Source organism: Maritalea sp., from assembly GCF_051251695.1.
Lineage (GTDB): Bacteria > Pseudomonadota > Alphaproteobacteria > Rhizobiales > Devosiaceae > Maritalea.
Genome location: NZ_JBPOEU010000002.1, coordinates 1 through 54,478, shown reverse-complemented (window position 1 = coordinate 54,478; position 54,478 = coordinate 1). Strand labels below are relative to the sequence as shown.

At 49.3% G+C, this 54,478-nt stretch carries 64 protein-coding genes (1 of these 64 cut by a window edge); 33 read left to right on the top strand and 31 right to left on the bottom strand.

The genetic code is table 11. From position 1 onward, the window contains the following. The 6 genes from acs to ACSHWX_RS01270 all read right to left on the bottom strand — a co-directional run. On the bottom strand, positions 1-456 hold the 5' portion of the coding sequence (acs, locus tag ACSHWX_RS01295; protein WP_435666366.1) for an acetate--CoA ligase. Its footprint begins 1,485 nt before the window's first position; 456 of the gene's 1,941 nt are visible here — the first part of the coding sequence; it begins with the start codon at positions 454-456; its stop codon lies off the left edge, out of view. A 149-nt stretch (positions 457-605) separates the two neighbouring features. Next, positions 606-1,361 (bottom strand): ABC transporter ATP-binding protein, encoded by a 756-nt coding sequence (locus ACSHWX_RS01290; protein ID WP_435666485.1) that lies wholly within the window; start codon positions 1,359-1,361, stop codon positions 606-608. A gap of 5 nt (positions 1,362-1,366) precedes the next feature. Further along, positions 1,367-2,140 (bottom strand): ABC transporter ATP-binding protein, encoded by a 774-nt coding sequence (locus tag ACSHWX_RS01285; protein WP_435666365.1) that lies wholly within the window; start codon positions 2,138-2,140, stop codon positions 1,367-1,369. Positions 2,141-2,160: 20 nt separating this feature from the next. Then, complete coding sequence (locus tag ACSHWX_RS01280; RefSeq protein ID WP_435666364.1) at positions 2,161-3,372, bottom strand: branched-chain amino acid ABC transporter permease; 1,212 nt, start codon at positions 3,370-3,372, stop codon at positions 2,161-2,163. A 3-nt stretch (positions 3,373-3,375) separates the two neighbouring features. Beyond that, a complete protein-coding gene (locus tag ACSHWX_RS01275) occupies positions 3,376-4,407 on the bottom strand; it encodes a branched-chain amino acid ABC transporter permease (RefSeq protein ID WP_435666363.1) in 1,032 nt (343 codons plus the stop codon). Positions 4,408-4,510: 103 nt separating this feature from the next. Further along, positions 4,511-5,866 carry a substrate-binding protein gene (locus ACSHWX_RS01270; protein WP_435666362.1) on the bottom strand — a complete coding sequence of 452 codons (1,356 nt, stop codon included), beginning with the start codon at positions 5,864-5,866 and terminating at the stop codon, positions 4,511-4,513. A 201-nt stretch (positions 5,867-6,067) separates the two neighbouring features. Here ACSHWX_RS01270 and ACSHWX_RS01265 point away from each other — a divergent pair, with 201 nt between their 5' ends. The 4 genes from ACSHWX_RS01265 (at position 6,068) to ACSHWX_RS01250 (ending at position 11,132) form a co-directional block, all read left to right on the top strand. Continuing rightward, positions 6,068-7,690 carry a helix-turn-helix domain-containing protein gene (locus ACSHWX_RS01265; RefSeq protein ID WP_435666361.1) on the top strand — a complete coding sequence of 541 codons (1,623 nt, stop codon included), beginning with the start codon at positions 6,068-6,070 and terminating at the stop codon, positions 7,688-7,690. 83 nt (positions 7,691-7,773) lie between these two features. After that, entirely contained in the window at positions 7,774-8,151 is a 378-nt protein-coding gene (locus tag ACSHWX_RS01260; protein ID WP_435666360.1) for a response regulator transcription factor, read from the top strand. Positions 8,152-8,160: 9 nt separating this feature from the next. Then, positions 8,161-8,409 (top strand): hypothetical protein, encoded by a 249-nt coding sequence (locus ACSHWX_RS01255; protein WP_435666359.1) that lies wholly within the window; start codon positions 8,161-8,163, stop codon positions 8,407-8,409. Further along, a complete protein-coding gene (locus ACSHWX_RS01250; RefSeq protein ID WP_435666358.1) occupies positions 8,406-11,132 on the top strand; it encodes an ATP-binding protein in 2,727 nt (908 codons plus the stop codon). The genes ACSHWX_RS01255 and ACSHWX_RS01250 overlap by 4 nt, the downstream gene beginning before the upstream one ends. Before the next feature lie 5 nt (positions 11,133-11,137). Here the strand turns inward: ACSHWX_RS01250 and ACSHWX_RS01245 are convergent, their stop codons facing one another. Further along, positions 11,138-11,788, bottom strand: a complete 651-nt coding sequence (locus ACSHWX_RS01245; RefSeq protein WP_435666357.1) for a YitT family protein — start codon at positions 11,786-11,788, stop codon at positions 11,138-11,140. Between the two features lie 367 nt (positions 11,789-12,155). Between ACSHWX_RS01245 and ACSHWX_RS01240 the strand changes: the two genes are divergently transcribed. Then, complete coding sequence (locus tag ACSHWX_RS01240; RefSeq protein ID WP_435666356.1) at positions 12,156-12,371, top strand: hypothetical protein; 216 nt, start codon at positions 12,156-12,158, stop codon at positions 12,369-12,371. Between the two features lie 10 nt (positions 12,372-12,381). On the opposite strand, the gene ACSHWX_RS01235 is transcribed toward ACSHWX_RS01240, so the two are convergent. Beyond that, positions 12,382-13,797, bottom strand: a complete 1,416-nt coding sequence (locus tag ACSHWX_RS01235; protein WP_435666355.1) for a helix-turn-helix domain-containing protein — start codon at positions 13,795-13,797, stop codon at positions 12,382-12,384. Between the two features lie 346 nt (positions 13,798-14,143). Here ACSHWX_RS01235 and ACSHWX_RS01230 point away from each other — a divergent pair, with 346 nt between their 5' ends. The 6 genes from ACSHWX_RS01230 to mce all read left to right on the top strand — a co-directional run bounded on the left by ACSHWX_RS01230 (position 14,144) and on the right by mce (position 21,548). After that, complete coding sequence (locus ACSHWX_RS01230; RefSeq protein WP_435666354.1) at positions 14,144-15,676, top strand: acyl-CoA carboxylase subunit beta; 1,533 nt, start codon at positions 14,144-14,146, stop codon at positions 15,674-15,676. Between the two features lie 152 nt (positions 15,677-15,828). Continuing rightward, positions 15,829-16,206 (top strand): endonuclease domain-containing protein, encoded by a 378-nt coding sequence (locus ACSHWX_RS01225; RefSeq protein WP_435666353.1) that lies wholly within the window; start codon positions 15,829-15,831, stop codon positions 16,204-16,206. Positions 16,207-16,330: 124 nt separating this feature from the next. Next, positions 16,331-16,735 carry a RidA family protein gene (locus ACSHWX_RS01220; protein WP_435666352.1) on the top strand — a complete coding sequence of 135 codons (405 nt, stop codon included), beginning with the start codon at positions 16,331-16,333 and terminating at the stop codon, positions 16,733-16,735. A gap of 260 nt (positions 16,736-16,995) precedes the next feature. Further along, entirely contained in the window at positions 16,996-18,999 is a 2,004-nt protein-coding gene (locus tag ACSHWX_RS01215; RefSeq protein ID WP_435666351.1) for an acetyl-CoA carboxylase biotin carboxylase subunit, read from the top strand. After that, positions 18,996-21,137: a methylmalonyl-CoA mutase gene (gene scpA, locus ACSHWX_RS01210; protein WP_435666350.1), complete on the top strand. Its 2,142-nt coding sequence runs from the start codon at positions 18,996-18,998 to the stop codon at positions 21,135-21,137. Before ACSHWX_RS01215 ends, scpA begins: the two co-directional genes overlap by 4 nt. Further along, the gene (mce, locus tag ACSHWX_RS01205; protein ID WP_435666349.1) at positions 21,138-21,548 is read left to right on the top strand and encodes a methylmalonyl-CoA epimerase; all 411 of its coding nucleotides are present in this window, start codon (positions 21,138-21,140) and stop codon (positions 21,546-21,548) included. Between the two features lie 165 nt (positions 21,549-21,713). On the opposite strand, the gene ACSHWX_RS01200 is transcribed toward mce, so the two are convergent. After that, positions 21,714-21,845, bottom strand: coding sequence for a hypothetical protein (locus tag ACSHWX_RS01200; protein ID WP_435666348.1), 132 nt, complete (start codon positions 21,843-21,845; stop codon positions 21,714-21,716). Positions 21,846-21,913: 68 nt separating this feature from the next. Between ACSHWX_RS01200 and ACSHWX_RS01195 the strand changes: the two genes are divergently transcribed. After that, the gene (locus tag ACSHWX_RS01195) at positions 21,914-22,138 is read left to right on the top strand and encodes a hypothetical protein (protein WP_435666347.1); all 225 of its coding nucleotides are present in this window, start codon (positions 21,914-21,916) and stop codon (positions 22,136-22,138) included. A gap of 172 nt (positions 22,139-22,310) precedes the next feature. Here ACSHWX_RS01195 and ACSHWX_RS01190 read toward each other — a convergent pair whose 3' ends face one another. After that, positions 22,311-22,625 carry a hypothetical protein gene (locus ACSHWX_RS01190; RefSeq protein WP_435666346.1) on the bottom strand — a complete coding sequence of 105 codons (315 nt, stop codon included), beginning with the start codon at positions 22,623-22,625 and terminating at the stop codon, positions 22,311-22,313. 149 nt (positions 22,626-22,774) lie between these two features. Then, positions 22,775-23,683: a LysR family transcriptional regulator gene (locus ACSHWX_RS01185; protein ID WP_435666345.1), complete on the bottom strand. Its 909-nt coding sequence runs from the start codon at positions 23,681-23,683 to the stop codon at positions 22,775-22,777. Positions 23,684-23,811: 128 nt separating this feature from the next. On the opposite strand from ACSHWX_RS01185, the gene ACSHWX_RS01180 reads away from it, so the two are divergent. Further along, positions 23,812-24,786 carry a zinc-dependent alcohol dehydrogenase family protein gene (locus ACSHWX_RS01180; protein WP_435666344.1) on the top strand — a complete coding sequence of 325 codons (975 nt, stop codon included), beginning with the start codon at positions 23,812-23,814 and terminating at the stop codon, positions 24,784-24,786. A gap of 45 nt (positions 24,787-24,831) precedes the next feature. On the opposite strand, the gene murD is transcribed toward ACSHWX_RS01180, so the two are convergent. The 3 genes from murD to ACSHWX_RS01165 all read right to left on the bottom strand — a co-directional run bounded on the left by murD (position 24,832) and on the right by ACSHWX_RS01165 (position 28,411). Further along, positions 24,832-26,124, bottom strand: a complete 1,293-nt coding sequence (gene murD / locus ACSHWX_RS01175; RefSeq protein WP_435666343.1) for a UDP-N-acetylmuramoyl-L-alanine--D-glutamate ligase — start codon at positions 26,122-26,124, stop codon at positions 24,832-24,834. Beyond that, positions 26,108-27,445, bottom strand: a complete 1,338-nt coding sequence (locus ACSHWX_RS01170; protein WP_435666342.1) for a hypothetical protein — start codon at positions 27,443-27,445, stop codon at positions 26,108-26,110. The genes murD and ACSHWX_RS01170 overlap by 17 nt, the downstream gene beginning before the upstream one ends. 69 nt (positions 27,446-27,514) lie before the next feature. Then, the gene (locus ACSHWX_RS01165) at positions 27,515-28,411 is read right to left on the bottom strand and encodes a metallophosphoesterase family protein (RefSeq protein ID WP_435666341.1); all 897 of its coding nucleotides are present in this window, start codon (positions 28,409-28,411) and stop codon (positions 27,515-27,517) included. Between the two features lie 104 nt (positions 28,412-28,515). Here ACSHWX_RS01165 and ACSHWX_RS01160 point away from each other — a divergent pair, with 104 nt between their 5' ends. Further along, the gene (locus ACSHWX_RS01160; RefSeq protein WP_435666340.1) at positions 28,516-29,016 is read left to right on the top strand and encodes an NUDIX domain-containing protein; all 501 of its coding nucleotides are present in this window, start codon (positions 28,516-28,518) and stop codon (positions 29,014-29,016) included. Positions 29,017-29,020: 4 nt separating this feature from the next. On the opposite strand, the gene ACSHWX_RS01155 is transcribed toward ACSHWX_RS01160, so the two are convergent. Beyond that, the gene (locus ACSHWX_RS01155) at positions 29,021-29,956 is read right to left on the bottom strand and encodes a glutathione S-transferase family protein (RefSeq protein WP_435666339.1); all 936 of its coding nucleotides are present in this window, start codon (positions 29,954-29,956) and stop codon (positions 29,021-29,023) included. Between the two features lie 269 nt (positions 29,957-30,225). On the opposite strand from ACSHWX_RS01155, the gene ACSHWX_RS01150 reads away from it, so the two are divergent. The 4 genes from ACSHWX_RS01150 to ACSHWX_RS01135 are packed head-to-tail and all read left to right on the top strand — an operon-like array spanning position 30,226 to position 33,029. Continuing rightward, complete coding sequence (locus tag ACSHWX_RS01150) at positions 30,226-30,777, top strand: GNAT family N-acetyltransferase (protein WP_435666338.1); 552 nt, start codon at positions 30,226-30,228, stop codon at positions 30,775-30,777. 36 nt (positions 30,778-30,813) lie between these two features. Beyond that, complete coding sequence (locus tag ACSHWX_RS01145; RefSeq protein ID WP_435666337.1) at positions 30,814-31,449, top strand: CoA pyrophosphatase; 636 nt, start codon at positions 30,814-30,816, stop codon at positions 31,447-31,449. Continuing rightward, positions 31,442-32,707, top strand: coding sequence for a CCA tRNA nucleotidyltransferase (locus ACSHWX_RS01140; RefSeq protein ID WP_435666336.1), 1,266 nt, complete (start codon positions 31,442-31,444; stop codon positions 32,705-32,707). Before ACSHWX_RS01145 ends, ACSHWX_RS01140 begins: the two co-directional genes overlap by 8 nt. Continuing rightward, entirely contained in the window at positions 32,685-33,029 is a 345-nt protein-coding gene (locus ACSHWX_RS01135) for a hypothetical protein (RefSeq protein WP_435666335.1), read from the top strand. Before ACSHWX_RS01140 ends, ACSHWX_RS01135 begins: the two co-directional genes overlap by 23 nt. On the opposite strand, the gene ACSHWX_RS01130 is transcribed toward ACSHWX_RS01135, so the two are convergent. The 5 genes from ACSHWX_RS01130 to ACSHWX_RS01110 all read right to left on the bottom strand — a co-directional run bounded on the left by ACSHWX_RS01130 (position 33,026) and on the right by ACSHWX_RS01110 (position 36,355). Continuing rightward, the gene (locus tag ACSHWX_RS01130; RefSeq protein ID WP_435666334.1) at positions 33,026-33,181 is read right to left on the bottom strand and encodes a hypothetical protein; all 156 of its coding nucleotides are present in this window, start codon (positions 33,179-33,181) and stop codon (positions 33,026-33,028) included. The two genes, ACSHWX_RS01135 and ACSHWX_RS01130, sit on opposite strands and share 4 nt — an antisense overlap. 98 nt (positions 33,182-33,279) lie before the next feature. Further along, positions 33,280-34,509 (bottom strand): RNA polymerase sigma factor, encoded by a 1,230-nt coding sequence (locus ACSHWX_RS01125; RefSeq protein WP_435666333.1) that lies wholly within the window; start codon positions 34,507-34,509, stop codon positions 33,280-33,282. A 2-nt stretch (positions 34,510-34,511) separates the two neighbouring features. Next, positions 34,512-34,859, bottom strand: coding sequence for a YciI family protein (locus tag ACSHWX_RS01120; RefSeq protein ID WP_435666332.1), 348 nt, complete (start codon positions 34,857-34,859; stop codon positions 34,512-34,514). Between the two features lie 129 nt (positions 34,860-34,988). After that, positions 34,989-35,888 carry an oxygen-dependent coproporphyrinogen oxidase gene (gene hemF, locus ACSHWX_RS01115; RefSeq protein WP_435666331.1) on the bottom strand — a complete coding sequence of 300 codons (900 nt, stop codon included), beginning with the start codon at positions 35,886-35,888 and terminating at the stop codon, positions 34,989-34,991. Then, on the bottom strand, positions 35,885-36,355 hold the full coding sequence (locus ACSHWX_RS01110; RefSeq protein WP_435666330.1) for a tRNA (cytidine(34)-2'-O)-methyltransferase: 471 nt from the start codon (positions 36,353-36,355) through the stop codon (positions 35,885-35,887). The genes hemF and ACSHWX_RS01110 overlap by 4 nt, the downstream gene beginning before the upstream one ends. Positions 36,356-36,625: 270 nt before the next feature. Between ACSHWX_RS01110 and petA the strand changes: the two genes are divergently transcribed. The 6 genes from petA to ACSHWX_RS01080 all read left to right on the top strand — a co-directional run bounded on the left by petA (position 36,626) and on the right by ACSHWX_RS01080 (position 41,355). After that, entirely contained in the window at positions 36,626-37,150 is a 525-nt protein-coding gene (petA, locus tag ACSHWX_RS01105) for a ubiquinol-cytochrome c reductase iron-sulfur subunit (RefSeq protein WP_435666329.1), read from the top strand. 11 nt (positions 37,151-37,161) lie between these two features. Next, a complete protein-coding gene (locus ACSHWX_RS01100) occupies positions 37,162-38,424 on the top strand; it encodes a cytochrome b (protein ID WP_435666328.1) in 1,263 nt (420 codons plus the stop codon). A 10-nt stretch (positions 38,425-38,434) separates the two neighbouring features. Then, on the top strand, positions 38,435-39,271 hold the full coding sequence (locus tag ACSHWX_RS01095) for a cytochrome c1 (protein ID WP_435666327.1): 837 nt from the start codon (positions 38,435-38,437) through the stop codon (positions 39,269-39,271). A 429-nt stretch (positions 39,272-39,700) separates the two neighbouring features. Continuing rightward, positions 39,701-40,228 (top strand): adenine phosphoribosyltransferase, encoded by a 528-nt coding sequence (locus tag ACSHWX_RS01090; RefSeq protein WP_435666326.1) that lies wholly within the window; start codon positions 39,701-39,703, stop codon positions 40,226-40,228. An 8-nt stretch (positions 40,229-40,236) separates the two neighbouring features. After that, on the top strand, positions 40,237-40,713 hold the full coding sequence (locus ACSHWX_RS01085; RefSeq protein WP_435666325.1) for a GNAT family N-acetyltransferase: 477 nt from the start codon (positions 40,237-40,239) through the stop codon (positions 40,711-40,713). Between the two features lie 9 nt (positions 40,714-40,722). Continuing rightward, a complete protein-coding gene (locus tag ACSHWX_RS01080; protein ID WP_435666324.1) occupies positions 40,723-41,355 on the top strand; it encodes a LysE family translocator in 633 nt (210 codons plus the stop codon). Between the two features lie 30 nt (positions 41,356-41,385). On the opposite strand, the gene ACSHWX_RS01075 is transcribed toward ACSHWX_RS01080, so the two are convergent. Then, positions 41,386-41,550 carry a hypothetical protein gene (locus ACSHWX_RS01075; RefSeq protein ID WP_435666323.1) on the bottom strand — a complete coding sequence of 55 codons (165 nt, stop codon included), beginning with the start codon at positions 41,548-41,550 and terminating at the stop codon, positions 41,386-41,388. Positions 41,551-42,191: 641 nt separating this feature from the next. On the opposite strand from ACSHWX_RS01075, the gene ACSHWX_RS01070 reads away from it, so the two are divergent. The 3 genes from ACSHWX_RS01070 (at position 42,192) to ACSHWX_RS01060 (ending at position 43,190) form a co-directional block, all read left to right on the top strand. Beyond that, on the top strand, positions 42,192-42,464 hold the full coding sequence (locus tag ACSHWX_RS01070) for a BrnT family toxin (protein WP_435666322.1): 273 nt from the start codon (positions 42,192-42,194) through the stop codon (positions 42,462-42,464). Continuing rightward, the gene (locus ACSHWX_RS01065) at positions 42,430-42,714 is read left to right on the top strand and encodes a BrnA antitoxin family protein (RefSeq protein ID WP_435666321.1); all 285 of its coding nucleotides are present in this window, start codon (positions 42,430-42,432) and stop codon (positions 42,712-42,714) included. The genes ACSHWX_RS01070 and ACSHWX_RS01065 overlap by 35 nt, the downstream gene beginning before the upstream one ends. 86 nt (positions 42,715-42,800) lie before the next feature. Then, positions 42,801-43,190: a GFA family protein gene (locus ACSHWX_RS01060; protein ID WP_435666320.1), complete on the top strand. Its 390-nt coding sequence runs from the start codon at positions 42,801-42,803 to the stop codon at positions 43,188-43,190. Positions 43,191-43,216: 26 nt separating this feature from the next. Here ACSHWX_RS01060 and ACSHWX_RS01055 read toward each other — a convergent pair whose 3' ends face one another. The 6 genes from ACSHWX_RS01055 to ACSHWX_RS01030 all read right to left on the bottom strand — a co-directional run bounded on the left by ACSHWX_RS01055 (position 43,217) and on the right by ACSHWX_RS01030 (position 47,225). Beyond that, entirely contained in the window at positions 43,217-43,768 is a 552-nt protein-coding gene (locus tag ACSHWX_RS01055) for a MaoC/PaaZ C-terminal domain-containing protein (RefSeq protein ID WP_435666319.1), read from the bottom strand. Further along, a complete protein-coding gene (locus tag ACSHWX_RS01050; RefSeq protein WP_435666318.1) occupies positions 43,765-44,259 on the bottom strand; it encodes a MaoC family dehydratase in 495 nt (164 codons plus the stop codon). Before ACSHWX_RS01050 ends, ACSHWX_RS01055 begins: the two co-directional genes overlap by 4 nt. Before the next feature lie 140 nt (positions 44,260-44,399). Then, positions 44,400-45,497 carry a redox-regulated ATPase YchF gene (gene ychF, locus ACSHWX_RS01045; protein ID WP_435666317.1) on the bottom strand — a complete coding sequence of 366 codons (1,098 nt, stop codon included), beginning with the start codon at positions 45,495-45,497 and terminating at the stop codon, positions 44,400-44,402. A gap of 2 nt (positions 45,498-45,499) precedes the next feature. Then, positions 45,500-46,225: an aminoacyl-tRNA hydrolase gene (pth, locus tag ACSHWX_RS01040; RefSeq protein ID WP_435666484.1), complete on the bottom strand. Its 726-nt coding sequence runs from the start codon at positions 46,223-46,225 to the stop codon at positions 45,500-45,502. Positions 46,226-46,282: 57 nt separating this feature from the next. Next, a complete protein-coding gene (locus ACSHWX_RS01035; RefSeq protein ID WP_435666316.1) occupies positions 46,283-46,936 on the bottom strand; it encodes a 50S ribosomal protein L25/general stress protein Ctc in 654 nt (217 codons plus the stop codon). Beyond that, on the bottom strand, positions 46,926-47,225 hold the full coding sequence (locus ACSHWX_RS01030; protein WP_435666315.1) for a hypothetical protein: 300 nt from the start codon (positions 47,223-47,225) through the stop codon (positions 46,926-46,928). The genes ACSHWX_RS01035 and ACSHWX_RS01030 overlap by 11 nt, the downstream gene beginning before the upstream one ends. Before the next feature lie 203 nt (positions 47,226-47,428). On the opposite strand from ACSHWX_RS01030, the gene ACSHWX_RS01025 reads away from it, so the two are divergent. Together ACSHWX_RS01025 and ACSHWX_RS01020 are read left to right on the top strand one after the other, a co-directional pair. Further along, positions 47,429-47,716: a hypothetical protein gene (locus ACSHWX_RS01025; protein WP_435666314.1), complete on the top strand. Its 288-nt coding sequence runs from the start codon at positions 47,429-47,431 to the stop codon at positions 47,714-47,716. A gap of 45 nt (positions 47,717-47,761) precedes the next feature. Next, positions 47,762-47,950 (top strand): hypothetical protein, encoded by a 189-nt coding sequence (locus tag ACSHWX_RS01020; RefSeq protein WP_435666313.1) that lies wholly within the window; start codon positions 47,762-47,764, stop codon positions 47,948-47,950. A 100-nt stretch (positions 47,951-48,050) separates the two neighbouring features. On the opposite strand, the gene ACSHWX_RS01015 is transcribed toward ACSHWX_RS01020, so the two are convergent. The 4 genes from ACSHWX_RS01015 to lgt all read right to left on the bottom strand — a co-directional run bounded on the left by ACSHWX_RS01015 (position 48,051) and on the right by lgt (position 51,899). Then, complete coding sequence (locus ACSHWX_RS01015) at positions 48,051-48,983, bottom strand: ribose-phosphate pyrophosphokinase (protein ID WP_435666312.1); 933 nt, start codon at positions 48,981-48,983, stop codon at positions 48,051-48,053. Positions 48,984-49,120: 137 nt separating this feature from the next. Further along, positions 49,121-49,888 carry a peptidoglycan editing factor PgeF gene (gene pgeF / locus ACSHWX_RS01010; protein ID WP_435666311.1) on the bottom strand — a complete coding sequence of 256 codons (768 nt, stop codon included), beginning with the start codon at positions 49,886-49,888 and terminating at the stop codon, positions 49,121-49,123. Beyond that, complete coding sequence (locus ACSHWX_RS01005; protein WP_435666310.1) at positions 49,888-50,985, bottom strand: class I SAM-dependent methyltransferase; 1,098 nt, start codon at positions 50,983-50,985, stop codon at positions 49,888-49,890. Before ACSHWX_RS01005 ends, pgeF begins: the two co-directional genes overlap by 1 nt. Next, positions 50,982-51,899 carry a prolipoprotein diacylglyceryl transferase gene (lgt, locus tag ACSHWX_RS01000; protein ID WP_435666309.1) on the bottom strand — a complete coding sequence of 306 codons (918 nt, stop codon included), beginning with the start codon at positions 51,897-51,899 and terminating at the stop codon, positions 50,982-50,984. The genes ACSHWX_RS01005 and lgt overlap by 4 nt, the downstream gene beginning before the upstream one ends. A gap of 110 nt (positions 51,900-52,009) precedes the next feature. Here lgt and ACSHWX_RS00995 point away from each other — a divergent pair, with 110 nt between their 5' ends. The 4 genes from ACSHWX_RS00995 (at position 52,010) to ACSHWX_RS00980 (ending at position 54,254) form a co-directional block, all read left to right on the top strand. Beyond that, entirely contained in the window at positions 52,010-52,270 is a 261-nt protein-coding gene (locus ACSHWX_RS00995; protein WP_435666308.1) for an accessory factor UbiK family protein, read from the top strand. Positions 52,271-52,584: 314 nt separating this feature from the next. Continuing rightward, complete coding sequence (locus ACSHWX_RS00990) at positions 52,585-53,085, top strand: YbjN domain-containing protein (protein WP_435666307.1); 501 nt, start codon at positions 52,585-52,587, stop codon at positions 53,083-53,085. 12 nt (positions 53,086-53,097) lie between these two features. Beyond that, on the top strand, positions 53,098-53,916 hold the full coding sequence (proC, locus tag ACSHWX_RS00985) for a pyrroline-5-carboxylate reductase (RefSeq protein WP_435666306.1): 819 nt from the start codon (positions 53,098-53,100) through the stop codon (positions 53,914-53,916). Beyond that, positions 53,913-54,254, top strand: a complete 342-nt coding sequence (locus ACSHWX_RS00980; RefSeq protein ID WP_435666305.1) for a tRNA-binding protein — start codon at positions 53,913-53,915, stop codon at positions 54,252-54,254. The genes proC and ACSHWX_RS00980 overlap by 4 nt, the downstream gene beginning before the upstream one ends. Positions 54,255-54,478 lie beyond the last annotated feature (224 nt).

Sequence of the window (54,478 nt, the reverse complement as noted above, 5' to 3'; positions counted from 1 at the left end):
GCGGGCGCAGGCCAACATCGCATATGTGATTTCTGGGATCATCGGCAAATAAATTGTGACCCGGTCGCCTTTTTGCACCCCAAGCGATTTAAGCACATTTGCAAAACGGCAAACCCGCTCATGCAGCTGATTATAGGTTATGGTTTGGCTTGGCTGGTCGGGGTGATCCGGCTCCCAATGAAACGCAACGCGGTCGCCATTGTCTTCCAAATGCCGATCGATACAATTGTAAGCGACATTGAGCTCACCATCTTCAAACCACTTGATTGAAACAGGATCAAAGCTGGTGTTTTTAATAATGGTTGGTTCTTTGATCCAATCCAAACGCTTAGCCTGTTCAGCCCAAAACCCATCAGGGTCACTGATAGATCGCTCATATATGGCATGATATTGGTCGGCGTCTATTAACGCGTTTTTTGCCCAGTCGCTGGGGACGGGATAGATTTTACCGGACATAGTTTTTCTCCTGCCCGCCTGCGCTTGGTTGCACCGGCGGCGCTTTCTTGAAACCTTCAATGTTCAATGGCCGGTCCCTACCGTGCCCGGTCGTTTTTGGGCAAAACCCAATTTGAGCCGAAGCCCAATTTGAGCCCAAACCCATGGAACTAAATCGCGAGATATTCGTGACGTAGTTCCTCATTATCCAAAACCTCTTGCGCTGAGCCTGTAAAGGCCACCTCGCCAGTGTCCAGAATAACTGCTTTATCGGCGAGGCGAAGTGCGGCAACCGCATTTTGCTCAACGATAATGGTTGTGATCCCGATTTGTTTGATCTCCATCAGGATCTTTTCAATCTCTTGCACAATCACTGGGGCAAGCCCTTCATAAGGCTCATCCAGTAGCAAGAGTTTGACATCCCGCACCAACGCTCGGCCAATGGCCAGCATTTGCTGTTCGCCACCAGAAAGGGTCACGCCTTCCTGTGTGCGACGTTCAGCAAGGCGCGGGAAACGCTCATATACTTGTTCAATTGCCCATCCATGGCCTTCAGCAACTTGGGCGAGCGTTAGGTTCTCTTCCACGGTGAGCCCTTGGATGATCCGGCGGTCTTCGGGCACCAGCTGTAAACCTGCCAATGCGGCCTCATGGGAGCGCATTTGGTGCAGCGGTTGGCCATCAAGCCAAATTTCGCCCTGGGTCAATTGTGGGTCTTCGGTACGAGCGAACGTGCGCATGGTGGAAGTTTTACCCGCGCCGTTTCGGCCCAGAAGTGCCATGATTTCGCCTTTGGGCAACTCCATGGAAACGCCCTGAACGATATAACTTTCACCATAATAGGCATGTACGTCTTTTACCGAAAAAAACGGACGTTCTTTTTCGGACGTGGCAGCGTTTAGTGTGATTTCAGTTTCAGTTGTCATAGCGTTCATGAATGTGCTCCCCCAAGATATGCTTCCTGCACTTTCGGGTTGTTGCGCACTTCCTCCGGAGTTCCCTCAGCGATAATACGGCCACCGGCCAAAACCGAGATTTTGTCGGCCAGCGAAAACACAACATGCATGTCATGCTCAATGATGACCTTGGTCATTCCACGCTCTTTGATCTTTTTAAGCAAGTCAATTGTGGTGTTGGTATCGTGGCGTGACATCCCGGCTGTCGGTTCATCCAACAGTAGCAAACTTGGATGTTGAATTAGGCACATGGCCAATTCCATCCGGCGTTTGTCGCCACGGGACAACGAGCCTGCTGCCATATCTTTGCTGGCTGTCATGCCCACATCTTCCAGCATGTGTTCCGCTTCTTCACGAATTTCTACTTCGTCCTCGACCGACGAAAAGAAATTGAGGGTGAATGAGCCATCGCGCTTTGCGAAAGCCGGTGCCATAACATTTTGCAAGACGGTCAGGTCCGGGAAAATTTCAGGTGTCTGAAACACTCGCGCCACACCAGCTTGGTTGATCTCATGCGGTTTTTTGCCGGTCAGAACTTCACCATTAAAAACCACCGCGCCACGTGTTGGTGCCAATCGACCAACCACGACATTGAGCAGTGTCGATTTTCCGGCCCCGTTCGGCCCAATAATGGCGTGGGTTTTTCCCTCTTCGATTTGCAAATCGATATCGCTTAAGGCGTGCAGCCCACCAAAGGTCTTATGCACATCAGCGACATGCAGAACTACATTTTCGTTTTCTGTCGTCATTTCGTGTGTCCTTTCAAGACCTATTCAGCAGGCGCTGAAGCCGGGGCTTTTTCTTTAGGTTTTGATTTATTGCCACCGCCCTTATTGAACATGGCTCCAAGGCGTCTAAAGCCTTCCATCATTCCACCAGGTAAGAACGCTACTACTAAGACGAAGATTAGGCCAAGTGTGAGGTGCCATCCTTCGCCAACAAACATGGATGTTAATCCAACGGCAAAGTCTTCGATGCCATCAGGCAAGAATGCGAAAATATTGTGTAAAACATGTTCATTGAAGGATGAAAAAATGTTCTCGAAATATTTTATGAATCCAGCACCGATAATCGGCCCCATGAGTGTTCCTGCTCCACCTAAAATTGTCATTAAGACGACTTCACCAGACGCAGTCCATTGCATGCGTTCTGCGCCAGCCAATGGATCCATCGATGCCAAAAGACCGCCCGCAAGCCCTGCATACATTCCAGAAATGACAAAAGCTGCCAGCGTGTATGGCTTGGTGTTGAAGCCAGTATAGTTCATTCGTGTTTGGTTGGATTTGATCGCCCGCAACATCATGCCGAATGGTGAACGAAATATCCTCAGGCTGATGTAGAATGCGATGAGTGCGATAAATGCACAGAAATAGTAGCCGAAATTGAAGGTGAATACCCAGTCGCCCAAATGCAATTGTTGTGAGCTTCCCATTTCCAAGCCAAAAATGTTTGTTGCGGGCACGTTTCCATTTTCAGCGACTTGCTGACCCAAAACACGGGGGTCGTTCAAAGTCACTTGAAGCCCGGTCTCCCCATTAGTGATGGGCGTGAACACGGAGTAAGCCAAATTGTATGACATTTGGGCAAAGGCAAGCGTGAGAATAGAGAAATAAATGCCTGATCTTTTAAGCGAGATATAGCCAATTATCAGCGCTAAAATGCCAGATGTTATGACCGCAAGCACAAGGCCAGGCAAAACGTTCATGGACAATAGTTTGAACATCCAAACGGTAGAATAAGACCCGACGCCCAGAAATGCTGCATGACCGAAGCTGAGGTACCCAGTTAGCCCGAACAAGATGTTAAATCCAATTGCGAAAATGCCAAATATTGCAAATCGCTGCATTAAGTCAGGGTAGCCACCATTGAATTGAGCGAGCGGTGAGGACTCTGGAAAAGGTTGCAGTAAGATTGGCGTCGCCAGCGTCAGCAATATCACAAACATCAGAAAGCGGCTGTCTACTTTGTTTAGTCCAAGCATAATTTACTCCTCCATCACGCCTTTGCGACCCATCAGTCCTCGCGGAAGGACAAGCAGAACAATGATGGCGATTAGATAAATGATGATTTGGTCGATGCCGGGTATGATTTCTTTGACCCAGTTCATCGACGCAAAACTCTCGACGATTCCGAGTAAGAATCCCGCAAGCACTGCGCCGGAGAGGGAGCCCATTCCGCCCACAACAACTACAACGAAGCTGAGAACAAGAAAGTCCATTCCCATATGATAGTTGGGGGCGTTAATCGGCGCATACATTACGCCTGCAAGCCCCGCGACTGTGGCCGCGATGCCAAACATCGCGGTGAATTTGCGATCGATATCGATGCCCAATAGGCCAACGGTTTCTCGATCCGCCATGCCCGCGCGTACGACCATGCCAAACGTGGTGAACTGTAAGAATGCAAAAATTGAGCTAATGATAATTCCAGCAAAGAGGAAGTAGATTAATCGCCAATATGGGTAGACAATGACAAAAGGGTCAAATCCTATGAGAATGCCGAAATCCAGTGCGCCGGCAAACATATCTGGTGCAGGCTGAGAAATTGGGTTGGCCCCAAAAAATGCCTTGACGATTTCTTGCAAAACAATAGCCAGTCCAAACGTCACCAAAATTTGGTCTGCGTGAGGTCGGTTGTAAAAATGCTTGATTATTCCGCGTTCTATTAATACCCCGACGGTAATCATGACCGGGATCGCAAATATGATCGCTAGTGGTACGGACCAATCAATTATTGCAGCCCCCATTTCAGGGCCAAAGAAGCTCTCCACGTATGGAATTTTGACTTTTAACGGGTTGCCCAAAAAATCAAGTTTTTCAGGGTCTATTTGCTCATAGGATAAATTAAGCAGTTGCCGAACAAGGACCGCACAAAATGCGCCGATCATAAACAATGCGCCATGAGCGAAATTCACCACTCCAAGTGTGCCGAAAATCAACGTCAACCCAAGAGCAATCAACGCATACGCCGATCCCTTGTCCAAGCCGTTTAACGTCTGGAGAATTAGTGCGTCCATGGTTTTTACCTCAGGTCTGTAACCAATTATTTTTGGAGCGTTTGGTGATTATCAACCGCACGGATTTTAGTCGCGCGGTTGATCGTGTTTGGTTCTAATTTAGTTATGCGCCAGGATTGCAAGTTCCCAATGCACCACCAGCGAACATCTCGTGATCAGGTGCATATTCTACTTTTGCGCGTGGTGTGATTTCGACGATGTCCAACAGGTCGAACTCATTCGTTGGATTTTCTTTGCCCTTCATCACCAGAACATCTTTGAAACATTGATGGTCATCAGCGCGATAAAGTGTGGGACCGTTTCCTAATCCGTCAAACTCAAACCCTTCAAGCGCAGCGGCAACGCCACAAGGGTTGAACGTTCCTGCGCGCTGACATGCATCAGCGTAAAGAAGCGTTTGAACGTAGCAGGTGTGTGCCGAGTTCGATGGCGGACGACCATGCTTTTCGCCGAACGATTTCACGAACGCCTTTGTGCCTTCATCTTGGAGCTGCCAGTTCCAATTCATGGAACCAAACACGCCCTTGATGTTTTCGCCAGCACCACCAGCCATCAGCTCCGAATAAAGCGGAACGATGATTTCGAACTGTTTGCCGTTAACGACCTTGTCGCGCAAGCCAAATTGGATGGCTTGGGTGAGTGAGTTCACCATTGCGCCGCCATATTGGTTCAAAATCAAGGTATCAGCGCCTGAGTTCAATATTGGCGTTAGATAAGCTGAAAAGTCTTGTGTGGTGGTTGGCGTCAGAACGGTGTTGACTGTGTCCCAACCAATTCCTTCAGTGGATTGCTTTAGTGAAGCTTGCTGTGTCCAACCCCAAGTGTAATCCATTGATAAGTGATAAGCGCGGCGGTCTGAACCATACTCCGCCTTAAGTACTGGCGCTAGAGCGACACCCGACATATAGGCATTGAAGAAATGACGGAAGCCGTTTGCCTTTTTGTCCTTACCGGTGGTGTCGTTAGAGTGTGTCAGCCCCGCCATAAAAATTACACCAGCGTCCTGACAAAGACTTTGAACAGCAACAGCAACGCCGGAAGATGAACCGCCATTGATCATGATGGCGCCATCTTTTTCAATCATGGCTTTTGCCGATGCGCGACCTGTGTCTGAGTTGGTATTTGTATTGCCTGTTACAAACTCAACTTTTTTGCCGAGCACACCATTGCCGCGTAGCGCTTTGGAACTGAACGTGTTCAGCATTCCCCCGTCGCCCTCGCCGTTCAAGTGTTGCACTGCGAGTTCCTGCGCGCGTAGTTCGTCAAGACCTTCATCGGCATATGGGCCAGTTTGTGGCACATTGAAACCAAATGTTACGGAACCGCCAGTTGGCTGGTTACGGTATTCTTGGGCAAAACCTTTGGTGAAAATTGTTGGTGCTAATCCAACGCCGATTAAGCCAGCTGCGGCACCCTTGAGAACTTTACGACGGTTAGGGCCGTCCTTGCGTTCGCTCATTATTCTCCTCCTTTATGGGTTGATGTGGCACGTTCTGCAAACATTTCACATCGGCTAAAGTATAGGAGTGAATTGAAAATTTCTGCAATAGAGCATTGTTATATAAGGATAATTTTGTAAAAAACACGACTTCTTGTTGTAATTAATTGTAAAATTGTTGACAGGGTGTTAGAAGGTTATTCTCAGAAAAGGGACAATTCTATGCGCTCACCAATTGGGCTCAAAATCCGCAACTTGAGGAAATCACTTGATTTCTCGCAATCTGGTTTTGCAAAGATAGTCGGAATTTCGCCGTCCTATTTAAACCTGATCGAAGCGAATAAGCGGGAAGTGGGCGGGGTGCTGTTGCAGCGCATTGCGGCGCATCTAAATGTTGAGTTGGACTTATTAACAGGCGAGCATGAGCAACGGTTGATCAATGACATCGAAGAAGTGTTCGCCGATCCGATGCTCGAATCGTTGAAGTTGGGCCCAGAAGACGCGCGCAATTTGGTGGCAACCAACCCTGATGCAGGTGCTGCTCTATTTCGTATTTATCGCGGGTTTTTGGATGCGCGGGCAGATACGAAAGCGATGTCGAACCGCTTGCAGTCTGATCCTTTACTGTCTCAGCTATTGCATCAAATGCTCTCGCAAATCACCGCTGTTCGCTCGGCGGCTGAGATATTGGAAGATGTGCCGGATTTAGAACCTTCTCAACAACGCCGTTTTCATGCATCCGTTTCCCGCGATAGTCGCGCACTGTCAGATGTGGCGAAGACTCTTATTGGTGAATTTGATCGGGAAGCGATTGAGCACCATTCAATTAGTCCGATGCGTGAAGTGGATGATCTTATAAATGACGAGAAAAACCATTTCGCATCACTCGAAGAATTGGGTTCTGGACTGCGCGATCAAATACTTCAGTTTGGCGCATTTGGCGAAAATGCACTTGAGAACGCGTTGAAGGAAAAGTTTTCTGTGCGAGTTGTGCGGGCCGGACAGCGGGATGAAACTTCGCAATTGACGGCCGGGCAATACCACTATGATCAAGACCAAAAATTGATGTGGTTCCGTGGCAGTTGCACCATGGCCAGCCGACAGTTTCAATTGTCCCGATTATACGCGGAACTTTCGGGCTTGGGTGCATTGCTGGAGTTGGTGGACGATAAGCGCCTCACGTCGCAAACATCTCGGCGGCTTGCTTATAGGGCCCTGGGCTCCTATCTGGCGGGTGCGATCAGTTTGCCCTACGATCAGTTTTTGGCTGACGCGAAGGACAATAAATATGACTTGGACTTTTTGGGGCAAAAATACAGCGCCAGCTTTGAACAAGTCGCTCATCGTCTTGTCACACTTCGCGCGCCGGAACGGGAAGGCATACCGTTTGGTTTCCTGCGGTCAGACCCGGCGGGGCGGTTGACCAAACAATTCCCATTGCCCGGCCTTCAACTGCCCAATTCTGGGCATGCTTGTCCTTTGTGGGCGATCTACGGGGCTTTTCGTCGGCCTAATGAGGTTGTTAGTCAATTGGTGACTTATCCAGACGGGTCCCGTTATTTGTTTTTGGCTAAATCAACTGCCAAGCGGGCCGCTGCCTATAGCCAAGCCCCGCTATATACCTCTGTGATGTTGGCATGTGACATATTGCACGCCGATAAAACGGTATATGGCGAAGGGCTTCAGCTCAGCAATGGTGCGTTGGATGTGCCAGTTGGGCCAACATGCCATATGTGCATTCGTCGAGATTGTGCGCATCGTCAAGAAGAAGTCCTTGCCGGGGTTGATTCACGTCATACTGTGCGGGCTCCACTCGTGACAGGAATGTTCGATGTTGGCGATTAGCGTAAACATGAATAAAGTGACCAACTTATAACCTTGGTTGTGTCGGCGGAGGGGCTGATTTCGCCAATGGGGGAGGAACATTTGTGTCTGTAGACGTTTTGATTGTCGAGGATGAACCGAGCATCCTTGATTCGCTAGATTTTATTCTCACGCGAGCAGGTTGGCGGATCAGTGCCGTCACCGATGGCGAGGCAGCGATCTCTGCTGTTAGTGAGTTATCGCCTACAATTGTTGTGCTGGACGTTATGCTGCCCAGAAAATCTGGTTTTGAGGTGCTTAAACATCTGCGGGACCAGCCGAGTACTAAAAATCTACCCATCCTGATATTGACGGCAAAAGGCCAGCAACAAGATCGCAAGACTGCAGAAGATTTGGGTGCCAGCGGTTTTGTAACCAAGCCCTATTCCAACAGTGAAGTGGTGGACGCGGTGCGTCAGTTGATGGAGCAGGCAACCGCTTGATCAAATATTATGGCTGAGAGAAAGCGCAGTGAGGGTTTTGCATTTTTTCTGCCTGTCGTGGGCGTGCTCCTTGTTATGCCGCCTATTGTTATGCTGTTCGATAAGGACATTAGCATTTTTGGTATTCCGCTAATTGTGTCATATCTGTTTACCACTTGGCTGTTCCTCATTTTTACCTCGATTATTTTGACCCGGTTTTTGCCCAAGGCGCAAAATGACGGCGTGGAAAAACCCACACGTCGGAACGATGCCTCATGATTTCGGCCAATCTCGTCATTCTGATTTCAGTTTGTTATGTAGTGCTGCTTTTCGCACTTGCCTATTTCTCTGAACGATGGGCAAAGGGCAACCGGGCGCACTTTTTGCGCTCACCTTTGGTCTATACGTTGGCGATATCAGTCTATTGCACAAGTTGGACCTTTTATGGTGCAGTTGGGTCCGCCGCCCGCAGTGGATTGGAGTTCTTCGCCATTTATTTGGGGCCGACATTGGTTTTCGTTGGCTGGTGGTTTGGGCTTAGAAAACTGGTTCGCATCGGCCGTAATCAGCGGATCACCTCGGTTGCCGATTTGATTTCATCTCGATTTGGCAAAAGCAATCGGCTTGCGATTTTGGTGACATTGATCGCTGTTATTGGCACCACGCCCTATATCGCGCTACAGCTCAAAGCGATCACCACAAGCCTATTTGTAATCTCGTCCGATAGTTTGGTCGCAAGCGTTGGCGACCGCGCTGATGACAATCGTTTGGCGCTCGGCGTCGCTGCCGGGATGGCGCTTTTTACCATTCTGTTTGGTACAAGAAACGTGGACGCGAAAGAGCAACATCATGGCGTTGTCGCAGCCATCGCGTTTGAAGCAATCGTCAAACTGGTGGCGCTGATGTCTGTTGGCATTTTCGTTGTGTTTGGCATTGGCGGTGGGTTTGGCGAGATTTTTGCCAAGGCAGAAAGCGCCGGAATTCAGCTATATGACAATGGCAGTTTTGGCACGCGCTGGGTCACTATTCTGGTTTTGTCAGCATCCGCGATTATCTGTTTGCCCCGGCAATTTCAAATAACGGTTGTTGAAAATTCAGATGAAAATCACCTCCGCACCGCCAGTTGGGCATTTCCGCTTTATTTGCTGGGGATGAGTGTTTTTACGTTGCCGATTGCCATTGTGGGGGTGAACCTTTTGCCCGCTGGTACGGACCCGGATATGTTTGTGCTCACTCTTCCATTGGCGCATGATCAAGAGCTGTTGGCCCTGTTTGCATTCATTGGCGGGTTTTCCTCGGCAACATCGATGATCATTATCGCTTCGATTGCGCTTTCCATTATGGTTTCAAACCATATCATTGTGCCCATCGCGTTGCGTACGCCTTGGCTCGCGGACTCTGATGACGGGCAGGGGGTGACAAACCTGCTACTCAATAGTCGGCGGTTTTCTATCTGTGCCGTGTTGGCGCTCGGGTTCTTGTATTTTTGGCTGACAAATGGTTCGGGTGCTTTGGCGCGGATCGGCTTGATTTCTTTCGCCGGTGTTGCCCAATTTTTACCCGCAATAATCGCCGCGCTTTATTGGCGGGATGCGACCGCAAAGGGCGCTGGTGTGGGACTAGCCATTGGATTTGCAATATGGGCCTACACATTGTTTTTGCCCAGTTTCGGTGAAACGGACAGCTGGGTTGCCGCGTGGGTGGCACACGGCCCGTTCGGGATACATTTTTTACGTCCAGAAGCACTGTTCGGACTTGAGAATATTGATCCTCTTGTTCATTCTGTTTTTTGGAGCCTTCTGGCCAATGCAGGTCTTATGATCTTTGTTTCTTTGGCCACCAACCAGTCTGCTTTGGAGCGTATTCAGAGTACTTTGTTTGTGGATGCGTTTCGGCGGCTTCCTGGCACTGAAACCCAGTTTATGCGTTCGTCAGCGGCGGCCAACGATTTGTTCTTTGTTGCGCAGCGCGTTTTGGGTGCCGAGCGGGCAACAGCGATTTTTGATGGTTATTTAAAACGCGAACCCGGCAGCCGCGCGCAGTTTGAGCCAACGCCAGAATTTATCGCCCATCTTGAAAAAGAGCTTGCGGGTTCAATTGGTGCGGCATCGGCACACGTTATGCTGTCGCAGGTGGTTTCTGGCGACAATATTTCTTTGCAAGAAGTGATGCAGATTGCTGATGAAACCCAGCAGGTGATCGAATATTCGCAGCAGCTTGAACAAAAATCAGAAGAGCTTCGGTTAACCGCAGAAAAGCTTCAGTATGCGAACGAGAAACTGCGCGAATTGGACCAAGAAAAAGACGAATTTTTGAGCCAGGTGAGCCACGAAGTGCGCACGCCAATGACCTCCATTCGGTCCTTTTCGGAGATTTTGTTAAATCCCGAAGATGTTACCGACGAGGAACGCCAACGATTTTTATCCACGATACACACCGAAAGCTTAAGGCTGACATTGTTGCTGGATGAAATTCTTGATTTGAGTGCATTGGAGCGTGGCGAAAAGAGTTGGGAGAACGAGCCGGTAGACGTTCTAAAAGTGTTGAACAAGGCGGCTATGGTTTGCGAGCCTTTGGCCAAATCCTCAGGTATTGATATTCGCAAAGGTGACTTCACGGGTAGCCCGATGGTACACGCCAACGGCGACCGCTTGTGTCAGGTCTTTATCAACCTCATGTCAAATGCTGTAAAATATAATGACAATGAAGACCCGTTCATAGATGTTTCGATGAAAAGGGTTGGGCGTCGTTTGATGATAGAATTTCAGGACAATGGTCCCGGCATTGCACCCAAGGACAAAAAACGCATTTTCAATAAGTTTTCGCGTGGATATCGCGGCGTTTCAAATGTGCAAACAGGTTCTGGGCTGGGTTTAGCCATCAGTTCACAGATTTTGAGCCATATGGACGGTAAACTTGATCTGGTTAAAGGCAATGGCGAAGGCGCATGTTTTCGGGTTACGGTGCCCTTGTCGGGCACCGCCATTAACACAGTCGACTGATCAGGCTATTTCTCTTTTGTTTGCTTTTCCGCGAGGAACGCACCTGAAAACCCGACATATCGGCCCGGCCGGTAGTTCATGGCAATGACCATATTAAGGATCGCAGCGCCCCCGATTGACAATATCACCTTGTCGACCGGAAGGACGAAAAATGCACAGATCAAAATGGCCATATCGACCCCCATCTGGAAATATCCTGCCCGAATGCCATAGGTGTCTTGTAAATAGACCGCGAGAATATTGACGCCACCAAGTCCGGACTGATGCCGGAATAAGATCAGCAAGCCCGTGCCGATGATCATGCCGCCAGCAACGGTAGCAAAATAGGGGTTGAGCTGTTCAAAATTGACCCAGTTTGGTGTTAGTTGCGCCAAAACGGAAACCAGCGCGATGGCGGCGAAAGTTTTGATTGTGTAAGACGCGCCAAGGCGTTTCCACGCCAACCAATAAAACGGCAAGTTGAGGACAAAAAACAACAGCCCGAACCCAAGGGGTGTCACATAGTCTAGCAACAATGCCAGCCCATTAATGCCACCAGTGCCCAGCATCGTGTGTTTGTACATGGTCACCCCAAGCGCCACCATGGTGGTGCCGGTGATAATGGCCACTACATCTTCGTGCCATTTGTGTTGAACGTCCTTTTGAGGATCAATCATGTGCCAATTCCAATTTGTCTTCGTCTCGCGTTGCAAGGGCTATCGGCAATGGCTGGATTTGGCAACCCAGCGCAATGGATTGTTCGCGCCAACCCGGGGAATAGAGGCGTTAAAATAATAGATAAAGTTTTATCTATTGTTCTAACGAGATTTTATTTCGGCGCTGTTAGCTTGGCCGCATAACCTATGTGGGAGCAGGGAATGAGTAGACTGATCGACCCTAATAATCGTGGACCACTTGCAGATCTTATAGCCGCTTTGGATGAGCTTCATCTCGCCCAAACTGGCAATATGGGATATTTGGCCAATAACAGTAAATAGCACTCTTTCGAATTGACGAGAGTGAGTATTCACCGGAGTTTCAATTATGAGTTCAATTTCAAGCGTTAGCGCGGCACCACAAGAGTATTCGCGCCCAGATCCAGTTCGTTCGCAGCAAACCGAAGCGGTTCGAAATCGAGATAAAGTGGAAGACGTACAAGCTTCTAAAAAACAAGACGTAGATCTACAAACCGATCAGCGCCAAGAGGTGAAAACACCTGAACGCGACGGCACCGGTTGGGTTGTTGACAAAGAGGCGTGATGCTTCGCGTCTAAACAATATCGTAAGGCACAACGCTTCGCTCGTCCGGCGAAATAGATATTTCTGCCGCGATGGGTGGCACGGAGCGTTGGGTGCAGTTGCGGCGTTCGCAGATGCGGCATGATATGCCGATGGGCTCGAACGCTGCGGTTTCTCCAATATCCAAGTCTTCAGAATAGATCAGCTTATCCGCATGGGTGATTTCGCATCCCAATGCGTAAGCATATCGGCGTGTGGGTTGGCGAAAGCCGCCTGCGCGTTTTTCGTTGATCCAAGCCAAGCATAAATAGCGTTTGCCGTCTGGTGTTTCGGCCCGTTGACGGATGATTTCTGTCGGCGCTTCAAAGGCGCGATGGACGTTCCATAAAGGGCACGCGCCGCCGAACCGGGCGAACTGGAATGCCGTTGCGGAGTGCCGTTTGGTGATGGTGCCAGCTTGGTCCACCCGTGCGAAGAAAAATGGAATGCCCCTATGTTGTGGGCGTTGCAACGTTGATAGGCGGTGGGCGACTTGTTCTAAGCTCGCGCCGAACCTTTGGGCCAAGACTTCAATATCATAACGTACGATTTCTGCTTCCTTAAGGAACGCAGCATAAGGCATCAGCAATGCGCCAGCAAAATAGTTGCCCAAGCCGATGCGGCAAATGGCGCGCGCTTCGTCTCTTTTGAAATTGGCGTTTTCCAATATGTCGTTGATCACGCTCGTCTGTTCGAGCAGCGCCAATTGATTGGCCAATTGGAAAAACTGGGTTGGTTTTTCAAGCGATGCGTTAATGCGGATAATACGGCGCGTGCGATCAAACTGGCGGATCATGTCGCGCTTGTTGGGCAAAACAAACTCGACGCCCAACTCATGCACTTCGGCGCAATAGGCAACCAATCGCTCCAGTTTTTGATGATCATCTAGCCCCGCTTCGGCTGAAAGTTCTTCCGCCGCTCGGTCTAATTCATCGATATAATTGTCTGCATAGTGGAAGAAATCGCGCACTTCTTCATAGGAGGTTTGCAGATTGCCGGAATGCTCGCGCATCAGCACATCATCGACCCCAGCCATGCGTTCGTTGGATTTTCGATAGGCTTCATAAAGCCGCAAAAAGGCGTGTGCCGCGTCCGGTGTGTTTGTCGCCAAGTTCTTCAACTCTTGCAACCCAAGGGGCATTTCCGCAAATAACGGATCAGCAAAAATTTCCTTGAGGTCAACAATTAGCCGATCGGATTTATCTGCCAAAAGGGTGGTGACATCCACATTGAATGTTTCGGCCAACCCGAGCATGATCGAGGCAGTTACGGGGCGCTGGTTGTTTTCCAGTTGATTGACGTAACTCGTGGAGATGTCGAGCCGGTTTGCAAACTCAGCTTGGGTGAGTTTTTCCGTTTCTCGCAATGCCCGCAGTTTTATACCCGCAAAGATTTTTCGTTGAGCCATTATTTCACCTCACGCGTTGTATCGGCTTTTTTGTGCCGTCGTAGCGAACTGCGTTCACTTCCCCGGCACCCCCGCCATCTGGTGCCCAACATAAACCCTTGTTCCAACCCTCATCCTGAGCCTGTCGAAGGATGGAGCCGTCGTACACTGCATTCATGGTTCGACAGGCTCACCATGAGGCCTGTCAAACGCCTGTCGATATCATTTACACCAAAATTTTACAAATTACACAAGTTTACAATTAACAATGTTAAAAGCGTGTTCTTGTACACTCTTTCTGCCCTTCGCAATTGTCAAACTAAAAGCTAGGCTCATTCAACACGATAATTGAGGGTTGGGGCGTTTGATGCAGGAAATTATTGAGCAGCTGGAGCAAAAACGCGGTGACGCACGCCTTGGTGGTGGTCAACGGCGGATCGATACGCAACATGGTAAAGGCAAGCTGACGGCCCGTGAGCGGCTGGATGTGTTGCTCGATCCGGGCAGTTTTGAAGAATACGACATGTTCGTCACCCACCGCTGCACTGATTTCGGCATGGAAGAAAACATTATCCCCGGCGACGGTGTCGTGACCGGTTGGGGCACCATCAACGGCCGCATGGTCTACGTGTTTTCACAAGATTTTACAGTTTTTGGTGGCTCTCTTTCTGAAACCCACGCCAAGAAGATTTGCAAAGTCATGGAATTGGCGGTGCAAAATGGTGCGCCGATAATCGGCCTCAACGATAGTGGCGGTGCGCGTATTCAAGAAGGTGTCGCTTCGCTCGGTGGTTATGCGGATGTGTTCTTGCGCAATGTGATGGCATCTGGCGCTGTGCCGCAAATCTCAGTCATCATGGGCCCTTGCGCCGGTGGCGCGGTGTACTCCCCGGCGATGACCGACTTCATCTACATGGTGAAGGACACGAGCTATATGTTTGTGACCGGACCGGACGTGGTGAAAACCGTCACTAACGAAACGGTGACCCAAGAAGAGTTGGGCGGGGCATCAACCCACTGCAAAATCTCATCTGTCGCCGATGCCTCGTTTGATAATGACGTGGAAACGCTTCTCGAAGTACGCCGGTTGGTCGATTATTTGCCGCTCAACGCCAATGAGAAAGCGCCCAAGGTTGACGTAAACGACGTGATCAACCGCCCAGATATGAGCCTTGATACGATCATTCCAGATAGCGCTAACAAGCCTTATGACATGAAGGAAGTTGTTCTTAAAATTGCTGATGAAGGCGAGTTTTTGGAACTTCAAGCCGAACATGCAGCCAACATTTTGACGGGGTTCATTCGGTTGAACGGTCAATCTGTCGGGGTTGTTGCCAACCAGCCGATGGTGCTTGCAGGGTGTTTAGACATCAACTCATCGAAAAAAGCGGCCCGATTTGTGCGTTTTTGTGATGCGTTCAACATCCCAATTTTGACCTTAGTTGACGTTCCCGGCTTTCTCCCCGGGACAGCGCAGGAGTATGGCGGCATCATTAAACATGGCGCCAAACTTCTGTTCGCATATGCCGAAGCCACTGTACCCAAAGTAACGCTGATTACCCGCAAAGCGTATGGCGGTGCTTACGATGTTATGGCCTCCAAGCACATTCGCGCGGACATAAACTATGCGTGGCCATCAGCAGAAATCGCTGTGATGGGGGCAAAGGGGGCGACTGAAATTCTGTATCGATCCGAACTGGGTGACACCGACAAAATTGCCAAACGCACAAAGGATTATGAAGACCGCTTCGCCAACCCATTTGTTGCCGCCGAGCGTGGTTTCATTGATGATGTAATCATGCCGCACAATACAAGACGCCGCGTCGCACGGGCATTTGAAACGCTCAAGAACAAACAACAGTCGATGCCGAAGAAGAAGCACGACAACATTCCGTTGTAGGGGGGGCTACCCCAGCCTCCTTAGGAGAGAGAAGTAGAAAGAAGTATCTTTTGGGTTCGAAAGAAAATGGAATTTTTGGATGATAAAAGTTGTCGAAGCCAAATTGGACCTAGTTTCCCTCCCCCTTGTGGGGAGGGATTAAGGGTGGGGGTGTGAACAATCACCGTGCGCGCGAATTGAGGAAAAATGCGACGCATCCCGAACGGGAAATGTGGCGCTTGCTTCGGCCTTTGCGTGACGCCGGTTATCATTTTCGGCGGCAAGTGCCAATGGGCACATATTACGCCGACTTTGTTTGTCATAAAGCAAAGTTGGTTGTCGAAGTTGATGGAGAAACCCACGGAACGCTAGCGCAGATTGAATATGATAAGAAGCGAGATAGTTTTTTGCGAAGCGAAGGTTACGACGTTCTTCGGGTAGCAAATGATGAAGTTCTGCAAAACAAAGAAGGGGTGTATTGGAAAGTTGAGCAAGCATTGCTTGCTTCCCCCCACCCCAGCCCTCCCCACGAGGGGGAGGGAGTAGATTGAAGAAGCTTTCGGGCTTGAAAGAATATAGAATTGTCGATTGATGAAAGTTGTCGGCGTCAAATTAAGCCTGGTTTCCCTCTCCCATGTGGGGAAGGATTAAGGGTGGGGACTAAGGGAAAACAAAATGACTGATCCACTATTTCACATGATTTCTGATGGTCCACGTCCGGTGGCACCATTTTCACACGCAACTGAAGCCAACGGCTGGATATTTGTCACAGGGCAAATGCCAACTGACCCGAATGCGCCGGACGCACCGCTGCCTGAGGGCATTGAAGCACAGACAATTCGGGTGATGGAAAACCTCAAGATCGTTCTTGATGGTATTGGGTTGGATTTAAGCCATGTGATGATGGCGCGGTGTTATCTCACAGATTTTTATGGCGACTATGCGCAGTTCAATCAGACATATCAGTCATTCTTCCCGGTGGATCGTCGACCGGCACGCACCACAATTGGTGTAACCGGTTTGGCGCTTGAGGCCTTGGTGGAGATTGATTTTGTGTGTCGTCGGCCTGACGCTGAGTAACTCTTGCCTTTCTCGTCATCCTCGGGCTTGACCCGAGGATCCAGTCGAGGTTTCGACGCTGCATGGATTGTCGGGTCGTATTTTGGTTCACGCCACATGGCTGGCCCGGCAATGACGAAAAAATTAGATATGCTTCTTTGCCCTTAGGGCATTCCCGGACTTGATCCGGGATCGAATTGAAATAGGTCCCGGATCAAGTCCGGGACGGCCAAAAAATAATCAAATTGCTCGCATCATGCGAACAAGGAATGGATGAGCAAATGTTCTCAAAAATCCTAATAGCCAATCGGGGCGAAATTGCTTGCCGGGTGATCAAAACCGCCAAGAAAATGGGCATCAAAACCGTTGCCGTCTATTCGGATGCAGACCGTGAAGCGTTGCATGTGGAAATGGCGGACGAGGCGGTGCATATTGGCGGATCGCCTGCTTCGGAAAGCTATTTGTTGGCAGACAAGATCATCGCTGTTTGCAAAAAAACAGGCGCTGAAGCGGTGCATCCGGGTTATGGATTTTTGAGTGAAAACGTCAAATTTTGCGAAGCGCTTAAGCAAAACGATATTGCTTTTATTGGGCCGCCGCCTAAAGCCATTCAGGCCATGGGCGACAAGATCACCTCCAAGAAAATTGCGGCTGAAGCCAACGTTTCAACGGTGCCAGGGCATATGGGCGTAATCGCTGATGCCGAAGAGGCGGTGAAAATTTCCAACCAAGTCGGATATCCGGTGATGATCAAAGCCTCCGCCGGTGGCGGTGGCAAGGGCATGCGGATCGCTTGGAACGATGATGAAGCGCATGAAGGTTTTGAGCGGTCAACGTCGGAAGCAGCATCGAGTTTTGGCGATGATCGGATTTTCATTGAGAAATTCGTCACCGACCCGCGTCATATTGAAATTCAAGTGCTGGCCGATAGCCACGGTAATTGCATTTATTTGGGCGAGCGCGAATGCTCCATTCAGCGCCGCAATCAAAAAGTTATCGAAGAAGCGCCGTCACCATTTTTGGATGAAGAAACGCGTAAAAAAATGGGTGAGCAATCTTGTGCGTTAGCACAAGCTGTTGGGTACACGAGCGCGGGCACGGTGGAGTTCATCGTGGATAGCGATAGAAATTTTTATTTCCTTGAGATGAACACGCGGTTGCAGGTGGAACATCCGGTAACTGAAATGATCACAGGGATTGATCTTGTGGAGCAAATGCTCCGCGTAGCGGCGGGCGAAAAGCTTGCAATCGGCCAAAATGAGGTCACGCTCAATGGGTGGGCAATTGAGTCCCGGCTTTATGCTGAGGATCCCTATCGCAATTTCCTCCCCTCCATTGGCCGATTGACACGTTATCGCCCGCCGTCTGAAATTACGACTGAGAACCTAGTTGTACGCAATGACACCGGGGTGTTTGAGGGGGGAGAAATTTCCACTTTCTACGATCCGATGATTGCAAAATTATGCACTTGGGCTCCGGATCGACTAACCGCTATTGAAGCCATGTCAGACGCGCTGGACGGGTTCGAGTTGGAAGGCATTGGCCACAATTTGCCGTTCCTTTCCGCCGTTATGGAACAGGATCGTTTTAAAGAAGGTCGCTTGACCACAGGCTATATTGCGGAAGAGTTCCCGGATGGATTTGACGGGGTTGAACTGCCTAAAGCGTCACTAAAATTGCTCGCCGGATTGGCTGCACATATGGCGCAAACAATTGAAACGCGAGGCTTTGAAGAGGCTTCGACGCTTGATATTGGGCGGAACGGCAATGAACGCAGTGTGATCATTGGCGAGGACCGGTTTAACTTTGCAGTTGACGAGAAGTTCGTAACTTGGCTCGATCATGACGACGACGTTGAGATGATAATCTATGTCGAAAATAATTGGGCACCCGGCGACACGCTGGTGAACGCACGTGTCGGTGACAAACGGATGGTGGTGCAAGTTGCACGCAAGTCTTATGGCTTCAAAATGCGTTATCGCGGGGCCGATTTGAAGGTTCAGGTTCTGTTGCCACGTGTCGCTGATTTGATGGTGCATATGCCGATCAAATTGCCGCCGGATATGTCTAGATATTTGCTGTGTCCAATGCCGGGGCAGGTCGTGCGGCTTGAAGTCAAAGAAGGCGATGTCGTCGAAGATGGGCAAGCGCTGGCCATCGTTGAAGCGATGAAGATGGAAAATGTACTGCGGTCCGAAAAGAAAGCCGTTGTGAAGTCCATTGCGGCTGGTGTCGGCTCTGTGTTGGCAGTGGATGAAGTGATCATGGAGTTCGAAGACGTATGAGCATCAAATCCGAAACCTACAAGAAATGGCAAGGCATAGCCGAGGGCGAACTTCGGGGTAAGCCGGTCGACGCCCTAGAAACCCAATATGGCGAGTTAGATGTAAAACCAGTTTATTTCGCCGAAGACGCGCCCGCACATGCAGCGGATGCGATGCCCGGTGAAGCGCCATTTACGCGCGGTGTTCGGGCCACCATGTATGCCAATCGGCCTTGGACGATCCGCCAATATGCTGGCTTTTCAACAGCAACGGAGAGCAATAAGTTCTACCGTCAAGCGTTAGAAAAAGGACAAAAAGGTCTTTCGGTAGCATTCGATCTTGCCACGCACCGGGGTTACGATAGCGACCATGAACGGGTGACAGGTGATGTGGGCAAAGCCGGTGTTGCCATAGATAGTGTTGAAGATATGAAGGTCTTGTTCGGTGGTATTCCGCTGGATGAAATGTCCGTATCTATGACGATGAATGGCGCGGTGATCCCAGTGTTGGCGATGTTTGTTGTTGCGGCAGAAGAGCAGGGCGTTAGTCAAGAAAAGCTCTCCGGCACTATTCAAAACGACATTCTAAAAGAGTTCATGGTGCGCAACACGTTCATATACCCACCCGAACCGAGCATGAAGATCATTGCCGATATCATCGCGCACACCGCTGAATTTATGCCCAAATACAATTCGATTTCGATCTCGGGTTATCACATGCATGAGGCAGGGGCGACGGCAGTTCAAGAACTCGCCTATACGCTGGCCGATGGCATTGAATATGTTCGCGCAGCACAAGCTAAAGGCTTGGACATCGATGCGTTCGCAGGGCGATTGTCATTCTTTTTCGGCATTGGTATGAACTTCTTCACCGAAGTTTCCAAACTTCGCGCTGCACGTACGCTTTGGGCGGACATCATGAAAGATTTGGGGGCAAAAAACCCACGTTCAATGATGCTGCGCACCCACTGCCAGACTTCCGGCGTTTCGCTGACCGAGCAAGACCCATACAACAATGTGGTGCGTACAGCCTACGAAGCGATGGCATCCGTTTTGGGTGGAACACAAAGTCTGCACACCAATTCGTTCGACGAAGCAATGGCGTTGCCGACAGAGTTTTCGTCTCGGATTGCGCGAAATACGCAGCTTATTTTGCAGCACGAAACGCGCGTGACTGACGTGGTCGATCCATTAGGTGGTTCGTATTATGTCGAGAGTTTGACTGCTGAAATGGTAGCAAAAGCTGGTGCGGTGATCAAAGAGATTGAAGCCCAAGGCGGCATGACCAAGGCCGTTCAAGACGGCGCGCCAAAGCTTGAAATTGAACGCGCTGCCGCGATCCGGCAAACACGGGTCGACAAGGGTGAAGATGTGATTGTTGGGGTCAATCGTTATCGGTTGGACCAAGAAGACGATCTGGATATTCTTGATATCGACAACAAAGCCGTGCGGCTTGAACAGATCGCATCAATCAAGAAAATCCGCGAAACACGCGATCCTGCCAAATGGCAAGCAACGTTGGATGTGTTGCGCGACGTGGCACGAACGGGTGAAGGCAACCTGCTTGCTGCCGCTATTGAAGCGGCGCGAGCACGAGCAACGCTGGGTGAAATCTCTGACGCGATGGAAGAGGTGTTCGACCGCCACAAGCCATCCACTAAGGTGATATCGGGCGTGTATGATCACCAATATGGTGACGATCCAGAATATAAAGCGATCCAAGCACGCATTTCAGATTTTGATCTTGGGCAGTCACGCAAACCGTCGATCTACATAGGTAAAATGGGCCAAGACGGCCACGACCGTGGTGCGAAAGTTATTGCGACCGCCTTTGCGGATATGGGTTTTGAGGTGCATATTGGTGATCTGTTTGAAACACCCGCCGAGGTTGCTGAAAAAGCAATCGCTTTGAAAGTGGATAGCATTGGCGCATCATCACTTGCCGCTGGCCACAAAACGCTTATCCCAGAACTCATTGATATATTAATGAAAAATGATGCCAGTCATATTTCAGTCTTTGCTGGCGGCGTGATCCCAGAGCAAGACTATCAAGCGCTGCGGGATGCAGGCGTTGCCGATATTTTCGGCCCAGGCACTAATGTGCTTGATGCAGCAAATGCGGTGATGAGCCGGATCGAAGGCAAGTTGAGGAACGAATAGATGATTGGTAAACTCAACCATGTGGCGATTGCAGTGACTGACTTGGAAGCTGCAACCACGAAATATCGCGACCTGCTCGGAGCAGATGTATCAGCGGCACAAGATTTGCCAGAACATGGTGTGACAGTGGTGTTCGTTCAGCTCGACAACACGAAAATCGAATTACTCCATCCGCTGGGTGAAAACTCGCCCATCGCAAAGTTCTTAGAGAAGAATCCCTCTGGCGGTATTCATCACATGTGTTTTGAGGTTGAGGATATTCGCGCAGCGGCCAAAAAACTCAGCGATGAGGGGGCAAGGGTGCTGGGCGACGGGGAGCCCAAAATCGGGGCGCATGGGCTACCGGTTTTGTTTCTTCACCCCAAAGACTTTGACGGGACTTTGATTGAGTTGGAAGAGGTTCCAACATAAATTAAGCCTCAAGCAGATACTGCTGAGGCTTAAATCTTGGTTCTCGATTTCAACTCAAAACTCCACATTTTTCAGGTTGGACAGTTTCTAAAAGCCGTCCTTGGCCATATTGCGCATGGGAGGGGATGCCTGGTTCATAAGGGAACGAAACCCGGGCGTATGCGCTTAGTAGATTGAGTTTACTTGTGTCGGCACTGATAGGCCCAATGTTGAATTAGGCGTGTTCACTGAGAAGTCTAATGCCAGGCCTGCCGTGACCAACATAAAGACCAGTGTTACTGCTGCAATTGTTTTCATTGTATTTCCCGTTAACTCACTATTTTGAATAACCATCAAGAGATTGCGGCATTGGTTCATGTTGTTGAATGTCTGACCTTGCCAAAGACTGCGCTTTTGGCTGGTGGTATCCGTATGCAATCAACGCTGCCGATATGGTCAAAAGAAACAAAACCATGTCTCACGCTCCTCGATTAAAAACGCCACCCCATGCAGCGATTGGCGGAATTTTGCCGTACATCGCTTTTCAATCTGCAAAGAAACAAGGTAAATATTTAAAGAAGTTGAAAAATCGTTCAAAAACAATTAGTTAGATCATTATGCAATTGTTTGGTTGGTTAACAAGTGGAAAACCAATATCTCACGACTGCATCTGGCAAGGTGGAACATCAACATCTAGTCAGTGTTATGGACTAAGAACGAGATTGAACTAGTGGATGTTTCCCGAATTGGAAAACAGATGAATAATAGCAACGCCGCCTAAAATCATCGCGTGTATCCTGTGACCAACAGCCCATTGCTAACAAAGCCGAAGCCGGTGTTGGTTGTTTTCCCGTCGCTTGACCAATCTAACTTGTAAACAGTTCCTAGTTTTTCGATTTTCAGTGTGAGTTCGTTGGTTTCTTCACATTTCCAATATTCTACGGTGTAGTTTCCTTCAAACCTATCGGTATTGGCGTCGGTCGCTCTTGCAAGCCCAATTCCGACCGCTGATCTTGTGTCATCGGTGACCCATTCGGCAATAAGTGTGCCGGCGTCTGTTCCAAGCCGATATGTTGCCAAGCCGAATTGATGTACCATTTGTCGTCCCTCCAAGAACTGTTGGAAAAGACATTACTGAAAAAAACCAAGCAATCAATATGGGGATTTGGGTTGTTGATGATTAATCCGGGCAGATACATCATATATTTTGAATGCACGTCTTTTAATGAGGAAGTAGACATTTCTCTTCAACTGGAGGTTGAAAGGGCTGCTACCAGATAATCAACGGTGACTTTGATTTTGTTCAGGCGATATTTGGGCCGATGATAGAGTAAATAGACCGCTGCGTTTTCTGTTCGGAACACCGAAACTTTGGTATTTTCGAACTCTACAACTTTGAGTTGCCCTGACTTTTTGTAGGGCGCAAGGCTCCATTCGGGCAGCAGCGCAAGGCCACCGCCATCCAAACACGCTCTTAAAAGCTCCCCGCCGTCACTACACAGATAGGCGGCGCGCGTGCGGACATCGACCCAGCCATCTTCCAGTTTAGCGTGCCAATTTACTGGGGCGTTGGCGTTTCGATAAATCAACGCGTCGTGATTTTCAATTTCTGAAATGGATTTGGGCGTGCCCTTGCGCGTGAGATATGATGGAGCGGCCACAATTTGGTAGTTATCGTCGCATAGTTTGCGTGCAACAGCGCGCTCCGGCGGTGTCGTTGTTGCACGTACGGCGATATCGACATCGTTGGTCGCGAGGTTGGCCACTTTATCTGTGAGTTCAATGTCGACGATTAATTTCGGGTAGAGACGACGTAATTTGTCTAATGCCGGTAGTAAATGTAGCCGTCCATAAGATGGAGATGTGGTGATGCGCAATAGACCTGAAGGCTCCTCAGACTGATTGCCCACGATCTGATCTGCGTAGGCAATAGCGCCAACTGCCGGTCGGATTTGATCTAAATAGATTGACCCGATTTCCGTCAGCCGAACTGATCGAGTGGTTCGGTGCAACAAATTGACGCCTAAAGACGCTTCCAAATCTTGGATGCGTCTAGATATTGAAGAAGGAGGCACGCCAAACAACGCTGCCGCCGCCGAAAAACTGCCCGTTTCAGCGACCTTCATGAAATATTCTAGTGCTCTAATCTTGTCCATTGCACGTGCCTGTTTTGTATAATTATTGTCATAATGACAAAACTGAAGCCCAAATATGCATATTTATCGCAGATATTTCTAACATATATACACGTAATCACAATAATAATTCAATGCGGAGAATGAGCATGAAAATTGTCGAATATAAAGAACTAGGCGATCCCAAAGACGTTTTGCAGGTGCTCGAAGTGGATTCAGCCGTCCTTCAAACAGGTGAAATTCGGGTCAAAATGTTGGCCTCGCCAATCAATCCATCCAATTTGCTTGAGATTGCGGGTCAATATGGCACCATTCCTGATTTGCCTGCCGTGCCTGGTAGTGAAGGCATCGGAGAAATTGTTGAACTTGGTGCTGGTGTTGACGGACTGGAAGTTGGTCAACGTGTTCTGTTGGCAAGCGGAGGAACTTGGCGCGAAGAAATTACGGGGCCAGCAGCGGGGTTCATTCCTGTTCCGGCGGGCAACGACCAGCAAATGTCCATGATTGCGGTAAATCCTGCAACGGCTCATTTGCTGTTAAACTCGTTCAAAGATCTGAATGAGGGTGATTGGCTTATTCAAAGCGCGGCGAACTCGGCAGTTGGCCAATTTGTTGTGCAGCTGGCAGCGCTGAAAGGCATCAAAACCATCAACATTGTTAGACGTGCCGATGCACGCGATCCACTGATGGAATTGGGTGCTGACGTCATTCTGGTTGATGGCGATAATTTACTGGAGCAGATTAAGACAGCAACAAACGGGGCGCCGATTACTTTGGGCCTAGATTGTGTTGGCGGCGATACATTCTCACGAATGGTTGAGAGTTTGACCCCTGGAGGCACCTTGGTTGTTTACGGCGTAGCTTCTGGCGTGGTGGCACCGGCAATCAATTTGACATCTATTATCTTTAAAGAGATCCAGGTTAAAGGTTTCTGGCTCGCTAAATGGTATCAAACAGCTTCCGCTGAAGAAAAACAACAATTGTTTGGTGAACTAATCCCGCTGGTGCTCGGCGGCAAACTTGCTGCAAAGGTTGATGCAACATATTCGCTTGCTGACATCAAAAAAGCTGTTGCACACGCATCACAAGGCGGACGGAACGGCAAGATTTTGCTCACCGCCTAACAAATTAAGACGTGGATGTCGGTTTAAGAACCGGCGTCCATTTCATTATGCAAAGAGTTTGTTTGCTAACGCAACGAACATCTCGCCGCGCTCAATATAGTCTCTGAATTGGTTGTAAGAGGGGGCCGCCGGCGAAAGGATCAGCGTGTCGAATTGGTCGCGGTGTTTGGCCAATTCGCACATGGCCGTTGTCAAGTTTTCCGCTTCAATCACGGTAATATCCAAATTCAATTCGCTGATTGCTTCCGCAAGTCGATGCCCCGTTTTGGGCAAATAAGCCAGCGTTGTGACCGATGAATTTTTAATCTCAAGTGCTAAGTCGTGATAATCCTGTTCACGATCAAATCCGCCGACAATTAATCCGATGCGTTTTTCAGGATATGTCGCCAATGCAGCTTTTGTCGCTTCTGGCGTGGTGGAAATTGAATCGTCCACAATGGTGAGTTTGCCGACCTTGTGTTCTTCCAAACGATGGGCCGGGGGCGCAAAACTTTTCAGGCCTTGCAAAATTACATCTTCACTCGCGCCCAGACCTAAGGCCAGCTTGGCGGCAATCATCATATTGTCGGCGTTGTGCGGACCTTTGAGTTTTGATTGACGCATAGTGCCGTGCAATGCGGCGACCATTTCTGCTGATGGGGGCGGCAACTCATTGGCAAACTTTGGAAGGTTGGCCTGCACTTTTTGGTTTACGGTGGCTTGCATGCCCAACGCATAAGAATAGCGTTTATCACGGCGCAGCAGGTTCATCTTGTCCAAATAATATTGTTCAAGGTTACCATGCCAATCAATGTGCTCAGGGAACAGGTTGGTGAAGCCCACAAAATCCGGTTGCAGTTCCAGGTCCGCAACTTGGTAAGAAGATAGTTCCATCACGATAATGTCGTGATCGTCCAAATCCAGCGGCGCAACGCCAAAATTGCCGCCTAATCGTGCATCAAGGCCTGCGCATTTCAGCATTGTTTCGGTTAGCTTTACGGTTGTGCTTTTACCCTTTGTGCCGGTGACGGCAACAACTTTTGCATTGCCGCGCCGATATTTGGCCCAAAGGTTGATGTTGGTTGTCACCTGAACGCCCGCTTTTTTAGCCGAAAGAAGTTCAGGCTTGTAAATGGATACGCCAGCTGAGCGTACAAGTAGCCCAATTTGATTGCCGTCAAACATGGCTTGCAATTTGTTAGGCAGAATTTGGGTGCAATCGGGCACATCCGCGTCGCCTTCGTCTACGGTGACAAACACTTTTGTGTTGGGCGCAACTTCAGCCAGAAACTTGCGTGTTGAACGGGCCTCACGCCCTGCACCATAAAGAACAACTGCGCCATCAATTTGCATCGTCATGCTCGTTTTGCTCGATTAGAGAGTGGAGGTTTTTAGGGATCGCATGTTCACCACTTGGCGTCATCGCGTCATTCCAAGCAGTGCGGAGTTTTTGCGCGCCATAAAAGGTCTCAAGTTCTGGCTTGAGCGTTTTGACCACAATAGCATCCTGCCAATTTGGCTGAGAACTAAGTTTGTAAAGCGCTGCTGCCGCTTCCAAAATCTCGCCGACGCATTCCCATGGTTTATGGCCAGTAAGGCCTGATAAATCACGCATAGGGGCGAGTTTACCCTCATCGTCCAGCACGTTTTTGCCAACGATGCAGGTCAAACGATCAGGTGTCATGAAGGGTGCGAAAATAAGCGATACGAAATGGCATTTGGGGCAATTGCCGCACCATTTTGCAGGGCCCGTTGCGTCTTGCTTAAAGTTCTCATTGCAACTGGAAAAAGCCCCATCAAACCGTGTGCCTTTGGCGAAAAGTGCGCCAATTTGTAATTCAGAAAACGGGCGGAGGATCGAGAAGTAACGAATGCTGCTTCCAGCTACAGATTGCAAAGCATCAGCAAACAGGCGTTCGAAGTTCAGGCTTTTGGAATGCTGGTGATTGACCTCACGACCATCAAATTCCAAATTGCCTTCGCTGGCAGACCGCTCATTAGACAGGATAATATGGTTGTTGCCGTAAAGCTGGGCCACCAAAGCGGCGATGATTGAGTTGATCGCGGTTGAGGGGACATGTCCGTTGAAAAAGCCGGGCTCTTGATTGAGTTTGAGCATTTTTTGATCAAGATATCGACGAGCGAAAAGCGGCTCATGGTCTATACGATCTATTGAAGACAGGATCGGCCCTTTTGGGTTCACGGCAAACGGCGTGAAGTTCCACTGGGCATCTTCCATCAAGTTTACAGACAACAGCGAATCTTTGCCGCCGCCGATCAAAACCAGTGCATTGGTTTGGCTTGGTGCTTCAGCTGAAGTGTTTTCAGTTGTGCGGAAATGATATTTTATTTGGCCGAAGCGGTGCAGATCATTGCGGGCATAGAATTCGCCCAACCCATTTTCATAGATATCTTTGATCAGTGATTGGGCGGCGAGGGTGAGTTTTAGTTCAGACGCATCGATTTGTTTGGGAGCCAAAAGCTTAAAATAACTAACGCCCAAAATCGCTGCGGCAAGGTCTAGTGTGCGTGCGAATGCATCTGTTTTTGCAGCATCCTCACCAAACCCAATGCCAAGCTCCAAGCGTTCGGTGAACTCATGATCAGCCAGACGATAGTGACATTTCACCTCGCCAGTTTCGATGTTGAATTCAGGCCGCAAAATTGAAAATTTGGTCATGGTGCGCTTTGGGTGGTTTTGTTTAAGCGATATTGGAGTTGGGTGTCTTGTGCAAGGCTTGATGACACATCAAACCGAATACAGCATAAGTTCGAGCCGCTTGCTAATGCCGTCGCCCACCCGTTGAAATCCATATTCAGTCATCTGACATTCAAACTTACTGCCCAGCTTTTGGATGTCGAAAAGGATATAACGCGCTGGCGGGTTTTTGCCGCCCTGGCCTGATGCGGCAGCCGCAACACCAATCAAGGGAACGTCGCCGTTTGGTCCGTCCAGCCGGTTGATCATCGAGCGATGAAGGTGCCCATGCAGCACCAATTCAGCGCCATGTTCTTTGATCACACGTTTAAATATATCAAGCCCCTTTAATCCACGCCGCCAGATTTGCTTCACATCACTATGGGGCGGGTGGTGGATCATCACGATCCGAAATAGGCCTGCTTCTTTTGTGAGTTTTAGGATTTCGGCAAGGCGCTCTGCCTGTTCTTCGTCAAACTCGCCGTGGGCAAAAAAGGGAGGTGTTGGAATAGCGCTTGAACACCCGATAAGCGCAACGCAGTCTTCCTGCCGCCAAAATGGAAACTGTTTGTCAGAAAGGGTTGTGCCTTTCATATACTCGCCCCATTTTTCGGTGGCCTGTTCCAAGCCGCCCAAAAGATAGGTGTCATGATTGCCCGGCACCACCGCAACTTTTTCGGGCGGTCCGATTTCTTCTAGCCATTCTCGGGCGGTATCAAATTCTAAAGGCAAAGAGAGATTAACTAGGTCACCTGAGACAGCAATGAGATCCGGGCTTTGCTGTTTCATATGTAATGTGAGCTGATCAAGCAGGTCGTGCGGCATGTGCGCGCCTCGCTTAAATCGCCAATTCGCGTAGCCGGTGATGCGTTTATTGAATAAATCCCAAGGTGAAATACGGGGAAGGGGTCCAAGGTGGACGTCAGATATATGGGCAATTTTTGGCATAGGGTGATTTTCAACTGGCTAGTAGGGTTGCGGGGCACTATGTACAAAAGCTATGTGAAAAAAAAGGCAATGTTGCGAATTTGATCACATGGATGGACAGTTTAATGCCCAAAATCACCCAAATGTTCATGCGTGTCATTCACACCCCCTTGTTCGAACGTTACCAATCGCGGGTGTTTTTGTTCATTATGGGGTTTTGGCGGCGTACTACACTTGGCGCGCGCGCGATGCTTATCGATGGCAAAAAAGTTTTGCTGATCAAGCATACATACACAAAAGGATGGCTGTTTCCCGGCGGTGGCGTTGAAACCGGGGATAGCGTGTTGGAAACGGCAAAGCGCGAATTGTTTGAAGAAACAGGCTATCAAGTTGAGGGCGATGGGCAGTTTTTATCGCTTTATCACAATGCCGAAGCATCACGTCGCGATCATGTGGCGCTATTTGTGTTTAGGGATTTTGAACAGGGTCGACCCTTCGAACCCAATGCAGAAATTGCCGAAATGGGCTGGTTCTCCATCGACGAACTTCCGTCCGATGTGAGTGACGCCACCAAAAACCGCATTGCGGAATATTTCGGCGGCGTCGCAATTTCACAAAAGTGGTAGACGTTTAAACCGCAGGGCCAGCCGGTACAATGCGATGCGGGTTGATGGACGTGTGCGACCAGTAATAATGGGTCCGAATGTCGTCCATATTAATCGTGTCGCGTACGCCTTCAACATTCGTCAATTCATCAACCAATCGCGTGATGTTTGGATAATCCGCAATACGTTTGATGTTGCATTTGAAATGCCCGACATAAACCGGGTCGAACCGAACTAGCGTTGTGAACAAACGCCAGTCAGCCTCGGTCAGGGTGTCGCCCGTTAGATATTTGTTGTTGGCCAAAATATCGTCCACCCAATCCAGTGAATTGAATAGAGCGGTGACGGCACCGTCATAGGCTTCCTGGGTTGTCGCAAACCCGGATTTATAGACACCATTATTGATGTCGCTATAAATGCGGGTATTGATGTCGTCGATTTGGGGGCGCAATTGCTCAGGATAATAGTCGTCACTGTTGCCAGTAAGGTCATTGAATTCGGTGTTGAACATCCGAATGATCTCAGAACTCTCGTTTGAAACGATGGTGTTTAGCTTTTTGTCCCACAAAACCGGCACAGTTACACGACCCGTATAGTCTTTGTCCGCAGCCACATAGACCTGCCACATGGTTTTGGCGTTGTTGATGGGGTCTTCGCCTTTTGAGATGGTCCAACCATGCTCGTCTGGCATTTTTGCGTCAACAACTGATACCGAAATCAGATCCTCAAGCTGTTTAAGCTTGCGAAAGATCATCGTGCGGTGCGCCCAAGGGCAAGCATTTGATATGTAAAGATGATAGCGGTCGGCTTCTGCCTTAAAACCTGCTTTGCCGGTTGGACCAGCGGACCCATCTTTCGTGATGAAGTTTCTAAAATTTGCTTCCTTGCGCTTAAAATGGCCACCAGTTGATTTGGTGTCGTACCATTCATTGGTCCAAAGACCGTCGACTAACATTCCCATCGTCTTGTTCCTTTATTTAATTCGGTTGAGTGGAAGATAGGGATTTATTGATGTGAACAAACAACTAGATAAGGAACTAATTGTTTATCAAAACGAAGCTTATTGAGGGTTGAAAAATTAAGCTTGTGTGTGAATTATGCTCGACATTGGTTTTTGCCAATGGTAGGTGGAAAATATGAATAATTCTGTTTTTGCACTGCGACGGGTCCGACGACCGCGATAAATTTATCGCGCACCTTTTGACGTCCACTATCGCTTGAGCAAAAATAATGACCTTCAACACTATCGCAACACCAATGTTGGCTGAATCTGGCCAAAAATCACTTCATCTTGCCGTACGTGGCGAGAATGAGCATGATCAAACCTGGATTGAAAACCTTCATGGCCGCTGTTTTGGCCCCGGCCGATTTGCGCGGGCGGCCTTTCGCATTCGGGAGCGGTTTGGGGTTGATGAGCAATTGTGCCTGGTGGCTGAATTGGACAATCAACCGGTGGCCAATGTAAAAATGTCGGCGATCAATGTTTCTGGATTAAATGGATATTTGCTCGGCCCGCTCGCGACTGACCCTTTAAAACGCAAACTAGGTGCCGGTAAATTGTTGGTGTCAGAGGTTGTCGCTAAGGCCTTTGAAGTGCCCGGCTGCGAATTTGTCTTATTGGTTGGCGATGCGTCATATTATGCGCCATTGGGCTTTGGCCCCACATTGCCGGAGCGAATTGAGTTTCCTGCGCCGGTTGACCCAGCACGGGTTTTGGTTGCGGCAAAAGATGATAGTATGGGCAAAAGACTCAATGGTCCCATTGCTAAATGGGTCGACTAATCTGGGGGCTGCGATCTCCGATAAGGAATGCATTTAATGTCAGAGACCGCGCTGATTTCCCGCCTTGCGTCACGTTTACTAGAGAGACCATCTGGCGAACGTGATATTGGATGCCACAAGGTCGACGGTATGCCGCCTCTCAATGGCCATAGAACACCAACGCCATCTGCGGTTCTAATTGGCTTGGTGGAACGCGATATTGGCAGCCAAGTTCTTTACATACAACGCTCGTCTAATTTACGGGCACATGCAGGCCAAATTGCTTTCCCGGGTGGAAAAATTGATCCTGAGGACGGCAACGCGACAGTTGCAGCCTTACGTGAAGCGCACGAAGAGGTGGATTTACACGCCTCAGACGTTGAGGTGATCGGATATTTGCCGGACTATTTATCTGGCTCAAATTATTTGATCACGCCCGTCGTTGGTATTATTCGTGCCAAGCGGCCTTTTACGGCCAATCCTGATGAAGTTGAGAGCTTTTTTGAGGTGCCGTTAACGCATCTCATGCCAGATGCTCATTATTCAAAAATTCGATTTGTGCGCGGTGATGACGTTAAACGCGAAACATGGCGCATTGATTTTGAGGATCGGGCGATTTGGGGCATTACCGCTTCGATGACCCGGATGTTTAGAGAAACAGCTTTGGTGCAGGAACTGGCCGATCATGAGTGAAGAAATACTGGAACAGTTGCGTGCAGCTTTGTGGCTAAAACGCAAAAGTGTTCAGCAAGCTTTCGCGCTGCTTGATGGCGCTGAGGGTAAAACCAAGGCTGTCGGCGGTATTGTGCGCAATACAATATTGGCTGAACCCACCGGTGACGTTGATATGGCCACCATGTTTTCGCCCCAAGATGTGCTTGAGCGCGCCGAACAGGCTGGCATTAAAGCCATCCCAACTGGGTTAGAACATGGCACTGTAACGCTGGTCCTTGATGGCGAAACAATCGAAGTCACTTCGCTAAGAAAAGACAACAAAACCAACGGTCGGCATGCGGTTGTTGAATTTGGCGGCGATTGGAGCGATGACGCGAAACGGCGCGACTTCACGTTCAACGCGCTATATGTCGGGCCAGATGGCGAACTGCTTGATCCGCTTAACGGGCTGGAAGACTGTATCAACCGTGAGGTGCGGTTCATTGGTGAGGCCAAGCAGCGTATCGCGGAAGACTATTTGCGCATTTTGCGGTTCTATCGCTTTTTTGCCTATTATGGGTCGGGGCGTCCGGACGCAGAAGGCTTGAAAGCTAGCGTTGCCGGCAAGTCAGGTTTAGAAAAATTATCGCCTGAGCGGATTTGGCAAGAAACAAAGAAAATTCTACGCGCGCCTGATCCATCACGATCCTTATTGTGGATGCGCACCACCGGCGTGTTGGCGACTATTTTGCCGGAAGGCGAAAAATGGGGCATTGACGCAATCCACGGCCTGATCGCGGCTGAAGCCGATCTTGGCTGGTCAATCGACCCGATATTGCGGCTTAAGAGTATATTGCCGCCAATGCCGGATAAGTTGATCGCGCTGGGCAAAAGATTGCGCCTTTCAAATGCAGAGGCCGATCAGCTTCAAAAATGGGCAATGGTGGAGGGCATTTCGGCGGAAATGACCGACCAACAACTCAAGGCGCTTATCTATTGGGGCGATCAACCAGCCATCATTTCCGCGTTGCAACTTTCTTTAGCCAATATGCGGCAAAAATCGGCTGAGAGTTTGGAAGCGACACAAAAGTCTGCAGCTTATTCAAGGCTCTTAAACACCGCGCAGACATGGGACGCGCCAGCGTTTCCATTAAAGGGCCAAGACTTGCTGGATAAAGGAATTAAAGCCGGACCAACCCTTGGCGAACAGCTTAAAAAGCTGGAACAATTTTGGGTTGAAAGTGGGTTTTTACTAGAACGGGGCAAGCTTCTTGATGAATTGGGACAGCTTTCGTAAATCGCCATTCGCCCGTCGATGGATTTCTTGGGCGGCAATTGCGATTATCATCATTTATTTGCTTGTGATGACACTCTTTCGTAGTCCCGAATTTGACGGGTATGAGTGGGCTCAAGTTGTGAACGTTTTTCCCAGCAACTCAGAGCTGTCCGCGTCACCAACCCTTTTGGTTGATACGGCAAGCGGAAATTTGGCTCGGGTGAGAAATAACGATCAGGTCACACCAATCGTTGGGAGCACGATTTGTGTTGCACGGCAAAAGTGGAATTTCTGGGGAACGCTGAACTTTAGCCACGCTGCAAAGCAGAATTGCGAAGCCTAAGCGGTCTTGTTGATCCGCTGTGATGCCGCTTGGATGATCAGTGAATTTTGGCCATACGTAAAGTTGGAAATGCCCTGAAAGATCGACTGGTTCAAAGCCTGATTGACCTGCATGTCAGCCTTTATGTGCTTCTGACGGGATGCGCGCCACATTTCGTTGGCTTTCCATCGCGGCACTTTCTGTCCGTATAGCTGTGCTTTCATAGCAAGTATTATGGTTAGTAAATGGTTAAAATTCGGTTTCCTTACACTTAAGAAAGCGCATCGAGTTTGTTTTGCAAAAACTGCTTTTCCACTAAATTCGCCGAAAGAGCGATGGCTTTTTCAAGGTCGGTACGGGCCAATTCCAATTGTTTGAGCATAATATGGACCTCAGCCCGAGCCGCGTAAAATGGCTGATATTCGCTCAGTGGTGTTTCGAGCTCTACAAGGTTTTCAAGGGCTTCACGCGGGTTTCCCATATTGGCCACCGCCATTGCGGCGTTCAGTTTTACAACAGGCGAGGGGTCAAATGCCGCCAGGGCACCATAGAGCGCCGCAATTTGTTGCCAATCCGTTTCTGCCCAACTTGCGGCGCTGCAATGCAGACCACTAATAGCTGCCTGCATTTGGTAGGGGCCGAATTGGCCAATTTTGAATTGTTCGACCAACAGGTGATTGGCATGCTGAATGGCATCGTGATCCCAAAGGCTGCGATTTTGCAGCTCCAAACTGACCATTTGGCCTTTATCATCGGTCCGTGCATGACGTCTTGCATGGCTGAACTGCATCAAGGCTAACAAGCCACCAGTTTCAGGATGTGGATCGAGATGAAACAGCAACGCCGCAAGCCGAATGGCTTCGTTGGCTAAATCTTCGCGGGTTAAAGTTTGGCCTTCAAACGCCGCATAAGATTCATTGAAAATCAGATAAATCGTTTTTTGAACATTTTGGCGACGTTGGGCAATCTGCTCAGTTTTGGGCACTTCGTATGCGATGCCCGCATCGCGGATTTTCTTTTTGGCGCGGGTGATGCGCTGCAACATTGCGGTTTCGCTTGATAAAAACGCCCGCGCAATTTCGCGCACGGTCAGCCCGCCAAGGGTGCGCAATGTAAGCGCCAGTTGCGCTTCTTTGGATAGGGCGGGGTGACAACAGGTAAAAATTAGCCGCAACCGTTCGTCAGGTATGTCGTAATCAGTTTCGGCCATTTGATCCTTGTCGGCATCTAAATCGATCAAGATTTGTTGGGTTTGTTTGGCGTTATGTCGCTGCTCTTTGCGCACTTTATCAATCGCGCGACGTTTTGCGGCAGTGTGCAACCATGCGGCGGGGTTGTCCGGCAGGCCCTTCGTTGGCCAAACGCGCAATGCCTCAGTCGCCGCGTCTTGCAGCGCATCTTCGGCTTTGTCGAAATCGCCGAAGCTTTTAATAAGGCTCGCTAAGATCCGACCCGAATCTTTACGTAAGACACGGGTCAGATGGGTTTCAATGGCGATCAAGCCTATTCCCAAACCATAAGCGGGCGCACTTCGATGGTGCCATATTTGGCGGTAGGGATTTTTTGTGCCCATTCAATCGCTTGGTCCAAGTCTTTGCACTCAAGCAAATAGTAGCCGCCAAGTTGTTCTTTGGTTTCTGCGAATGGTCCGTCGGTTAGGTCAACTTTGCCGTTGCGGCTGCGGATTGAAGTGGCGGTTGAAACGGCTTCAAGCGCGTCACCCGTTACCATCACGCCAGCGGCGCGGGCTTCTTCGCCAAACTTGTTATAGTCGGCCATGATTTGTTGCATGCCGCCTTCGTAAGAAGTTTCAGAACCTTCTGCACTATAAATTAGAGCCATGAATTGCATTGTTTCTCACCTTTTAGTCTTGTTCCCAAATTAGACGCGCTGTTTGGCGCCTATATCCTGTTGTCGATCAGGATAGGACGAATTCGACAAAGATGAGAATTTTTTTTGAATTTAGGGTCTAGACCCAATTTATGGCCACTTCACCACGGGTGGCATGGAGGACAAGATACTTTCAACATTTCCGCCTGTTTTAAGGCCGAATGTGGTGCCCCTATCATACAGCAAGTTGAATTCAACATAGCGGCCACGACGCACCAATTGTTCCTCGCGGTCAGCGTCAGTCCATTCGTTGTTGAAGTTGCGGCGCACCAATTCCGTATAGATGTCTTTAAAGTGACGACCTACATCTTGGGTGAATGCAAAGTCCGCATCCCAATTGCCAGAATTGTGGCGATCATAAAAAATGCCGCCGGTGCCGCGTGGCTCTTTTCTATGGGGAAGGTAGAAATACTCGTCGCACCAATTTTTGTATTTCTTGTAATCAGCGCATTCATGCGCGTCGCAAGCGGACTTCATGGCAGCATGGAAATCGATTGTGTCTTGATCTTCTTGAGTGCGTCGACGGTCAAGCACAGGGGTCAAGTCGCCACCGCCGCCAAACCACCAATCCCCGGTCGCGACCATGCGCGTGTTCATGTGAACCGCAGGCACATTGGGGTTTTGCATATGGGCGATCAAGGAGATACCGCTTGCCCAAAAGGCGCGTGACTTTTCGGTACCGGGCATCCCTTTAGCAAAGTCTTCGGAGAACTCGCCATGGACGGTTGAAATATGCACGCCGACTTTTTCAAACACCCGACCGTGCATAATAGACATTTCACCGCCACCACCAGGTTGACCTGTGGTTTGGTCGGTGCGGTCCCAAAGCTTGCGTTCAAACCGACCGGATTTCTTATCTGACATGGTGCCAATCAGGTCGTCTTCGAGCTGTTCGAAATTGGCGCAGATTTGGTTGCGCAGGGATTTAAACCACGCGCTTGCGGTTTGTTTTTTGTGCTCAAGGTCCGCGTTCAATTCAGTACCGCTCATGTCAGGTTTGCCCAATGGTTGGTTTGTCTTAGCGCTTCGCTTAGCACAAGTGATGCAGCGATGGCGACATTGATTGAGCGTGTATCTTGTCGCATGGGGATGCGCAGGTTCAGGTCTGAAATGGCTGCAACCTCGTCGGGCACACCTGCGCTTTCGCGGCCCACCATTAAGATATCATTTTGTGTAAATGAAGCCTGAGTGTGCGGCACAGACGATTTTGTTGTCAGCAATACCAAACGTTTATTTTGCGCGTTGCGCCATTCATTGAAAGCATCAAAACTCTTGTGTTCAACTAAATCTACTTGGTCCAGATAATCCATTCCCGCGCGACGGAACGATTTTTGGGTGAACAGAAAGCCCGTTGGGTGGATGAGGTGAACTTTGAGGTCTAAACACGCCCCGAGGCGCATTAGTGTGCCTGCATTTTGGGGGATATCTGGCTGATAAAGAGCGATGGAGATGGTCAATATTTCAATCTTTACTTCGGTATTGGCGATGTGTGGACAACATGAGAATTCATACTAGGGGCCATTCATAGTGCAAAAATCGCAAATTTCTAGGGTATTGTGTCGCAGTTTTTATGAGTTCGGACCACGAAGGCTGGACAAGCGCTTTATAGAGTGCAAAAAGAAATTCGATTTCCGCTTCATCTGTTTCAGATGGGGGTGATTCTGCTATCTGCTGAATGGGTAGCGTATCGGGAGCGGATGAACGATCTTAGGTAGGGATCTTAGACCTTGGCTACACATAGCACATCAGAACCGAATAGAAGAGATTTTCTCTATATTGCAACGGGCGCCGTTGGCGCGGTTGGCGTCGGCGCGGCCGCATGGCCGCTCGTCGACCAGATGAACCCAGACGCTTCCACTTTGGCGTTGGCATCAATTGAGTTAGACATCTCCTCAATCGAAGTAGGACAATCCGTCACTGTTAAATGGCGCGGTAAACCTGTTTTCGTGCGTCGTCGGACGCAAAAAGAAATTGAAGAAGCGAAAGCTGTACCGCTTGAGGATCTTAAAGACCCTCAATCCGATGCAGAGCGCGTTAAAGAGGGCCACGAAGAGTGGCTTGTGATGATCGGCGTTTGTACGCATTTGGGTTGTATCCCAGTGGGTGAAGCGGGCGATTACAGTGGTTGGTTCTGCCCATGTCATGGTTCGCACTATGACACTGCTGGCCGTATCCGTAAGGGACCTGCACCTGAAAACCTTATTGTTCCGGACTACGACTTTGCGTCCGACACAGTGATTAAGATTGGTTAGGGGGCAGTCTGATGGAACATAAAAGTAATTACAAACCAAACTCTGGTTTTGAAAAATGGATGGACGAACGTCTTCCCATTATCCGCCTTGGCTATGATTCATTTGTCGACTTCCCGTCGCCAAAGAACCTGAGCTATTGGTGGACCTTTGGCGCGATCTTGGCGATCTTCTTGGTCATCCAAATCGTAACCGGCGTTGTGCTTGCGATGAGTTACACACCGCATGTTGATCTAGCGTTCAATTCTGTTGAGCATATTCGTCGTGACGTGAACTGGGGCCGTTACATTCAAGCGGCCCATGCGAACGGCGCTTCATTCTTCTTCTTTGCCGTTTATGTGCATATTTTCCGTGGGTTGTACTACGGATCATATAAAGCACCACGCGAAGTGCTTTGGATCTTGGGTTGCACCATTTTCTTGTTGATGATGGCGACGGCGTTCATGGGTTACGTGCTTCCATGGGGCCAAATGAGCTTCTGGGCTGCGACCGTGATCACAAACTTCTTCTCAGCGATCCCATTGGTTGGCGACAGCATCAAGACACTTCTTGTGGGTGGCTTTGCGGTTGATAATCCAACGTTGAACCGGTTCTTCTCGTTGCACTATTTGCTTCCCTTTATGCTTGTTGGCGTTGTTGCCCTGCACATTTGGGCATTGCACGTACCAGGCAACGGCAACCCAACTGGTGTTGAAGTCAAAACGAAAGCGGACACAGTTCCTTTCCACCCGTATTTGACCATGAAAGACTTGTTTGCGGTTATGGTTATCATGATCCCATTTGCGTGGTTCGTGTTCTTTGCACCTGACATTTTGGGTCACCCAGACAACTACATTCCAGCCAACCCGTTGGTAACGCCTCCGCACATTGTGCCTGAATGGTACTTCTTGCCATTCTACGCGATCTTGCGTGCGATCGACTTCAATGTGGGTCCGATCGACAGTAAGCTTGGCGGCGTGATCATGATGTTTGGCTCGATCGTTGTTTGGTTCTTTGTGCCTTGGCTTGACCGTTCAAAAGTTCGCTCTGGTGGTTTCCGTCCAATGTTCCGTTGGTTCTATTGGGTTTGGGTTATCAGCTTCATCGGTTTGACTTATCTTGGCGCACAGCCAGCTGAAGGCGTTTATTTGTTCTTCGCTAAATTGTGCACGGCTTACTATTTCCTATATTTCTTGGTGATCTTGCCGTTCTTGCCACGTATCGAAACAACGAAACCGCTGCCTGCCAGCATTTCTGAAAGTGTTCTTGCTAAGAGCGCTCCTCAGGCTGCAGAATAGGAGAGAGATGATGAAACGTTTTTCTAAAATCATCAGCGCTGTCCTTATCGCAGCGAGCACATTGTCAGCCGGTTCTGCTTTTGCCGCAGGTGGTCATGATGGACCAGATGCTGAACTACAAGAGTGGTCATTTGCCGGTATTTTCGGCAAGTATGACCCGGCGCAGTTGCAACGTGGTTTTCAGGTTTTCCAAGAAGTTTGTTCCAACTGTCACTCTGCTGATTTGTTCTCATTCCGTATGTTGAGCAAAAAGGGTGGCCCGGAATATTCTGAGGAACAAGTGAAAGCGCTTGCTGCGTCTTACACTGTAGTTGACTTGGAAGTTGAAGATGGTGAGCGTCCTGCTATTGCTGCTGATAGGTGGCCAAACCCATTCGTAACGCCACTTGATGCCAAGGGCGCGAATAATGGTGTTGTGCCTCCAGACTTCTCCGTTTTGGCAAAAGCGCGTAACGTGCCGCAAAAGTTCCCGAACTGGATTGGTAACTACTTCACAGCATACCAAGAGGGCGGTGCAGATTATATCTACAACCTGCTTGTTGGTTATCGTGAAGAAGCGCCGCATGGCGTGGAGCTTGGTGAAGGTCAATATTATAACGACCATTTCCCCGGCAACAAAATTTCAATGGGACCGCCATTGTCTGATGAGCTGATCGACTATGAAGGCACCGCGCCAGAAACAGTTGAGCAATATTCCAAAGACATTTCTGCGTTCATGATGTGGGTTGCAGAGCCAGACATGACAGCACGTAAGGAACTTGGTTTCCGCGTGATCTTGTTCCTCATCTTGCTAACCGGCATGATGTACCTGGTTAAGCGTCGCTTGTGGAGCAATATTGATCACTAAGCCTTCTGGGTGATGTGAAACGAATTTTAAGGGTCAGCCTACGGCTGGCCCTTTTTTATGGGTTCGGTTTTTTTTTGCTCAAAATGCAATTTTGTGGCATTTCCACTCGTTATCCTCGGGCTTGACTTAAGGATCCCCATTGAGTTGCATTTGGAATTGAAAAAGTAAGATTTTTTGCCAGGTTTTATTGCGATGGCCCCCCGTGTCGAGCACGAGGGTGACGAAGGTGAAATAGACCGGTTGCGGCCGTCGTTGGGCAGGCGTGTTGAAAAAGCAAAGCGGCTTATGACTATCTTGATCACTAAATTGGGCAAATCTTCTAGTCCGTGCTGGCCAAGCTGCGGTAAAGCTTGATAAATGTAGGGATGGCGGGCGCGGCCTAGATTGGCTTTAGACGTCCGAGCAGCCAATAAAACGGACCCGCGAACCATGGATCTTAAATCACTCATCCGCACCATTCCTGATTACCCAAAAGCTGGAATTATGTTCCGCGATATTACTTCGCTGATTGAACATCCTGAGGGATTTAAGGAAAGTATCCAAAAACTCGCCGACCCTTTCCGCGATATGGGTATTACCCATGTGGCAGGCATTGAGGCCCGCGGATTTATTTTTGGTGCTGGCTTGGCAATTGAGTTGGGCGTCGGGTTTATCCCCATTCGCAAGGCTGGCAAATTGCCGGGTGAAACTATTGGGCAAAATTATGCGCTGGAATATGGCGTAGACACCATTGAAATGCATGCCGGCGCTGTGAAGGCGGGTGACAATGTTTTGTTGGTGGATGATCTGGTCGCCACAGGTGGCACCGCCATCGCTGCCATTACCCTAATCCGCCGCACCGGTGCAACGCTCAACCATTCAGCCTTTGTGATCGACCTTCCTGATTTGGGTGGTGCCGACAAAGTTCGGGCGCAAAGTGTTCTAACGCATTTCTTGCTTGAATTCGAAGGCGATTGATCAGGTGAATGGCTGAGGTGGAATTACGGTTTGTTGAAGCACAAGACTTTGAAGATGTTTGCCGGTTTCATATTGATCCGCGCACCAACATTTTTCATCCGTCGCCACCGAATGGGTCGCAATTCTCTGTTGTTTTTGACGGCTGGTTACATGACAAAGTTCGGTTCGGGTATTGTTATTTTACGGCGCTTGATGGCGGAAAACCGGTTGGTGTGGGCGGCATTACCCAAAAATTGGATTTGGCAGGTAACCCATACAATAATCTATATTTTCGAATTGATGCGGACTTTCATGGCAAAGGCATTGCAACTAAACTGGGCCGAGCGGGCCTTGCGCTTGCAGAACAAGATGACCTGCCCCTGATCGCCATGGCAGCGCCGGAAAATGCACCAAGTGTCCATATGATCAAGAAGTTAAGTCTTATTCCACTTGACGGTCATCGTTTGCAAGATGATGGTAGTTTAGTTTTTCACCTGCTCAAATAGGTCACACCAATGGACGTTGTTATCGCCCACCTGCCAAATATAGCTTTGGCATATTTTGTGTTTTTTCTAACAGTAGTGAGTCCCGGCCCTGCAACGCTAGCAATTGCTGGCGCTTCAATGGCACACGGCCGAACACAAGGCATGGCAAAGGCGGCTGGTGTGGTATCAGGCTCATTTCTGTGGGGGATGTTAGCTGTATTCGGCATGGCGGCTTTTCTCAACTCGTTTGCAGGGGTGCTTTATTGGCTGAAAATTCTCGGCGGACTTTATTTATTCTGGTTGGCCTATAAGGCCGCAAAAAACGCTGGTTCGAGCGAAGATCCGGAGCGAGCCGACATTGGTGGGCGTTCGCCGCTTAAGCAATATGTAGGCGGGTTTGTGCTTCATGTAACAAACCCAAAGGCTTTGTTTGGGTGGGCGGCTGTCATCACGTTGGGCTTGCGACCTGATGCACCATTGTGGATGGGCTTCGTTGTTTTCGCTGGTGCTTATGTAATGTCACTGGTGATCAACTTCGCTTATGCCCTTTTCTTTTCCACGGACCGAATGATTAAAGGCTATTTCAAAGTGCGCCGCTGGGTGCAGGGCGTTTTCGCCGCCATCTTTGGTGCTGCGGGTTTAAAACTGGTTCTTCAGGGGTAGGCCCCAGCACAAATGCCGGGGCCATAGTGTCTATTCTTTTTTCAAAAATTCAGCCAAGTTTTGCGGCTTCGGCGGTGTTGATTTTGCCTGTTTGGGCCGTTTTATCCCAACGGGTGGGGTGGCGTTCTTGCCCGTTTTCGGTGGTTTAACGGCTTTGCCGACTTTTGGATTGGCGTGAGTGAATGAGGCTTTCATAAGAAATTCCTTCCATCGTGCGGCGCGACCTTAGGTCTGCGCTTAGCTTAAATTGATTGGGTTTGATGGTCGTTGGAATATGATCCATGATGCTCTCCATAGGATTGCGCGCGCCAAAATGGGCGCAGAAAAGAATTCAATTTGGTTGAAAATTTTGAGACGCTGAGGGCACGACAAATCATTGTCTGCTTGATCGGCTAAAAATGTTCTATCGTGCACATATGTTCGTTTGGGCGCAAAAGCACCCATTCACAAAACATCCGCTCGCGTCGATAAAACTTAGCTGATCATTTTAGGCGTCACCTCGTTGTTTGATGGTGTAAAAATTGCCTAAATCATAGGAGTTGTCAATATGGGCGTGTGTTATCGGAGCAACAGATTTTTTCCGAACGTTGACATTGTGTACACAAATATGTATACATCAGGTGTATGATGATAGAACATAGAACATAGAACATAGAACACAGAACACAGAACACAGAACACAGAACACAGAACACAGAACACAGAACACAGAACACAGAACACAGAACACAGAACTCAGAACTCAGAACTCATAGATAGAAGTAGAAAAATCATGACACCACAAACCACCATCACTGCGACAAATGCGTCGCACCCCTCAAAAATGGATTTGTTCAATGCAATTCGAATACGACGACGCAAAGCGTCGGCAAGTGTATCGCAACCATGGCGTTGATATGCTCTATGCGGCGCTGATTTTTGAAAATGAAGTGCTGACAAGGTTAGATGACCGCAAGGACTATTCAGAAGAAAGATACATTTCTTTGGGGATGGTCGATGGTGAACCATACATTGTCGTTCATACCGAAAGAAATGATATAATCCGACTTATCACGGCATGGAAAGGAGGTAGAAATGACAAAAAGCGATATGAAAACCGTCACTCTTGAAGAATTACGTGTGAAAAAGACGCGGGGCGAACTTCTGCCAACTAAGAAAGCCGCGATCCAGCTTGCACCCAAACTTGACGATGGTTTTTGGGACGAGGCTGAGATTGTTGAGCGGGTGGCGAAGAAGTCCGTGCATCTTCGTGTTGATGAAGATGTACTTGAGTTCTTTAAGTCAGAAGGTAAGGGGCACCTTACTCGTATGAACGCCGTGTTGCGTTCATATATGTCAGCGAAGAACACGCATCGATAATTGTCTCCATATAGACACTTAGCAGTTAAGTAAAATTGCCTTGACGATACTGATCACACCAAGAAAACTTCGAGCAGAGAACCGTCATGGAAAAATTCACTGGTGGATGCCTATGCGGCAAGGTGAGGTTTGTGGCCACAGGCGTGCCGTTCCGTGTTGGCATTTGTCATTGCCTAGACTGCCGTAAGCACCATGGTGCGGTGTTTTATGCGTCTGCGGTATTTCCTCAGAATGCTGTGACGATTACGGGGAAGACGAAAGACTATACGGGGCGTGTTTTCTGCCCTCAATGCGGATCATCAGTTATTGCCAAAACCGATGATGAAATTGAAGTGCATTTAGGGTCTTTGGATGAACCAAACCAGCTAAAACCGACCTATGAAAGTTGGGTCGTGCGCCGTGAAGCTTGGTTGTCGCCTGTCCCTGACGCTAAACAATATGATCGCGACCGTAACGATAACGGTCGCGATGCGTAGCAGGTGAATTCGCCCAAAATCGGAGACTATTTGCGTAGCAATTTACCCAAAACTGGCATGGCCGCCATGGCCAAAAGAACACGTTCTTTTAGTTTTGGTTTGTGGTCGCGAAGCTTTGAAAAGCTCGCAATTTCAGACCGATAGACCAGCTCGTCTTGTTCATTGTAAGCCGAAATGATGCTCGTGAGCAGGCCCCAACCTGGTAATGAATTTGATTTGCGTTTGTCTTTAACTTTTAAATCAAAGCGGATGGTGTCGCCGGAGCGTACGGGTGCTTTAAATTCCATTTTGTTGACGCCGGGTGAGGGGCCAGAAACGCCAGGCTCTTCGCCGTTGGCGCGTTGTTCTGCATCATGGGCGTACATGAAATCGACCATGACTTTGTGACCGATCGATACTGTGTGCCAGCCAGAAGCGATTAGTCCGCCGAAATGGCTGTGTTTTGCAGCCTCAGGGTCCACATGGAAATATTGCGGGTCGTAGCGCTTTGCAAAGCGGATAATTTCTTCCTCAGTAAATGTATGTTCACCCAAGGGCCAAATGGTCTGGTTGTCGATATCTTCAAACCAAAGGGTCATGCCGCGTCCTCCGCAATTGGTGCTGAAGGGTCGCGCACTTCCACCAGATTGGTAAGGCTAAGTGTCATCACCTGTTGATCTTTTTGATTTCGCATGTCGAAATCCAAAACTACAATGCCCATTTGTGGATGTGAATGAGAACGGCGCAGCGAAGCGATGGTAATTGTGCCGCTTAACGTGTCGTTTTTCATCAAAGGGCGTTTCCATTTGAGATTATCGAACCCCAATCCACCCATGCCCGCGACTTTGTTCAAAAACTCATCCACCAACATGCGCAAGCTAAACCCTGCCGTCTGCCAACCGCTGGAGGCCAAACCGCCCAGCAGTGATTTTTTGGCGACATCTTCGTCCAAATGAAAAGGGAGGGGGTCGAATTCCTTCGCGAAGGAGATGATGTCATCTTTTGTCAAATGACGTTCACCCAATTGGATGACTTGTCCGACGGCTAGATCTTCAAAGTGCAAACGATCTTTGGTGATTGGATTTGTCATTGCCAGTTTGCCTCATCGTCTTGTTATCGATTTGCCGTTATCGTACATAAATTGACGTTAACGGCAACCCGCAATTGTATCAAACACAAAAAAGCCCTACCAAATCAATGGCAGGGCTTCAAATTCAGATTGCGAGGAACTTACGTGTTGAATTTGAACAGCATGATATCGCCGTCTTTCACCACATATTCTTTGCCTTCGTCGCGGGCTTTACCTGCATCTTTGGCTGCGTTTTCGCCGCCAAGTTCGATGAAATCATCATAGGCAATGGTTTGGGCGCGAATGAAACCACGTTCAAAGTCTGAGTGGATGACGCCAGCAGCTTGCGGCGCTTTTGTGCCCACAGCAACTGTCCAAGCACGGGCTTCTTTCGGGCCAACGGTGAAGTATGTTTGCAAGTTCAAAAGCTTATAGCCTTCGCGAATGATCCGGTTTAGGCCGGCTTCTTCTAGGCCCAAAGTTTCCAGATATTCTTTTTGCTCTTCATCATCGAGTTGGCTCAACTCGCTCTCAATTTCAGCGGAGATGATCACCATGCGCGCGTTTTGCTCTTTGGCATACTCGTCGACGCGTTTTGTCAGCTCGTTGCCATCCGCTGCTGAATCTTCGTCCACATTGCAAATGTATAGCGCAGGCTTTGAGGTTAAAAGGTTGAGTTCTTTGAACGCTTTTTTCTCGTCGTCAGCAACTTCAACCTGCCGCGCAGGCTTGCCGTCCTGCAACACGACAAGGGCGCGCTTGACCAATTCAAGGGTCAGCTTTGCGTCTTTGTCTTGACCACGAAGACGTTTTTCCAGCGGGCCGACTCGCTTTTCAAGGCTTTCCATGTCGGACAGCATCAGTTCAGTTTCAACCACTTCCGCATCGGCAATTGGATCGATTTTGTTGGAAACATGGATGATGTCGTCATTCTCGAAACAACGCAAAACATAGGCGATGGCATCAACTTCACGAATGTTGGCCAAGAACTGATTGCCCAGCCCTTCGCCTTGCGCTGCGCCCTTCACCAAGCCTGCAATATCCACAAAACTAAGGCGCGTTGGGATGATTTCGGCAGAGCCGCCGATCTTAGCAATTTTGTCTAGACGCTCGTCTGGAACGCTAACTTCGCCGACATTTGGCTCGATGGTGCAAAAGGGGAAGTTGGCCGCTTGGGCCGCAGCTGTGCGCGTTAGCGCGTTAAACAGGGTTGATTTACCAACGTTGGGCAAACCCACAATACCGCATTTAAATCCCACAATTATTCTCCTTTACCGAACAGCTTTTTCAGCATGTCGGCCATTGGCCCTTTGTCGGGCACCTTGGTTTTGTTTGCCGCACGCGCTTGATGAATATGACTTTGCGCTTTTGGGCTTTGTTTTTTTGCCGCTGGTTTTTCGGGTTTTGCTGTTGGTGCTTCCCCATTAACTGCCAGCGCAATTTTGTTCATGAAACTTGAGGCTTCACCATTGGCCAACATGCCTGCATACTCGCCAATCGCATCCAACAACGGTTCCAGCCAAACATTGTCGGCCTTGGCGAAGTCGCCCAACACATGGGAATGTACCCGGTCTTTGTGGCCCGGATGGTCTATGCCGATGCGGACACGGTGAAAATCTTTGCCCAAATGCGCTTCCATCGAGCGAATGCCATTGTGGCCGCCATTGCCGCCACCGGTTTTGATGCGCACTTTACCCGGCGCTAAATCCAACTCGTCATAGAGCACGGTGATGTCGGATGGGGCGAGCTTGAAAAACTTTGCCGCTGCCGCAACGCTAATGCCGCTATCATTCATGAAGGTTTGTGGCTTCAATAAAATGACGCGGGTGCCATTGATCGAGCCTTCAACCATCTCAGCGTTAAATTTGGCGCGGTAGGGGGAAAGGCTATGGCGGTCCGCAATTGCGTCGACCGCCATAAAACCAACATTGTGTCGGTGAGCTTGATATTTCTTACCCGGATTGCCCAGGCCAACAAGAAGGTGCATCATTGCTCTCCGCATGGTGCTGCGTAAGATTGTTACGCAGCACGAAGTTGCGAGAATTTACTCTTCGCTACCTTGTTTGATTGTTTCAACTTCAACTGAAGCTTCTGCATCTGGATCCGCATCTTCATCATCATTATCTTCAGATTTAAGTGCAGATGGTGCAGCAATTGTCGCGATCGTGAAGTCACGGTCAGTAATGGTTGGTGTAACACCTTTAGGCAATTTAACGCCTGAAATGTGCAACGCATCACCAGTTTCTGAACCCGTAAGGTCAACTTCCAAGAATTCTGGAAGATTTTCTTCAGACGCATTAACTTCAACAGTGTGACGAACAACGTTCAACACGCCACCGCGTTTCAAGCCAGGTGATTCTTCTTCGTTGATGAAGTGAACCGGAACATCAACGGTAAGAATTGATGTTTTTGACACGCGCAAGAAATCAACATGCACAAGAAAATCGCGCACAGGCTCAAGCTGGTAATCACGAGGAATTACGCGATGCTCTTCGCCATCAACGTCAACGCTGATCACTTGTGAAAGAAAGCCACCTTGTTTGATACGTTTTGTGGCATCTTTATAGGTAACTGTAATTGATAGTGGGGATTTGTTGTCGCCATAAATGACGGCAGGAACTAGACCTTCGCGACGCAGTGCTCGAGCAGCCCCCTTGCCAACCCGATCCCGAACCGTAGCCTTAAGCTCAGCGCTCATGGAAATTCTCCAAGTTGTTGGTGCGAACCGGGTGACTATCTCCCGGCCGCGCGCTGACGTCCTCCAGGGGTGCACGCAGCGCTTCAAGCCCCGGTGTATATAGGCTCTTGGTGGATAACACAATGGGGAAAATGGCGGTGAATTTGTTGATTTGATCAACGTTAGCAGGTTTGGTTACGTTAAGGGTGTCGCTGTACTGGGGTGTTGCAGATTTGCCGTGCCAAAATTTGAGATTTACCAACAAGAGCCAAATGAAATGTTGAAGCGCAGGAATTTCATCTTTCGTCATGTTCAGGCATGATCGTTGTATCTATTTGCATTGTTCGGGTTGTTTAATTGGGGTGTATGATGCAGGTGTACATGCAAAATTTAATCCCCGGAATGTTGCAAAGTGATACACTTTTGTGTTCATGCGTGACAAATTGTTAACTTGATCGTGCAATAGTAATAGCCCATATTGGTATCATGAACAACATTGAAGACATTAGAAAAATGAAATCTCCTATTAAGATCAAGGTGTTGCTTGAAAGCCGCCCTGATGGTGGTATACGAGCATATAGCGATGACGTTGCTGGTTTTGTGCTTTCACATAAGAGTGGTGAGGACGTTTTACGTGATATTCCAGTAGCGTTGGAGGGATTTTTGTCTGCCACTTTGTGCACAAAGGTGACCGTCGATTTGCTCGTTGGCCTTCACACAATCAGTGAAACTGAGTTGGACATACTTGAGGACATTGTAAAAGGCCCTCAAGAAAAAGAATATGTAGCTCTTTGCGCCTAATTTATGATCTTCAAGCACATACCTCGCAGTCAATGGGAACCCAAGTTGCGACGACGCGGGTGTGTGCCGCTTGAAGGCAAGGGTAAACTAAATACTGCGGAATGGTGGATCACCAAAGACAAGCAACCTTTCACTGTGCCAGTAGAGCGCGGAAATAAGGGGTTGGTAGAATTTTGGGCATTGCATAAACTATGCGAACAATTAGGTATAGAATTACCTGAAATTGAGGAATAACTTCCTGATTCCTCAGAGGGCTTTTTATTGCGGTTTGGGCCTGTATTGTTCAGAGCGGCATCCACAGCTTTGTGCTGAGGATGCCTAAAAGTGACGATTCTTAATCAAAAAGACTAGAAACAGACTGCTCAGCCGCAGTACGGGCAACAGCCTCACCAATGAGCGGTGCAATTGAAAAACGGCGAATGTTTGCGGTCGCTTTTTCTTCGTCGGTTTCTAAAATGCTATCGGAAACCACCAGCTCTTTGAGCTTAGACTTGCCGACACGTTCGCATGCAGCGCCTGAAAGCACACCGTGGGTGATATAGGCGGAAACTTCTTTGGCGCCAGCGTTCAGCAAAGCTTCAGCCGCGTTGCACAGGGTGCCGCCGCTATCCACAATGTCGTCGATCATGATGCATGATTGGCCTTCAACTTCACCGATGATGTTCATCACTTCAGAAACGCCAGCTCTTGGGCGACGTTTATCAACGATGGATAGTGGTGCGCCAATGCGACGCGCTACGTTGCGTGCGCGCAAAACGCCGCCGACGTCTGGGGAAACCACCATGACATTTTTCGTATCGTAGTTTTGTTCGATATCACGAACCATAACCGGTGCCGACGTCAAATTGTCAGTTGGTAGATCGAAAAAGCCCTGAATTTGCTGTGCATGCAAATCCAGGGTCAAAATGCGGTTAGCGCCCGCTTCGGTGATCAGGTTGGCCACCAATTTCGCCGATATCGGCGATCGGGACGCGGACTTTCTATCCTGCCGAGCGTAGCCAAAATAGGGTATCACTGCCGTGATCCGGCGGGCTGAGGCGCGACGCAACGCGTCGATGATGATCAGCAGTTCCATTAAATTGTCGTTGGCGGGGTAAGATGTTGATTGCAAAACGAAAACATCCTCGCCGCGAACATTTTCTTTAATCTCGACAAAAATCTCCTTGTCGGCGAATTTTTGAACCACACTGTCTGTGAGTGGCATGTTGAGATATTTTGCTACGGCCTTGGCCAACGCAGGGTTGGAATTTCCAGTCACCAGTTTCATGTTGAAGCGCGCCCTTTGAATGCAGAATGATGTGGGTCCTCAAGCGAAAGTCCCATCTGTCATTTGGTTGTTATACTGGCCTGCCACTGGGTTCAACCGTAACAAAAGTTGAATGTGAAGAATCTTTTAGATTCTGCTCATAAAAGTGCAATCACAGACAAATGGCGTCCCGTTTTCTTCTCCAAATGTGTCGCTTTGCGATGAGAGAAGAACTTATCGGCATTTTCGTAGGTGCAAACCGCTAAATCATTTATGTCAGCAATATTGGCCGATTCGAGTTGATCCAATATGCAATGTGGCAGATCGAAATGCGGATTTTGTGCGCCGTTAGGGAACTTGAAGTAAGGTGAAGTGTGCGCAAACTTTGCTAACACACTTTGTTTGAACGCGTCGCCAACTTCATAATTCTCAACCCGAATAGCAGGGCCCAACGTGGCGTGAATATGTTGCCGTTCAGCGCCCAGATTGATCATGGCGTCAATAGTGTTGCCCACAATGCCGCCCACAGCGCCCTTCCAGCCAGCGTGACATCCGCCGATAATTTGGTTTTTCGGATCGGCAAAAAGCACGGGGCCGCAATCCGCGGTTTGAATGCCAATCGCTAACCCTTTGGTTGCTGTCACCATGCCATCAGCTTCAATTCGAGCATGACGGGGCGATGCCGCCCGAACACTGATTACATCTATTGAGTGGGTCTGTTTGATCAAGCAAAGTTGATTGGAGCCGACACCCATATGCTGGGCAATTGCATCCAAATTTGCATTTACATTTTGCGGGTCATCGCCAACGGCGAAGGATATATTGAGACTGTCAAAGGGGGCCGGGGACACGCCGCCTTCACAGCCATAAAAGCCGTGCGCGATGTTTAGGTCGGCAAATTGCTTTGACTTGAGGGGCGTGAGCATCAATCGACCTCGAACGGATAGGGGGGCGAATTTGTGTTGAACAAACACCAGACTTTGAACAGCTCGCCCATCCGATCTGCGCCGACCAGCCGTGCTAAATCCTCATCAATTTTTTCGGCTGCTGCTGGTGTCGCTGAAGCCAGGGCTTCCGCTCTTGGTTCAATCCCCATCGCCTTTAAGAATTCAGATTGCGTCAATAAAGTTGATGAGGGAACAGCCATTTTGTCTGCAACATCGGCTAGTGCTGCAAAGTCTACATGGGTGGTTAAATCAGCTTCGCCCGGCTCGTCCAGCGGATCCGTATGTGCATGGGCTTTGAGTGCCTGCAAAGTTTCGCCGGTCTGGCTTGTGCCATAGCCGTAGTCGATGGCCAGCAATGCGCCTTGTCGATCTTTAAGGAGTGCTGCAATTTGCGAGGTGACCTGTTGGGCCAAGAAACTGGTTTCCCAAATTTGATTGTCGTTTGCGCTGCGCAGTGCTTCGGGAAATGCCTCGTCAGGCAATGGAGTGGGGGAAAGCCCCCAAACGCGTTTATTGTCTTTCAGGCCGATCAAGCGTTCGTGCCATTTGCCATTTGATCGCTGAAATTGCTTTATCGGCAGGGCGTCAAAAAATTCGTTGGCGATGATGATGAGTGGCCCCTCTTGCGCACCCAGTTCGTCAATTTCACTATGCCAGGTGACTTTACGGCCCTTGAGCGTTTCGAATTGCTTGTCGATCAAAACAGGATTGGTTTCGACTAAACTGATGTTCATCGCGTCCAAGATACCGGGGACTTGTTGTAGCACGCGCAAGCAATCGGCCATCAATGTGCCACGTCCGGGGCCAAGTTCCACGAGCGAAAACGGGCTAGGTTCTCCCAATTGTTGCCAAGTTTGTGCGACCCAAATGCCGACCATTTCGCCAAACATTTGGCTGATTTCTGGTGCGGTGATGAAATCACCTGTTTGGCCAAGTGGGTCAGCCTTTTTGTAGTACCCAAGCGTTGGGTGGGTAAGTGCAATGCTCATATAGGTGGCAAGCGACATCGGCCCTTGAGCCATGATTTGCACATTGATGAGATCGCTAAGCGAAGGGGTAGGTTGATGTTTGGTCATATGGCCCGCGTCGTTTGCTTTTTGCGCAAGGCATTCCAAATCAAAATCAAACCTGCAATGGCGATCGGGATGGACAGGATCATGCCCATGGTCAAATTGAACGGCAGCAAACCGATATGCGCATCTGGTTCACGTACTGTTTCCACCAATGTGCGGGACAGCCCATAGCCGATACCAAAAATGCCTGCCGCAAGCCCTGGTTTGCGCAAGCCCAGCATATTGTGGCTAACAATGCGCAACACGATGAACAGCAAAAGCCCTTCCAGCACCCCTTCATACAATTGGCTTGGGTGCCTTGGGTCTGGTCCGCCTGCGGGGAAGATTACTCCCCATGGCATTTCGGTCACCCGGCCATAAAGTTCGCCATTTACAAAGTTCGCCAACCGCCCGAACAACAAGCCAATTGGGCTGATCAACGCCAACAGGTCGAGCGACGATAAAATGTTCGACCCGATCCGGCTCGCATATAACCACAAAGCAATAACAAGCCCGAACAGCCCGCCATGAAATGACATACCACCTTGCCAGACTTGAGGGATATCGAAGGGGTTTTGCAAGAAGTAGCTGCCAGCAAACACCGCGTTCCATCCTTGTGCCCCGTTCAGACCGACGCTGAGTAAAATGTCATAAAACAAAACATACCCCAATCGTCCGCCGATAATGACCCCGATCACGGCCCAAAAGATGAAATCGATCAGTTGGGTTGGTGTGAAGGGCGCCTTAACAGCACCCCAAAGCGGTTTTTGCAGCACAAGATGTCGGCCATAGGCCCAGGCGAATAATATGCCTGCCAGGTAAGCAAGAGCATACCAGCGGATGACAATTGGGCCCAAGGCAAAGGCAATAGGGTCGATATCTGGGAAGGGCAAAGCGTTCACTCTCAGCAATGGGTGATAATTTATCGCACCATGCATTTCGCCAATGCACTGGTCAAGCTTGCATTAGATGCTTACATACATCAAATATTCGTTTGAATTTACCAAGCGATTTGGGAATTCACCAATCGATTTGAGGGAAAACCGCCATGCGTGATGGAAATAAAATTTTCGACGATCTGGGCAAGTTGATGAATGATGCCGCTGGAATGGCCGATGGCGTGCGTCGTGAGATTGAAACGGCTGTTAAGTCGCAAATGGAACGTGTGATCAACGACATGGATCTCGTCAAACGCGACGACTTTGATGCGTTGCGCGAACTCGTGCAGGTGCAGGGTGAGGAAATCGCCGCACTGCGTAAAGAATTGGACGCGTTAGGCGCCAAGAGCCCGAGTGCCAAGAAAAAATAAGACATTTTTGTGTCAATTCAGCACAAAAACGGGCTGTGTATAGTTGTAAATATTAAGGAGCTGTTAACCATCTCGGGCTGATCATCCACAAGAGATTTGGTGGGAATCGATGTTTTCGAATTCCAATTGGGTTGGTCAGGTTAAAGTTCGTTATCGCAGATAGATTCGCATCGAACACTGATTTGCTCAAAGAGGCCGGTGTTATGGTCTCTTGAGATCTTGAAGTTGCGTATCACATGCGGGTTTTGTTGGCTTTTAGGGGCGAGCGATTTTCCGGTTCTGCCAGAACACGAGCTTTGAAAAGGCATCAAGCTATGTCGCTAATCGAGATGGAAATTGAACGGGCAATGCACCCGGTGGATATCATCGAGCACATTTCCAGTATTAATGATTGGTCGTTTGAGCGGGCCGACGCGGATGAAATTTCGATTTCAATTCGTGGTGGCTGGAGCGATTATCATGTCTCTTTTTCATGGATGGAAGATTTAGAGTCGCTGCATATTGCGTGCGCGTTCGATCTTAAAATTCCTGAGGCGCGTCGGGTAGAAGTCAAGCAGCTGATCTCCAAGGTAAACGAACAGCTTTGGATTGGGCATTTTGACATCTGGACCAAGGAGAACATGGTCTTGTTCCGCAATTCGCATCTGTTGAGCGGTGGCGCTGAAGTGACGCCGCAACAATGCGAAGCGCTGCTGCATTCTGCGGTTGAGAGCTGCGATCAATATTACCAAGCCTTCCAGTTTGTGGTTTGGGCGGGTAAACCTGCTGACGAAGCCCTTTCTCACGTGATGTTTGAAACGGTTGGCGAAGCTTAAAGGCGAGAAATTATGCCTCTATTTGATGTTGGACCTGTTGTCCTTGTTGGCGCTGGGCAAATGGGTATGGCGATGGCGATTGGCTGGCTGGAAGCTGGCTTGTCGCCTGATCAACTGATCTTAGTTGACCCAAATCCTGCACCTGCCGTGCGCCACAAAGCGTCTGAAATTTCAATCACGACATTGGCCCGACCACCGGCAAAACCGGCCCAGGTGTTGGTGCTTGCGGTTAAGCCGCAAGTGGCGGCAGATGTTTTGGCCGATGCGAAATCTTGTGTGGATGAAAACACTTTAGTCGTGTCAGTGATGGCTGGGATCAGCATCAAGCAAATGAGCGCAGCGCTTGGCACAAACAGAATTGTACGCACTATTCCAAACACTCCAGCTAAAATTGGTCGCGGCGCAATAGGCGCTTTTGCTGGGTCTGGCGTTGAATATACAGACCAAGTGGTGGTCGATAATTTATTGGACGCATCTGGTCGCACTTTCTGGGTCGAAAAAGAAGCTGACATCAACGCTGTAACTGGCGTTTCCGGCTCTGGTCCTGCTTATATTTTTAACATGGTGGAAGCCCTGGCCACAGCTGGTGAAGCGCAGGGATTGCCGCCGCATTTGGCGATGGATTTAGCGCGTCAGACCATTGTGGGGTCTGCCCTATTGTTGGAGGCTGAACCAGACACCAGCGCGTCGGTGTTGCGCGAAAATGTGACCTCGCCTAACGGCACTACTTTTGCCGCTTTGCAGATTTTGATGGGTGACGATGGCTTAACAGATTTGATGGTGCGCGCAGTCACCGCCGCGCGTAAGCGCAGCGAGGAGCTGGGCGCTTGAGTGATCCCATCAGTTTTGACGATTTTCTAAAAGTTGATATCCGCACCGGCACAATTGTCGAGGTGCGCCCGTTCCCCGAAGCGCGCAAGCCCGCTCACATTATGATCATCGATTTTGGTGAAGAGCTGGGCCTAAAAAAATCCTCTGCACAAATTACCGTTCATTATACGCCAGAAGAACTGGTGGGCCGCCAAGTGATGGCCGTGGTGAACTTCCCACCCCGCCAAATTGGGCCGCTAAAATCTGAAGTGCTCACGCTTGGCTATGAAGATGAAAACGGCGATACCGTTTTAGCCGCAGTTGATAAGCCCGTGCCCAACGGCAAACGCCTGCTTTAGGTCCCGCATCAAGTGCGGGGCGGTGCGAGAGGGCGATTATTCCCCGCCCTCATGGTGAGCCTGTCGAACCATGGATGTGGTGCACTTTGGTCCATCCTTCGACAAGCTCAGGATGAGGCTTGGGGAGCGAGTGCAGCAATTCCTCAACATCGTCATCCACGGCAAAATTTGGCGTTCACGCCACGCAAGTTGACTCAAGGGCCTCATATGCCTCTCAGCAAGTT

Bases quoted from the DNA above. Each gene is read 5' to 3' on its own strand.
- pth (WP_435666484.1), bottom strand. From the start codon at position 46,225: ATGCACCTTCTTGTTGGCCTGGGCAATCCGGGTAAGAAATATCAAGCT.
- ACSHWX_RS01035 (WP_435666316.1), bottom strand. From the start codon at position 46,936: ATGAGCGCTGAGCTTAAGGCTACGGTTCGGGATCGGGTTGGCAAGGGG.
- ACSHWX_RS01280 (WP_435666364.1), bottom strand. From the start codon at position 3,372: ATGCTTGGACTAAACAAAGTAGACAGCCGCTTTCTGATGTTTGTGATA.
- ACSHWX_RS01145 (WP_435666337.1), top strand. From the start codon at position 30,814: ATGTCAGAGACCGCGCTGATTTCCCGCCTTGCGTCACGTTTACTAGAG.
- ACSHWX_RS01285 (WP_435666365.1), bottom strand. From the start codon at position 2,140: ATGACGACAGAAAACGAAAATGTAGTTCTGCATGTCGCTGATGTGCAT.
- ACSHWX_RS01290 (WP_435666485.1), bottom strand. From the start codon at position 1,361: ATGACAACTGAAACTGAAATCACACTAAACGCTGCCACGTCCGAAAAA.
- ACSHWX_RS01155 (WP_435666339.1), bottom strand. From the start codon at position 29,956: ATGGGAATGTTAGTCGACGGTCTTTGGACCAATGAATGGTACGACACC.
- ACSHWX_RS01245 (WP_435666357.1), bottom strand. From the start codon at position 11,788: ATGATTGATCCTCAAAAGGACGTTCAACACAAATGGCACGAAGATGTA.
- ACSHWX_RS01160 (WP_435666340.1), top strand. From the start codon at position 28,516: ATGCCCAAAATCACCCAAATGTTCATGCGTGTCATTCACACCCCCTTG.
- ACSHWX_RS01090 (WP_435666326.1), top strand. From the start codon at position 39,701: ATGGATCTTAAATCACTCATCCGCACCATTCCTGATTACCCAAAAGCT.
- ACSHWX_RS01025 (WP_435666314.1), top strand. From the start codon at position 47,429: ATGAAATCTCCTATTAAGATCAAGGTGTTGCTTGAAAGCCGCCCTGAT.
- lgt (WP_435666309.1), bottom strand. From the start codon at position 51,899: ATGCATGGTGCGATAAATTATCACCCATTGCTGAGAGTGAACGCTTTG.
- ACSHWX_RS01005 (WP_435666310.1), bottom strand. From the start codon at position 50,985: ATGACCAAACATCAACCTACCCCTTCGCTTAGCGATCTCATCAATGTG.
- ACSHWX_RS01120 (WP_435666332.1), bottom strand. From the start codon at position 34,859: ATGCAATTCATGGCTCTAATTTATAGTGCAGAAGGTTCTGAAACTTCT.
- ACSHWX_RS01235 (WP_435666355.1), bottom strand. From the start codon at position 13,797: ATGGCTCAACGAAAAATCTTTGCGGGTATAAAACTGCGGGCATTGCGA.
- ACSHWX_RS01215 (WP_435666351.1), top strand. From the start codon at position 16,996: ATGTTCTCAAAAATCCTAATAGCCAATCGGGGCGAAATTGCTTGCCGG.
- ACSHWX_RS01130 (WP_435666334.1), bottom strand. From the start codon at position 33,181: ATGTGGCGCGCATCCCGTCAGAAGCACATAAAGGCTGACATGCAGGTC.
- ACSHWX_RS01255 (WP_435666359.1), top strand. From the start codon at position 8,161: ATGGCTGAGAGAAAGCGCAGTGAGGGTTTTGCATTTTTTCTGCCTGTC.
- ACSHWX_RS00990 (WP_435666307.1), top strand. From the start codon at position 52,585: ATGTCGCTAATCGAGATGGAAATTGAACGGGCAATGCACCCGGTGGAT.
- ACSHWX_RS01220 (WP_435666352.1), top strand. From the start codon at position 16,331: ATGACTGATCCACTATTTCACATGATTTCTGATGGTCCACGTCCGGTG.
- ACSHWX_RS01050 (WP_435666318.1), bottom strand. From the start codon at position 44,259: ATGACAAATCCAATCACCAAAGATCGTTTGCACTTTGAAGATCTAGCC.
- ACSHWX_RS01060 (WP_435666320.1), top strand. From the start codon at position 42,801: ATGGAAAAATTCACTGGTGGATGCCTATGCGGCAAGGTGAGGTTTGTG.
- ACSHWX_RS01135 (WP_435666335.1), top strand. From the start codon at position 32,685: ATGAATTGGGACAGCTTTCGTAAATCGCCATTCGCCCGTCGATGGATT.
- ACSHWX_RS01140 (WP_435666336.1), top strand. From the start codon at position 31,442: ATGAGTGAAGAAATACTGGAACAGTTGCGTGCAGCTTTGTGGCTAAAA.
- ACSHWX_RS01165 (WP_435666341.1), bottom strand. From the start codon at position 28,411: ATGCCAAAAATTGCCCATATATCTGACGTCCACCTTGGACCCCTTCCC.
- ACSHWX_RS01195 (WP_435666347.1), top strand. From the start codon at position 21,914: ATGTCTGACCTTGCCAAAGACTGCGCTTTTGGCTGGTGGTATCCGTAT.
- ACSHWX_RS01250 (WP_435666358.1), top strand. From the start codon at position 8,406: ATGATTTCGGCCAATCTCGTCATTCTGATTTCAGTTTGTTATGTAGTG.
- ACSHWX_RS01055 (WP_435666319.1), bottom strand. From the start codon at position 43,768: ATGACCCTTTGGTTTGAAGATATCGACAACCAGACCATTTGGCCCTTG.
- ACSHWX_RS00995 (WP_435666308.1), top strand. From the start codon at position 52,010: ATGCGTGATGGAAATAAAATTTTCGACGATCTGGGCAAGTTGATGAAT.
- ACSHWX_RS01170 (WP_435666342.1), bottom strand. From the start codon at position 27,445: ATGACCAAATTTTCAATTTTGCGGCCTGAATTCAACATCGAAACTGGC.
- proC (WP_435666306.1), top strand. From the start codon at position 53,098: ATGCCTCTATTTGATGTTGGACCTGTTGTCCTTGTTGGCGCTGGGCAA.
- scpA (WP_435666350.1), top strand. From the start codon at position 18,996: ATGAGCATCAAATCCGAAACCTACAAGAAATGGCAAGGCATAGCCGAG.
- hemF (WP_435666331.1), bottom strand. From the start codon at position 35,888: ATGAGCGGTACTGAATTGAACGCGGACCTTGAGCACAAAAAACAAACC.
- ACSHWX_RS01100 (WP_435666328.1), top strand. From the start codon at position 37,162: ATGGAACATAAAAGTAATTACAAACCAAACTCTGGTTTTGAAAAATGG.
- ACSHWX_RS01190 (WP_435666346.1), bottom strand. From the start codon at position 22,625: ATGGTACATCAATTCGGCTTGGCAACATATCGGCTTGGAACAGACGCC.
- ACSHWX_RS01150 (WP_435666338.1), top strand. From the start codon at position 30,226: ATGACCTTCAACACTATCGCAACACCAATGTTGGCTGAATCTGGCCAA.
- ACSHWX_RS01080 (WP_435666324.1), top strand. From the start codon at position 40,723: ATGGACGTTGTTATCGCCCACCTGCCAAATATAGCTTTGGCATATTTT.
- ACSHWX_RS01075 (WP_435666323.1), bottom strand. From the start codon at position 41,550: ATGAAAGCCTCATTCACTCACGCCAATCCAAAAGTCGGCAAAGCCGTT.
- ACSHWX_RS01065 (WP_435666321.1), top strand. From the start codon at position 42,430: ATGACAAAAAGCGATATGAAAACCGTCACTCTTGAAGAATTACGTGTG.
- mce (WP_435666349.1), top strand. From the start codon at position 21,138: ATGATTGGTAAACTCAACCATGTGGCGATTGCAGTGACTGACTTGGAA.
- ACSHWX_RS01200 (WP_435666348.1), bottom strand. From the start codon at position 21,845: ATGAAAACAATTGCAGCAGTAACACTGGTCTTTATGTTGGTCACGGCA.
- murD (WP_435666343.1), bottom strand. From the start codon at position 26,124: ATGACGATGCAAATTGATGGCGCAGTTGTTCTTTATGGTGCAGGGCGT.
- pgeF (WP_435666311.1), bottom strand. From the start codon at position 49,888: ATGCTCACGCCCCTCAAGTCAAAGCAATTTGCCGACCTAAACATCGCG.
- ACSHWX_RS01085 (WP_435666325.1), top strand. From the start codon at position 40,237: ATGGCTGAGGTGGAATTACGGTTTGTTGAAGCACAAGACTTTGAAGAT.
- ACSHWX_RS01030 (WP_435666315.1), bottom strand. From the start codon at position 47,225: ATGACGAAAGATGAAATTCCTGCGCTTCAACATTTCATTTGGCTCTTG.
- ACSHWX_RS01265 (WP_435666361.1), top strand. From the start codon at position 6,068: ATGCGCTCACCAATTGGGCTCAAAATCCGCAACTTGAGGAAATCACTT.
- ACSHWX_RS01185 (WP_435666345.1), bottom strand. From the start codon at position 23,683: ATGGACAAGATTAGAGCACTAGAATATTTCATGAAGGTCGCTGAAACG.
- ACSHWX_RS01095 (WP_435666327.1), top strand. From the start codon at position 38,435: ATGAAACGTTTTTCTAAAATCATCAGCGCTGTCCTTATCGCAGCGAGC.
- ACSHWX_RS01240 (WP_435666356.1), top strand. From the start codon at position 12,156: ATGAGTTCAATTTCAAGCGTTAGCGCGGCACCACAAGAGTATTCGCGC.
- ACSHWX_RS01275 (WP_435666363.1), bottom strand. From the start codon at position 4,407: ATGGACGCACTAATTCTCCAGACGTTAAACGGCTTGGACAAGGGATCG.
- ACSHWX_RS01015 (WP_435666312.1), bottom strand. From the start codon at position 48,983: ATGAAACTGGTGACTGGAAATTCCAACCCTGCGTTGGCCAAGGCCGTA.
- ACSHWX_RS01230 (WP_435666354.1), top strand. From the start codon at position 14,144: ATGCAGGAAATTATTGAGCAGCTGGAGCAAAAACGCGGTGACGCACGC.
- ACSHWX_RS01070 (WP_435666322.1), top strand. From the start codon at position 42,192: ATGCAATTCGAATACGACGACGCAAAGCGTCGGCAAGTGTATCGCAAC.
- ACSHWX_RS01180 (WP_435666344.1), top strand. From the start codon at position 23,812: ATGAAAATTGTCGAATATAAAGAACTAGGCGATCCCAAAGACGTTTTG.
- ACSHWX_RS01270 (WP_435666362.1), bottom strand. From the start codon at position 5,866: ATGAGCGAACGCAAGGACGGCCCTAACCGTCGTAAAGTTCTCAAGGGT.